The 57,671-nt window shown below is 72.5% G+C and carries 45 protein-coding genes (1 of these 45 running past the window's edge); 33 read left to right on the plus strand and 12 right to left on the minus strand.

All coding sequences use genetic code 11. The features are described from left to right. The first annotated feature begins 172 nt into the window (after positions 1-172). The 14 genes from K7472_RS12610 to K7472_RS12675 all read left to right on the plus strand — a co-directional run bounded on the left by K7472_RS12610 (position 173) and on the right by K7472_RS12675 (position 18,319). Positions 173-514, plus strand: coding sequence for a nucleotide pyrophosphohydrolase (locus tag K7472_RS12610; protein ID WP_222977226.1), 342 nt, complete (start codon positions 173-175; stop codon positions 512-514). Between the two features lie 398 nt (positions 515-912). Continuing rightward, positions 913-1,497, plus strand: a complete 585-nt coding sequence (locus K7472_RS32620) for a DUF6099 family protein (protein WP_252395529.1) — start codon at positions 913-915, stop codon at positions 1,495-1,497. 248 nt (positions 1,498-1,745) lie between these two features. Then, the gene (egtA, locus tag K7472_RS12620) at positions 1,746-3,068 is read left to right on the plus strand and encodes an ergothioneine biosynthesis glutamate--cysteine ligase EgtA (protein WP_222977227.1); all 1,323 of its coding nucleotides are present in this window, start codon (positions 1,746-1,748) and stop codon (positions 3,066-3,068) included. After that, positions 3,065-4,426, plus strand: coding sequence for an ergothioneine biosynthesis protein EgtB (egtB, locus tag K7472_RS12625; protein ID WP_222977228.1), 1,362 nt, complete (start codon positions 3,065-3,067; stop codon positions 4,424-4,426). The genes egtA and egtB overlap by 4 nt, the downstream gene beginning before the upstream one ends. Continuing rightward, positions 4,426-5,178: an ergothioneine biosynthesis protein EgtC gene (gene egtC / locus K7472_RS12630; protein ID WP_222977230.1), complete on the plus strand. Its 753-nt coding sequence runs from the start codon at positions 4,426-4,428 to the stop codon at positions 5,176-5,178. The genes egtB and egtC overlap by 1 nt, the downstream gene beginning before the upstream one ends. Next, a complete protein-coding gene (gene egtD, locus K7472_RS12635; RefSeq protein WP_222977232.1) occupies positions 5,175-6,149 on the plus strand; it encodes an L-histidine N(alpha)-methyltransferase in 975 nt (324 codons plus the stop codon). Before egtC ends, egtD begins: the two co-directional genes overlap by 4 nt. 28 nt (positions 6,150-6,177) lie before the next feature. Continuing rightward, positions 6,178-7,101, plus strand: a complete 924-nt coding sequence (locus K7472_RS12640; RefSeq protein ID WP_222977234.1) for an LLM class F420-dependent oxidoreductase — start codon at positions 6,178-6,180, stop codon at positions 7,099-7,101. Positions 7,102-7,250: 149 nt separating this feature from the next. Further along, complete coding sequence (mmuM, locus tag K7472_RS12645) at positions 7,251-8,204, plus strand: homocysteine S-methyltransferase (protein ID WP_222977236.1); 954 nt, start codon at positions 7,251-7,253, stop codon at positions 8,202-8,204. Positions 8,205-8,248: 44 nt separating this feature from the next. Beyond that, complete coding sequence (locus tag K7472_RS12650; RefSeq protein ID WP_222977238.1) at positions 8,249-9,985, plus strand: 3' terminal RNA ribose 2'-O-methyltransferase Hen1; 1,737 nt, start codon at positions 8,249-8,251, stop codon at positions 9,983-9,985. Continuing rightward, positions 9,982-12,600, plus strand: coding sequence for a polynucleotide kinase-phosphatase (locus tag K7472_RS12655; protein ID WP_222977243.1), 2,619 nt, complete (start codon positions 9,982-9,984; stop codon positions 12,598-12,600). Before K7472_RS12650 ends, K7472_RS12655 begins: the two co-directional genes overlap by 4 nt. Before the next feature lie 92 nt (positions 12,601-12,692). Beyond that, entirely contained in the window at positions 12,693-13,925 is a 1,233-nt protein-coding gene (locus tag K7472_RS12660) for an arginine deiminase (protein ID WP_222977248.1), read from the plus strand. A gap of 133 nt (positions 13,926-14,058) precedes the next feature. Continuing rightward, positions 14,059-15,063: an ornithine carbamoyltransferase gene (argF, locus tag K7472_RS12665; protein WP_222977249.1), complete on the plus strand. Its 1,005-nt coding sequence runs from the start codon at positions 14,059-14,061 to the stop codon at positions 15,061-15,063. A gap of 146 nt (positions 15,064-15,209) precedes the next feature. Beyond that, positions 15,210-16,037: an enoyl-CoA hydratase family protein gene (locus tag K7472_RS12670; RefSeq protein WP_222977250.1), complete on the plus strand. Its 828-nt coding sequence runs from the start codon at positions 15,210-15,212 to the stop codon at positions 16,035-16,037. Between the two features lie 2 nt (positions 16,038-16,039). Beyond that, on the plus strand, positions 16,040-18,319 hold the full coding sequence (locus tag K7472_RS12675) for a bifunctional salicylyl-CoA 5-hydroxylase/oxidoreductase (protein WP_308013882.1): 2,280 nt from the start codon (positions 16,040-16,042) through the stop codon (positions 18,317-18,319). 16 nt (positions 18,320-18,335) lie between these two features. Here the strand turns inward: K7472_RS12675 and K7472_RS12680 are convergent, their stop codons facing one another. Further along, positions 18,336-19,130 (minus strand): PaaX family transcriptional regulator, encoded by a 795-nt coding sequence (locus K7472_RS12680; RefSeq protein ID WP_252395538.1) that lies wholly within the window; start codon positions 19,128-19,130, stop codon positions 18,336-18,338. A 113-nt stretch (positions 19,131-19,243) separates the two neighbouring features. Then, positions 19,244-20,923, minus strand: coding sequence for an AMP-binding protein (locus K7472_RS12685; RefSeq protein WP_222977251.1), 1,680 nt, complete (start codon positions 20,921-20,923; stop codon positions 19,244-19,246). Between the two features lie 241 nt (positions 20,924-21,164). On the opposite strand from K7472_RS12685, the gene K7472_RS12690 reads away from it, so the two are divergent. Further along, positions 21,165-22,286 carry an acyl-CoA dehydrogenase family protein gene (locus K7472_RS12690; RefSeq protein ID WP_222977252.1) on the plus strand — a complete coding sequence of 374 codons (1,122 nt, stop codon included), beginning with the start codon at positions 21,165-21,167 and terminating at the stop codon, positions 22,284-22,286. After that, positions 22,283-22,681, plus strand: coding sequence for a RidA family protein (locus tag K7472_RS12695; protein WP_222977253.1), 399 nt, complete (start codon positions 22,283-22,285; stop codon positions 22,679-22,681). Before K7472_RS12690 ends, K7472_RS12695 begins: the two co-directional genes overlap by 4 nt. Before the next feature lie 69 nt (positions 22,682-22,750). Here the strand turns inward: K7472_RS12695 and K7472_RS12700 are convergent, their stop codons facing one another. Continuing rightward, the gene (locus tag K7472_RS12700; RefSeq protein WP_222977254.1) at positions 22,751-24,280 is read right to left on the minus strand and encodes a helix-turn-helix domain-containing protein; all 1,530 of its coding nucleotides are present in this window, start codon (positions 24,278-24,280) and stop codon (positions 22,751-22,753) included. A 335-nt stretch (positions 24,281-24,615) separates the two neighbouring features. On the opposite strand from K7472_RS12700, the gene acnA reads away from it, so the two are divergent. The 11 genes from acnA (at position 24,616) to K7472_RS12755 (ending at position 41,573) form a co-directional block, all read left to right on the plus strand. Beyond that, on the plus strand, positions 24,616-27,336 hold the full coding sequence (gene acnA, locus K7472_RS12705; protein WP_308013883.1) for an aconitate hydratase AcnA: 2,721 nt from the start codon (positions 24,616-24,618) through the stop codon (positions 27,334-27,336). 264 nt (positions 27,337-27,600) lie between these two features. Then, a complete protein-coding gene (gene ngcE / locus K7472_RS12710; protein WP_222977256.1) occupies positions 27,601-29,004 on the plus strand; it encodes an N-acetylglucosamine/diacetylchitobiose ABC transporter substrate-binding protein in 1,404 nt (467 codons plus the stop codon). An 81-nt stretch (positions 29,005-29,085) separates the two neighbouring features. Beyond that, positions 29,086-30,018: a carbohydrate ABC transporter permease gene (locus tag K7472_RS12715; RefSeq protein ID WP_222977257.1), complete on the plus strand. Its 933-nt coding sequence runs from the start codon at positions 29,086-29,088 to the stop codon at positions 30,016-30,018. A gap of 14 nt (positions 30,019-30,032) precedes the next feature. Further along, positions 30,033-30,965, plus strand: coding sequence for a carbohydrate ABC transporter permease (locus K7472_RS12720; RefSeq protein ID WP_222977259.1), 933 nt, complete (start codon positions 30,033-30,035; stop codon positions 30,963-30,965). Between the two features lie 284 nt (positions 30,966-31,249). After that, entirely contained in the window at positions 31,250-32,452 is a 1,203-nt protein-coding gene (locus K7472_RS12725) for an ROK family transcriptional regulator (RefSeq protein ID WP_222977640.1), read from the plus strand. Positions 32,453-32,571: 119 nt separating this feature from the next. After that, positions 32,572-33,672 carry a sugar ABC transporter substrate-binding protein gene (locus K7472_RS12730; protein WP_222977261.1) on the plus strand — a complete coding sequence of 367 codons (1,101 nt, stop codon included), beginning with the start codon at positions 32,572-32,574 and terminating at the stop codon, positions 33,670-33,672. Positions 33,673-33,898: 226 nt separating this feature from the next. After that, positions 33,899-34,687 (plus strand): ATP-binding cassette domain-containing protein, encoded by a 789-nt coding sequence (locus K7472_RS12735; RefSeq protein WP_222977265.1) that lies wholly within the window; start codon positions 33,899-33,901, stop codon positions 34,685-34,687. Further along, a complete protein-coding gene (locus K7472_RS12740; RefSeq protein ID WP_222977266.1) occupies positions 34,684-35,994 on the plus strand; it encodes a sugar ABC transporter permease in 1,311 nt (436 codons plus the stop codon). Before K7472_RS12735 ends, K7472_RS12740 begins: the two co-directional genes overlap by 4 nt. Before the next feature lie 200 nt (positions 35,995-36,194). After that, a complete protein-coding gene (dxs, locus tag K7472_RS12745; RefSeq protein WP_222977267.1) occupies positions 36,195-38,174 on the plus strand; it encodes a 1-deoxy-D-xylulose-5-phosphate synthase in 1,980 nt (659 codons plus the stop codon). 181 nt (positions 38,175-38,355) lie between these two features. Beyond that, complete coding sequence (locus tag K7472_RS12750) at positions 38,356-39,885, plus strand: amino acid permease (protein ID WP_222977268.1); 1,530 nt, start codon at positions 38,356-38,358, stop codon at positions 39,883-39,885. A gap of 140 nt (positions 39,886-40,025) precedes the next feature. Beyond that, positions 40,026-41,573, plus strand: coding sequence for a glycosyltransferase family 39 protein (locus K7472_RS12755; protein ID WP_222977270.1), 1,548 nt, complete (start codon positions 40,026-40,028; stop codon positions 41,571-41,573). A gap of 31 nt (positions 41,574-41,604) precedes the next feature. Here K7472_RS12755 and K7472_RS12760 read toward each other — a convergent pair whose 3' ends face one another. Further along, complete coding sequence (locus K7472_RS12760) at positions 41,605-42,054, minus strand: NTP pyrophosphohydrolase (RefSeq protein WP_222977273.1); 450 nt, start codon at positions 42,052-42,054, stop codon at positions 41,605-41,607. On the opposite strand from K7472_RS12760, the gene K7472_RS12765 reads away from it, so the two are divergent. Next, entirely contained in the window at positions 42,053-42,967 is a 915-nt protein-coding gene (locus K7472_RS12765) for a DsbA family protein (protein ID WP_222977275.1), read from the plus strand. The two genes, K7472_RS12760 and K7472_RS12765, sit on opposite strands and share 2 nt — an antisense overlap. Positions 42,968-43,195: 228 nt before the next feature. Continuing rightward, on the plus strand, positions 43,196-44,425 hold the full coding sequence (locus K7472_RS12770; protein WP_308013884.1) for an SPFH domain-containing protein: 1,230 nt from the start codon (positions 43,196-43,198) through the stop codon (positions 44,423-44,425). A gap of 67 nt (positions 44,426-44,492) precedes the next feature. Here K7472_RS12770 and K7472_RS12775 read toward each other — a convergent pair whose 3' ends face one another. The 5 genes from K7472_RS12775 to K7472_RS12795 form a co-directional block, all read right to left on the minus strand. Continuing rightward, on the minus strand, positions 44,493-46,622 hold the full coding sequence (locus K7472_RS12775) for a 3-hydroxyacyl-CoA dehydrogenase NAD-binding domain-containing protein (RefSeq protein ID WP_222977277.1): 2,130 nt from the start codon (positions 46,620-46,622) through the stop codon (positions 44,493-44,495). Continuing rightward, positions 46,619-47,839 carry a thiolase family protein gene (locus K7472_RS12780; protein WP_222977279.1) on the minus strand — a complete coding sequence of 407 codons (1,221 nt, stop codon included), beginning with the start codon at positions 47,837-47,839 and terminating at the stop codon, positions 46,619-46,621. Before K7472_RS12780 ends, K7472_RS12775 begins: the two co-directional genes overlap by 4 nt. 208 nt (positions 47,840-48,047) lie before the next feature. Further along, positions 48,048-49,295: an HRDC domain-containing protein gene (locus K7472_RS12785; RefSeq protein WP_222977280.1), complete on the minus strand. Its 1,248-nt coding sequence runs from the start codon at positions 49,293-49,295 to the stop codon at positions 48,048-48,050. Between the two features lie 169 nt (positions 49,296-49,464). After that, positions 49,465-50,127, minus strand: a complete 663-nt coding sequence (locus K7472_RS12790; RefSeq protein WP_222977281.1) for a LuxR C-terminal-related transcriptional regulator — start codon at positions 50,125-50,127, stop codon at positions 49,465-49,467. Positions 50,128-50,437: 310 nt separating this feature from the next. Then, positions 50,438-51,061 (minus strand): DUF3000 domain-containing protein, encoded by a 624-nt coding sequence (locus tag K7472_RS12795; protein ID WP_222977282.1) that lies wholly within the window; start codon positions 51,059-51,061, stop codon positions 50,438-50,440. Between the two features lie 90 nt (positions 51,062-51,151). On the opposite strand from K7472_RS12795, the gene hemE reads away from it, so the two are divergent. From hemE to hemQ, 3 genes are read left to right on the plus strand one after another with little or no spacing between them, the layout of a single operon-like run. Continuing rightward, on the plus strand, positions 51,152-52,225 hold the full coding sequence (hemE, locus tag K7472_RS12800; protein WP_222977283.1) for a uroporphyrinogen decarboxylase: 1,074 nt from the start codon (positions 51,152-51,154) through the stop codon (positions 52,223-52,225). 23 nt (positions 52,226-52,248) lie between these two features. Next, on the plus strand, positions 52,249-53,733 hold the full coding sequence (gene hemG / locus K7472_RS12805; RefSeq protein ID WP_222977284.1) for a protoporphyrinogen oxidase: 1,485 nt from the start codon (positions 52,249-52,251) through the stop codon (positions 53,731-53,733). A gap of 55 nt (positions 53,734-53,788) precedes the next feature. After that, complete coding sequence (hemQ, locus tag K7472_RS12810) at positions 53,789-54,511, plus strand: hydrogen peroxide-dependent heme synthase (RefSeq protein ID WP_222977285.1); 723 nt, start codon at positions 53,789-53,791, stop codon at positions 54,509-54,511. Between the two features lie 133 nt (positions 54,512-54,644). Here hemQ and K7472_RS12815 read toward each other — a convergent pair whose 3' ends face one another. Further along, complete coding sequence (locus K7472_RS12815; protein ID WP_222977286.1) at positions 54,645-55,445, minus strand: TIGR04222 domain-containing membrane protein; 801 nt, start codon at positions 55,443-55,445, stop codon at positions 54,645-54,647. A gap of 86 nt (positions 55,446-55,531) precedes the next feature. Then, a complete protein-coding gene (locus tag K7472_RS12820; protein WP_222977288.1) occupies positions 55,532-56,305 on the minus strand; it encodes a DUF4142 domain-containing protein in 774 nt (257 codons plus the stop codon). 243 nt (positions 56,306-56,548) lie between these two features. Here K7472_RS12820 and K7472_RS12825 point away from each other — a divergent pair, with 243 nt between their 5' ends. After that, positions 56,549-57,139 carry an AAA family ATPase gene (locus tag K7472_RS12825; RefSeq protein WP_308013885.1) on the plus strand — a complete coding sequence of 197 codons (591 nt, stop codon included), beginning with the start codon at positions 56,549-56,551 and terminating at the stop codon, positions 57,137-57,139. 128 nt (positions 57,140-57,267) lie between these two features. Here K7472_RS12825 and K7472_RS12830 read toward each other — a convergent pair whose 3' ends face one another. Next, positions 57,268-57,671 carry the end of a helix-turn-helix transcriptional regulator gene (locus K7472_RS12830; RefSeq protein WP_222977289.1) on the minus strand. 502 nt of this gene lie beyond the right edge of the window, so the window shows 404 of its 906 coding nt (coding positions 503-906); the start codon falls outside the window, past its right edge; its stop codon occupies positions 57,268-57,270.

Genomic DNA, 57,671 nt, shown 5'->3' on the forward strand with positions numbered 1-57,671 from the left:
GGGGGGGGGGGGGGGGGGGGGGGTGCTGGGGGGGGGGGGGGTGGGGGTGGCTGGGGGTTTGGGGGATGCGGCGTGCTTCGGGCTTGAGGGGGTGCGGGGTGCGGGGTGCGGGGTGCCCGGGGCGTGGCTCGCGGAGCGGTGACTGTCGGCGGGATGCGGTAGACCTTGGCGGGTGACCGAAGACCTGGAGGCGCTGCGGCGCAGGCTGACCGAGTTCGCGGCGGCCCGGCACTGGCAGCCGTACCACACCCCCAAGAACCTCGCGGCGGCGCTCAGCGTCGAGGCCTCCGAACTCCTGAAGATCTTCCAGTGGTCGACCCCGGAGGAATCCGCGCGGGTGATGGCCGACCCGGACGCGGCGCACCGGGTGGAGGACGAAGTGGCCGACGTGCTGGCCTATTTGCTCCAGTTCTGCGAGGTCCTGGGGATCGACCCGCTCGCCGCCCTCTCCGCCAAGATCGACCGCAACGAACGGAGGTTCCCGGCACCGGGAACGGGAACGGGGGAGGCGTGAGGCGGTCGAGGGGATGAGCCGGGAGGGCCGCCTCCGCAGGGTGAGTTGAGCGGACCTGTAGAGCCTTCAGCCCGTGTGAGTTCGACCGGCCCCGTGAGTTGTACGGGCCCAGATACCCGCCCGGCCCCCGTGAGCTGTCCGGACCCGCGAGTCGACCGGGCCCCGTGAGTCGAAGGGGCACACCGCCGCGCGGCTGGTTTCCCGCCATCATGCCCCCTCTTCGCCCGCCTCCAAGCCTTCAGCCCCTCCCTTCCCCCGCAAGACTGACGAACTTATCCACAACCATCCGCCCGTCCACCGAAATCGATGCCCGCCCCCACTCCGGGCTCCCGTCGTCCACGCTGAGTGACGAGGGCGCCGTGAGGTGCCGTGGGAACGACCAGGCGGGAGAGATCGAGATGGACGCCCTGAGGCTCATCACGGTGACGAGGCACGCGCTCGCGCGGGCCCGGGACGCGCAGGAGGTCATCGCGGAGGCGTGGCAGGCGCAGGCGCTCGTGGAGGCGGTCGGTGCCCACCTCGCGGTGACCGGCGACGCCCCGCCCCGCATGCGCGGAGGCCCGGCGAGGGCGGCGGCCCTCACCGGGGTCCGGGAGCCGTCCGCCGCGCTGCGGGCCCTGCTGGCCCTGGCCGCCGACGTGGTCGTCGCCCTGGTCGCCGTCGCCTGCGCGACCGAGGAGGAGAACGTCTACTGGCAGTGCATCGAGGCGATGGACGCCGTGGACGAGGCGAGGGACCGCGTGCGGGACCTGCTGACGCGATACGCCTCCGGCCCGCCGCCGCCCGCGCCCCCGTCCGGGCCACCGTCGCCTTCGTCCGGCCCGCCCGCGCCCCCGTCCGGCCCGCCGCCGCCCCGCTCCGGTCCACCCTCTCGCCACTCCGGTCCACCGCCGCCCCGCTCCGGTCCGAGGCCGCCCCCGGAGTCGGGAGACGGCCCGCCGCGGCCCGACAGCGCACCGGAAGCGAAGAAGGCCCCTCCGTAGCCCGCCTCCGGTCCGGCCCCGCGCTCCGCCGCGCCCTCGCGCAAGCCCCAATACAGCCATTCGAGTGGCCCGCTCCCGGTCTGGCCGGATGGCGTGCTGAGGCGATTGGTCGGGCGCCGGGCGGGCAAAGAGGGCAGAGGAGCGAGCAGCAGGGGAACAGGTGTTCGTAAAAAGCGTGCGGTTCGCCTCGGATCGTGATGCAGTGGAGTGGTTGCCCGAGCGAGACCGTCGAGCGAGAGGGTCCGGCAATGAACGCTTTCCTTCCCATCGGAGAAGCGGAGGCCGAGGCGCGAGCCCACGGCATCTGCTTCAAGAACGGCCCACCGCGCCGCGTCGGCGTCGAACTGGAATGGCTCGTCCACGACGCGCGTGACCCCGCGCGTCCCGTCGCCCCGCCCCGGCTCGCCGAGGCCCACCACGACCTGCGTCGACTCCCGCTCGCCTCGCTGCTCACCCAGGAGCCCGGCGGTCAGCTGGAGCTGAGTTCTCCGCCGGCCGAGTCGTTGACCTCCTGCGTGGAGTCGATGACCGCCGACCTCGCGATCGTCCGTGAGGCGTTGCGTGACCACGCGCTGCGTCTCGCCGGGTTCGGTCACGAGCCGTGGCACCGGCCGCGCCGCGTGCTCCAACTGCCGCGCTACACCGCCATGGAGGAGTACTTCGACCGGGCAGGGCCGGTCGGCCGCTCCATGATGTGCAGCACGGCCTCGGTCCAGGTCTGCCTGGACGCCGGCACCGCGGGTGCCGGACCCGACGGATACGCGGCCCGCTGGCGGCTCGCCCATCTGCTCGGTCCGGTGCTGATCGCCGCGTTCGCCAACTCGCCGCTCAGAAGGGGCCGCCCCACCGGCGTCCGTTCCACCCGCCAAGCCGTCTGGACCGCTCTCGACCCCGGTCGCACGACCGCCCCCGACCACGCCGACGATCCCAGGGACGCGTGGGCCCGCTTCGCGCTGGGCGCTCCGGTGCTGTGCGTGCGCGCGGAGGAGGAGGGACAGCCGTGGGCGGTGCCGCCGACCGGGCTGACGTTCCGCGAGTGGATACGCGGGCGGGGCCGGGCGGCGGGGCTGCGGCCGCCCACCGAGGACGACCTCGCCTACCACCTGACCACCCTGTTCCCGCCGGTCAGGCCGCACGGCCACCTGGAGTTGCGCATGATCGACGCGCAGCCGGGCGACGACGGCTGGGTCGTGCCGCTGGCCGTCACCACGGCGCTGCTGGACGACCCGGTGGCCGCCGAGGCCGCCCACCGCGCGGTGCGGCCGCTGGACCTGCGGCCGTACGAGCGGGCGCCGGGCAACCCGTTGTGGCGCCGTGCGGCGCGCGGCGGGATGACCGACGCCGCGTTGCGGCTCGCGGCGGACAAGTGCTTCGCCGCCGCCCGCGAGGCGCTGCCCAGGCTCGGTGCCTCGACGGCGATACGCGACGCCGTCGAGACGTTCGCCGACCGCTATGTCGCCCGGGGCCGATGTCCCGCCGACGACCTGCTCGACCCGTACTCCATCACCACCACGGCCGGCCGGGTGCCCGCCCGGACGGCTCCGCTCATCGGGAAGGACGGCCGATCATGACCGACACCGACGCCGCTCCGCCGGACTCGGAGGCCGCCGGCACCGACCCCGAGGCGCTCAGGCGCCGCGCCCTTCACGTCCTGGACGGCGCGCGCCACCGTACGCACCACCTGACGACCTGCGTGGACGAGCAGGACCTGATCGCGCAGCACTCCCCGCTGATGTCGCCGCTGGTGTGGGACCTGGCGCACATCGCCAACCAGGAGGAGCTGTGGCTGCTGCGCGGGGTCGGCGGCAGGGAGGCGATCCGCCCGGACATCGACCCCATCTACGACGCGTTCGAGCACCCGCGGTCCGCGCGTCCGACGTTGCCGCTGCTGTCGCCCGGGGAGGCGCGCGGATACGCGTCCGAGGTGCGCGGCAGGGTGTTCGACCTGCTGGAGACGACCGCGTTGCGCGGCGACCGGCTGGTCGAGGCGGGCTTCGCGTTCGGCATGATCGCGCAACACGAGCAGCAGCACGACGAGACGATGCTGATCACCCACCAACTGCGGCGCGGACCGGCCGCGTTGACCGCTCCCGAGCCGCCTCCGGCGCCCGCCGACGCCGCGTTGCTGCCGCGTGAGGTGCTGATCCCGGGCGGCCCGTTCACCATGGGCACGTCCACCGAGCCGTGGGCGCTGGACAACGAGCGCCCGGCCCACCAGGTGGACGTGGCGCCGTACTTCCTGGACACCACCCCGGTCACCTGCGGCGACTACCAGCGGTTCATCGCCGACGGCGGCTACCGGGACCGGCGCTGGTGGGCGCCGGAGGGCTGGGAGATGGTGCGGCGCCACGATCTGGAGGCGCCGTTGTTCTGGAGCGGCGACGGGCGGCGGTGGCTGCGGCGCAGGTTCGGCGAGGTCGAGCCGGTGCCCGAGGCGGAGCCGGTCCTGCACGTCAGCTGGTACGAGGCCGACGCCTACGCGCGGTGGGCCGGCAGGCGGCTGCCGACCGAGGCCGAGTGGGAGAAGGCCGCCCGGCACGACCCGGCCACCGGCCGCTCCCGCCGCTACCCCTGGGGCGACGCCGACCCGACCCCAGAGCGCGCCAACCTCGGCCAGCGCCACCTGCGTCCCGCCCCGGCAGGAAGCTACCCGCAGGGCGCCTCGCCGTACGGCGTGCGGCAGTTGATCGGCGACGTGTGGGAGTGGACGGCGAGCGACTTCCGCCCGTACCCGGGGTTCGAGCCGTTCCCGTACCGGGAGTACTCGGAGGTGTTCTTCGGTCCCGAGTACAAGATGCTGCGGGGCGGGGCGTTCTCGGTGGACCCGGTCGCCTGCCGGGGCACCTTCCGCAACTGGGACTATCCGATCCGCCGCCAGATATTCGCCGGCTTCCGCACCGCACGCGACGCCCGCCCCGAGGAAGCCTGATGTGCCGTCATCTCGCCTACCTCGGGCCACCGGTGGCGCTGCGCAGCGTCGTCGCCGAGCCGCCGCACTCGCTGCTGCGGCAGTCCTGGGCACCGCGCATGCAGCGACATGGCACGGTCAACGCCGACGGTTTCGGCGTCGGCTGGTACGCGGACGGCGACCCGCTGCCCGCGCGCTACCGCAGGACGGGTCCGGTCTGGGCCGACCCGTCGTTCGCCGACCTGACCCGGGTCGTGCGCAGCCGGGCCCTGCTCGCCGCCGTGCGCGACGCCACCGAGGGGTCGACGCCCGACGAGTCGGCGGCGGCGCCGTTCGCCGCCGAGCGCTGGCTGTTCAGCCACAACGGCGCGGTCACCGGCTGGCCCGCGTCGGTGGCCGACCTCGCCGCCGACCTGCCGCCGGAGCGGCTGCTGTCGCTGGAGGCCCGCTGCGACAGCGCGCTGCTGTGGGCGCTGGTGCTGCACCGGTTGCGCTCCGGGCACAGCCTCGGTGAGGCGCTGGCCGACACCGTGCTCGACACCGCCGCCCGCACCCCCGCCCGCCTCAACCTCCTGCTCACCGACGGCACCACCATCGCCGCCACCACCTGGGGCGACACCCTGTGGCACCACCTCGTACCCGGTGACCACGTCGTCGTGGCCTCGGAACCGTACGACGACGAACCCGGCTGGACGCAGGTCCCGGACCGCACCCTGGTCCTGGCCACGCCCGACGGGATCGACGCCTCCCCCCTCAAGGAGCCCTCCGCATGAGCCCCTTCACCCTGACCCGCCACCTGCCCGCCGACGCGACCGCCGACGCCCTGCGCGCCGACGTGACGGAGGGGCTCACCGCCGACCCCAAGTGGCTGCCGCCCAAGTGGTTCTACGACGCGCGCGGCAGCGAGCTGTTCGAGGAGATCACGCGGCTGCCCGAGTACTACCCGACCCGTGCCGAGCGCGCGATCCTCGACCGGGTCGCCGGGGACATCGCGGCGGCCACCGGCGCGCGCACCCTGGTGGAGCTGGGCTCCGGCTCGTCGGAGAAGACCCGCCTGCTCATCGAGGCGCTGCGCGAACGCGGCACGCTGGGCGCCTACATACCGGTGGACGTCAGCGAATCCGCCCTGGAGCAGGCCGGGCAGGCGCTGATCGCCGACTACCCGGGGCTGACCGTGCACGGCCTGGTCGCCGACTTCACCGCGGGCCTGACGCTGCCGGACACCGAAGGACCGCGCCTGGTGGTCTTCCTGGGCGGCACCATCGGCAACCTGCTGCCCGCCGAACGCGCGGTGTTCCTCGCCAGGGTGCGTGCCGCGCTGCGCCCGGGCGACACGCTGCTGCTCGGCACGGACCTGGTCAAGGACGAGGCGACGCTGGTCGCCGCCTACGACGACAGTGCCGGGGTGACGGCCGCGTTCAACAAGAACGTGCTGGCCGTGCTCAAGCGCGAGCTGGGCGCCGACCTCGACCCGGACGACTTCGAGCACGTCGCCCGCTGGGACGCCGGGCACGAGTGGATCGAGATGCGGCTGCGCGCCCGTACCGCGCTCACCGCGAAGATCCCGGCGCTCGACCTCAAGGTCGACTTCGCCGCCGGTGAGGAATTGCGCACCGAGATATCGGCGAAGTTCCGCGAGGAGAGGGTGCGCGACGAATTGGCCCGCGCGGGACTGGAGTTGACCCACTGGTGGACCGACGAGCAGGACCGCTTCGCACTCTCCCTCGCGGGCCTGTCGGGTTGACCGCCACCCGGCGGTGCACGATGGAGGTATGGATCTGCGCATTTTCACCGAGCCCCAGCAGGGCGCCTCCTACGACACGTTGCTCACCGTGGCCAAGGCCACCGAGGAACTCGGCTTCGACGCGTTCTTCCGCTCCGACCATTATTTGAAGATGGGCGGCGGGGACGGACTGCCCGGGCCCACCGACGCCTGGATCACGCTGGCCGGACTCGCCCGGGAGACCCGGCGCATCCGGCTGGGCACCCTGATGACCGCGGGCACGTTCCGGCTGCCCGGCGTGCTCGCCATCGAGGTCGCCCAGGTCGACCAGATGTCCGGCGGCCGGGTGGAACTCGGGCTGGGCGCCGGGTGGTACGAGGAGGAGCACGCCGCGTACGGCATTCCGTTCCCCAAGGAGCGGTTCGCGCGGCTGGAGGAGCAGTTGGAGATCGTCACCGGGTTGTGGTCCACGCCGGCCGGGCAGACCTACGACCACCACGGCACGTTCTACCAGCTGACCGGCTCGCCCGCGCTGCCCAAGCCCGCGCAGCCCAAGGTCCCGGTGCTCATCGGCGGTCACGGCGCCAAGCGCACCCCGCGGCTCGCGGCCCGGTACGCGGACGAGTTCAACATCCCGTTCGCGTCCGTCGAGGACACCGCGCGCCAGTTCGGGCGGGTGCGGGAGGCGGCCGAGGCGATCGGGCGCGCGCCGGACGAGCTGGTGTACTCCAACGCGATGGTCGCCTGCGTCGGCAAGGACGAGGCCGAGATCGCCCGCCGCGCCGCCGCCATCGGCCGTGAGCCCGACGAACTGCGGGCCAACGGTCTGAGCGGCACGCCCGCCGAGGTCGTCGACAAGATCGGCCGCTACGCCGAGACCGGCTCCTCCCGGATGTACCTCCAGATCCTCGACCTGCACGACCTCGACCACCTGGAGCTGATCTCCTCGGACGTGCTGCCGCAGCTGGACTGACCGGCGGAACGCAGCCCGGCCGACCGCGTGCGTCCACGTCCCGGCCGACCGCGTGCGACCGCGGCCCGGCCCACCGCGCCCCGACCGCCCCCTGCCCGAGAGCCCGATCCACTCGGCTTCCAAACCGACCCTCCTGAGGAGCACCCGCGGTGTCCGCCCCGACCACCGGTCTCGCCGACGCGCTCGCCCGCGGCCCGGTCGTGCTCGACGGCGGGCTGTCCCATCAGCTCGCCGTCGCGGGCCACGACCTGTCCGACGAGCTGTGGTCGGCCCGGCTGCTCGCCGACGACCCCGCCGCGATCCGGGCCGCGCACGCGGCCTACGTCGCGGCGGGCGCCCGGGTGCTCATCACCGCCAGTTATCAGGCGACGTACGAGGGGTTCGCGCGGCGCGGCGTGGACCGCGCGGGCGCCTCCCGGCTGCTGCGCCGCAGCGTGGAGCTGGCGCGAGGAGCCGCCGCCGACCGTGACGACGTGTGGGTCGCCGCCTCGGTCGGCCCGTACGGCGCGATGCTCGCCGACGGCAGCGAGTACCGCGGCCGCTACGGTCTCGGCGTCAGGGAGCTGGAACGCTTCCACCGTCCCCGGATCGAGACGCTCGCCGAGGCGGCGCCCGACGTGTTCGCGCTGGAGACCGTGCCGGACGCCGACGAGGCGGAGGCGCTGCTGCGTGCCGTCCAGGGCGTCGGCGTGCCGGTGTGGTTGTCGTACAGCATTGCGGGGGAGCGCACCCGGGCGGGGCAGCCGCTGGAGCACGCCTTCGCCTTGGCCGCCGACGCCCCGGAGGTGATCGCGGTCGGCGTCAACTGCTCCACGGCGGACGACGTCGAACGGGCGATCCCGATCGCGCGCGAGGTGACGGGCAAGCCGGTCGTGGTCTACCCCAACAGCGGCGAACGCTGGGACGCCGAAGCCCGCGCCTGGCGGGGCGAGGCGACCTATCGGCCGGCGCGGGTGGTCGCCCGCTGGCACGCGGCCGGGGCACGGCTGATCGGCGGCTGCTGCCGGGTCGGCCCCGCCGCCGTCCGCGAGATCGCCGCCGCCCTCGAACCCCTCGCGCGAGCCGTTCGCGACGACCCCCCGGGGCCCGGCCACGCTCCGTGAAAACCGGTGGTCGGCTCGGTCGGGCCACGGCGATACTCGGACGTGTGTTCCTGACGATCACCACCACCGGCACCTCGGCGGCACCCGCCACCGACCTGGGCTTCCTGCTGCACAAACACCCGGACAGGGCGCAGGAGTTCAGCACGTCGTACGGCACCGCCCACGTCTTCTACCCGCAGGCGTCCGAGCAGTTGTGCACGGCGGCGCTGCTGCTGGAGGTGGATCCGGTCGCCCTGGTGCGGCGCGCCAAGGGCAAGGGACGCGGCGGCGGCACGCCCGACAGCGCCCTCGCGCAGTACGTCAACGACCGCCCCTACGCGGCCAGTTCACTGCTCTCCGTCGCGCTGAGCGCGGTGTTCGCCAGCGCGCTCAAGGGGGTGTCCCCCGCGCGGCCCGAGCGGGCGGCGGCACCGATGCCGTTGCGCGTCGAGGTCCCGGCGCTGCCCGCGCGGGGCGGTGTGCCGCTGGTGCGGGCGCTGTTCGAGCCGTTGGGCTGGACGGTGACCGCGCGGCCCGTGCCGCTGGACGAGGAGTTCCCGGAGTGGGGCGAATCGCGGTACGTGGCGCTCACGTTGGAGGGTGAGCAGCGGCTGTCCGACGCGTTGCGGCACCTGTACGTGCTGCTGCCGGTGCTGGACGACGCCAAGCACTACTGGATCGCGCCCGACGAGGTCGACAAGCTGCTGCGCGCGGGAGAGGGCTGGCTCGCCGGTCACCCCGAGCAGCAGCTGATCACCTCCCGCTACCTGTCGCACCGTTGGGGCCTGACCCGGCAGGCGGTGGAGCGGCTCGCGCTGGCCCGGCTCGCCGAGACCGACGACAGCGCGACGGAGGAGATCGACAACGCGGTGGAGGACGGGGGCCCGGACGCGGCTGACGAGGCCGACGCCGCCACCGCCCCGCAGACCCATGCCACCGCCACCTCCCCGCAGGCCCATGCCACAGCGCCCCTCACCGAGGAAACCGCCCCGCGCCCCCTCGCCGTCCTGCGTCGCGAGGCGATCGCCGCCGTGCTGCGCTCCCACGGCGCCGCCCGTGTTCTCGACCTGGGCTGCGGTCAGGGCCAGTTGACGCAGGAGCTGCTGAAGGACCCCCGTTTCACCGAGGTCGTGGGTGTCGATGTGTCGACACGCGCGCTTACGATCGCGGCCCGGCGGTTGCGGCTCGACCGCCTCACGGAACGGCAGGCCGCCCGCGTGCGGCTGCTCCAGGGCTCCCTCGCGTACACCGACGCGCGCCTGAAGGGCTACGACGCCGCCGTGCTCAGCGAGGTGATCGAGCACGTCGACCCGCCGCGCCTGCCCGCGCTGGAGTACGCGGTCTTCGGCGCCGCCCGCCCCGGCACGGTGATCGTGACCACGCCCAACGTCGAGTACAACGTGCGCTGGGAGACGCTCCCGGCCGGGCACATGCGGCACGGCGACCACCGCTTCGAGTGGACCCGCCAGCAGTTCCGCGCCTGGGCCCGCGCGGTCGCCGAACGGCACGGCTACGAGGTCGAGTTCGCCCCGGTCGGCGAGGACGACCCCGAGGTCGGCCCGCCCACCCAGATGGCCGTCTTCCACGCCACCACGCTCACCGCGGACACCCGCACCGGAAGCACGCACACCAGAAGCACGCACACCGCAAGCACGCACACCAGAAGCACCCGCACCGAAAGCACGCATCCCGGAAGCACCCGCACCGAATACACGCGCACCGAATACACGCACACCGCAAACACCCCCACCGAAAAACCCCGCCCCGACAGCACCCGCACCGGAAAGGAGCCCGCGGCATGACCGGCACCCCGCCTCCACCCCCGCCTCCGACCCCACCCGCTGCCCCGCCCCCGACCCCGCCCGCCGCCGCTCCCGGCCGCGTCCTGCCCGTCACCGACCTGTCCCTCGTCGTGCTGATCGGCGCCACCGGATCCGGCAAGTCCACCTTCGCCAGGCGCCACTTCGCGCCCACCCAGATCGTCTCCTCCGACGTCTGCCGGGGCCTGGTCAGCGACGACGAGAACGACCAGAGTGCCTCCGCCGACGCCTTCGACGTGCTGCACCACATCGCGGGCAAGCGGCTGGCCGCCGGACGCCTGACCGTCGTCGACGCCACCAACGTGCAGGCCGAGGGCCGGGCCGCGCTGGTCCGGCTGGCGCGGGAGCACGACGTGCTGCCCATCGCCATCGTGCTGGACGTGCCCGAGCAGGTCTGCGCCGAGCGCAACGCGGCCCGGCCCGACCGTGCCCACTTGCCCCGCCACGTCATCCGGCGCCATCAGCGCGAACTGCGCCGATCGCTGCGCCACTTGGAGCGCGAGGGCTTCCGCAAGGTCCATGTGCTGCGCGGCGCCGCCGAGGTGGACGCCGCCACGATCACCCTGGAGCGCCGCTACAACGACCTGCGCCACCTGACCGGTCCGTTCGACGTCATCGGCGACGTGCACGGCTGCCGTTCCGAACTGGACGCGCTGCTGGGCGCGTTGGGCTACGTGGACGGCGTCCACCCGGAGGGCCGCACGGCGGTCTTCGTCGGCGACCTGATCGACCGCGGCCCGGACAGCCCCGGAGTGCTGGCGCGGGTGATGGACATGGTGGAGGCGGGCAGCGCGCTGTGCGTCTCCGGCAACCACGAGAACAAGCTCGGCCGCTGGCTGAAGGGCCGTCAGGTCCAGGTCGGCCACGGCCTCGCCGAGACCGTCGAGCAACTGACCGCGCAGGACGAGGAGTTCACCGCGCGCGTGCGCCGCTTCGTCGAGGGCCTGGTCAGCCACTACGTGCTGGACGGCGGCGCCCTGGTCGTCTGCCACGCCGGGCTGCCGGAGAAGTACCACGGCCGCACCTCGGGCCGGGTGCGCTCGCACGCGCTGTACGGCGACACCACCGGCGAGACCGACGAGTTCGGCCTGCCGGTACGCTACCCGTGGGCCGAGGAGTACCGCGGTCGCGCCACCGTCGTCTACGGCCACACACCCGTGCCGAATGCCACCTGGCTGAACAACACCATCTGCTTGGACACCGGTTGCGTCTTCGGCGGCCGGCTGACCGCGTTGCGCTGGCCGGAGCGCGAGCTGGTCGACGTGCCCGCCGAGCGCGTCTGGTACGAGCCGGTAAGGCCGCTGGCCGCGCAGGCACCCGGCGGGCGGGACGGCCGACCGCTGGACCTCGCCGACGTCACCGGCCGCCGCGTCGTGGAGACCGCCCACCACGGCCGGGTCGCGGTGCGCGAGGAGAACGCGGCCGCCGCCCTGGAGGTGATGAGCCGCTTCGCCGTCGACCCCGGCCTGCTCGCCTACCTGCCGCCGACCATGGCGCCCTGCGCGACCTCCGGCCTCGACGGCTGGCTGGAGCACCCGGCCGAGGCGTTCGCCGCCTACCGCGAGGACGGCGTGCGCCACGTGGTGTGCGAGGAGAAGCACATGGGCTCCCGCGTGGTGGCGCTGGTCTGCCGGGACGCGGCGGTGGCCGCCGAGCGCTTCGGCGCCGCGCGCGGCGGCGACGGCACGCCCGAGGTCAGCGGCGCCCTGCACACCCGCACCGGGCGCCCGTTCTTCGACGACCCGGCGATCACCGAGGAGTTCCTCGCCCGGCTGCGCGCCGCCGTGACCGCCGCCGGGCTGTGGGAGGAACTGGACACCGACTGGCTGCTGCTCGACGCCGAGCTGTTGCCGTGGTCGCTGAAGGCCTCAGGGCTGCTGCGCGGGCAGTACGCCGCCGTGGGCGCTGCCTCCCGGGCGGTCCTGCCCGGCGCGCTGTCCGCGCTGGAGGCGGCCGCGGGCAGGGGCGCGGACTTGGGCGGACTGCTGGAGCGGCAGCGCGGGCGGGCCGAGGACGCCGAGGCGTTCACCCGGGCCTACCGGCGCTACTGCTGGAGCACCGAGGGCCTTCAGGGCGTGCGGCTCGCGCCGTTCCAGCTGCTGGCGGCGCGCGGACGCAACCTGGCCACGACACCGCACGACACGCAGCTGGCCCTGATCGACCGCCTCGTCGCGCACGACACCGGCGGGCTGCTCACCGGCACCCGCAGGCTGTTCGTCGACACCGAGGACGAGGCGTCCGTGGCGGCCGGCACCGACTGGTGGCTGGAGCTGACCGCGTCCGGCGGCGAGGGCATGGTCGTCAAGCCGGTGCAGGCGTACGTGCGCGGGCGGCGCGGCCTCGTCCAGCCGGGCGTCAAGTGCCGCGGCCGGGAGTACCTGCGCATCGTCTACGGGCCCGAGTACGCCCGCCCGGACAACCTCGCCCGGCTGCGCTCGCGCTCCCTGGGCCACAAGCGCTCCCTCGCGCTGCGCGAGTACGCGCTCGGCCTGGAGGCGCTGGACCGGCTGGCGCGCGGCGAGCCGCTGTGGCGGGTCCACGAGGCGGTCTTCGCCGTCCTCGCCCTGGAGTCCGAGCCGGTCGACCCGAGGCTGTGACGCGGCCCCGCCGACCCGACGCCGGAGCCGTGGCCGGAACCCGGCGGTGCTCGGCGGGGTAGGACCGCGCCCGGCCGTGGAAAGGTCAGGGCATGGGTTTCCACGTGGACTCCGAGGCCGGGCGGCTGCGCCGCGTCATCCTGCACCGCCCGGACCTGGAGCTGAAACGACTCACCCCTTCGAACAAGGAGGCGTTGCTCTTCGACGACGTGCTGTGGGTCCGCAGAGCGCGGGCGGAGCACGACGCCTTCGCCGACATACTGCGCGACCGGGGCATCGAGGTGCACCTGTTCGGGGACCTGCTGCGCGAGACGCTCCAGGTCCCCGAGGCGTTGCGGCTGGTGCTGGACCGGGTCTTCGACGAGAAGGAGTTCGGCCCGCTGGCCACCGACCACCTGCGCGCCGCCTGCGCCGGGCTGCCACCCGCCGACCTGGCCGAAGCGCTGGTCGGCGGGCTGACCAAGCGGGAGTTCCTGGCCAGGTTCGCCGAACCGACCTCGGTGCGCTTCCACGTCATGGACCTGGACGACTTCCTGCTCGAACCGCTCCCCAACCACCTGTTCACCCGCGACACCTCGGCCTGGGTCTACGACGGCGTCAGCATCAACGCGATGCGCTGGCCCGCCCGTTGGCGCGAGACCGTGCACTTCGAGGCGATCTACCGCTACCACCCGATGTTCGCGGGCGGCCTGTTCCACGTGTGGTCCGCGGGGCAGGCGGCCTACCCGTCCACCATCGAGGGCGGCGACGTGCTGGTGATCGGCAACGGCGCCGTGCTGATCGGGATGAGCGAGCGCACCACCCCGCAGGCGGTCGAGATGCTGGCGCGCGGGCTGTTCAACGCGGGCTCCGCGAAGACCATCGTGGCGCTGGACATGCCGAAGAAGCGGGCGTTCATGCACCTGGACACCGTGATGACGATGGTGGACGGCGACGCCTTCACCAAGTACGCGGGCCTGGGCATGCTGCGCTCGTACACCATCGAACCGGGCGCGGAGGAGGGCGAGTTGAAGGTCACCGACCACGCTCCCGATCACATGCACCGCGCCATCGCGGCCTCCCTCGGCCTGGACGGCATCCGGGTGCTGACCCCCACCCAGGACGTGCACGCGGCCGAACGCGAGCAGTGGGACGACGGCTGCAACGTGCTGGCCGTCGAGCCGGGCGTCGTCGTCGCGTACGAACGCAACGTGACGACCAACACCCACCTGCGCAAGCAGGGCATCGAGGTGATCACCATCCCCGGCAGCGAACTCGGCCGGGGTCGCGGCGGCCCGCGCTGCATGAGCTGCCCGGTCGAACGGGACGCGGTGGGCGCGGGCTGAGCCCGCCGCTCCGGCCGCCCACCTCGCAAGAGGCCCGCCCGCCTCGGGGCGGCCCGCTGTCGTGCGCGCATAATGATGCCTATAGTCGTATAGACTTCCAGCATTCTCGACCGCCGCGACCCAGGAGCCTGCCATGGCCATCGACCTCACAGGCCGCCACTTCCTCAAGGAGCTGGACTTCACCGCCGAGGAGTTCCGTCACCTGGTGGAGCTGGCCGGGGCCCTGAAGGCCGCCAAGCGCGCCGGGACCGAGGAGCGCCGGCTGAGCGGCCGCAACATCGCGCTGGTCTTCGAGAAGACCTCCACCAGGACCCGCTGCTCCTTCGAGGTCGCCGCCGCTGACCAGGGCGCCTCCACCACCTACCTCGACCCCTCCGGCTCCCAGATGGGCCACAAGGAGTCGGTCAAGGACACCGCCCGCGTCCTCGGCCGCCTCTTCGACGCCGTCGAGTACCGCGGCAACGGCCAGGAGGTCGTCGAGGAGCTGGCCGCGTACGCCGGGGTGCCGGTCTACAACGGACTGACCGACGAGTGGCACCCCACCCAGATGCTCGCCGACGTCCTCACCATGGCCGAGCACTCCGCCAAGCCGCTGGAGGAGATCTCCTACGCCTACCTCGGCGACGCCCGCTACAACATGGGCAACTCGCTGCTGGTCACCGGCGCCCTGCTCGGCATGGACGTGCGCATCGTGGCGCCCCGCGCGCTGTGGCCCTCGGACGCGGTGACCGCCCGGGCGCGGCGGCTGGCCGAGGGCAGCGGAGCGCGGATCACCATCACCGAGGACGTCGCCGAGGGCGTGCGCGGCGCGGACTTCGTGCACACCGACATCTGGGTGTCGATGGGGGAGCCGCAGGAGGTGTGGGCCGAGCGCATCGCCCTGCTGACCCCGTACGCGGTGACCGCCGAGGTGCTGGAGGCGACCGGCAACCCCGGCGTGCGGTTCATGCACTGCCTGCCGGCCTTCCACGACCTGGGCACGGCGGTCGGCCGCCAGGTCCACGAGCGCTTCGGTCTCGAGTCGCTGGAGGTCACCGACGAGGTCTTCGAGTCGGACCGCTCGATCGTCTTCGACCAGGCGGAGAACCGCATGCACACCATCAAGGCGGTCCTGGTGGCGACGCTCGCGGGCGGCTGAGCGCCGCCGGGGCTCGGGTCGGCGCCTGTCGTACGCGGTCCGCCGCCGGGATCCTGGATGTGTCGCCCTCGTGACGCCGGTCACGATGCGGTGATAACTTCGCAGGGCGGGCGACCGCCTCTCCGTCCTGCGAAGGAGGCCATGCCATGAGTCCGATGCGAGGCTCCGCGAGCACCACCGAGGAGTGGCGCCATCTGCGGCTGTCGCACGCGGACGGGGTCACCACGGTCACCCTCGACCGCCCGGACAAGCTCAACGCCCTCACCTTCGGCGCCTACGCCGACCTGCGCGACCTGCTCCCCGAGCTGGCCCGCGACGGCCGCACCCGGGCCCTGGTCCTCGGCGGCGAGGGCCGCGGCTTCTGCTCCGGCGGCGACGTCGACGAGATCATCGGCGCCACGCTGGAGATGGGCGCCGGTGAGCTGCTGGACTTCACGCGCATGACCGGGCAGGTGGTGCGGGCGCTGCGGGAGTGCCCGTTCCCGGTGGTCGCCGCCATCCACGGCATCGCGGCGGGCGCGGGCTCCGTGCTGGCGCTGGCCTCGGACTTCCGGGTGGTCGAGCGCTCCGCCCGGTTCGCGTTCCTGTTCACCCGCGTCGGGCTGTCCGGCGCCGACATGGGCGCCGCCTACCTGCTGCCGAGGGTGGTCGGCCTCGGCCACGCGACCCGGCTGCTGATGCTGGGCGAGCCGGTCGGCTCCGAGGAGGCCCAACGCATCGGCCTGGTCAGCGAGTTGACCGAGGACGGCCGGGCCGGGGAGGCCGCCGCCGCGCTCGCCAAACGGCTGGCGGAGGGCCCCGCACTCGCCTACGCGCAGACCAAGGCCCTGCTCACCGCCGAACTCGACATGCCGCTCGGCGCCGCCATCGAGATGGACGCGGCGACCCAGGCGTTGCTGATGACCAGCGCGGACTACGCCGAGTTCCACGCCGCGTTCACCGGGAAACGGCCGCCCAAGTGGGAGGGGCGGTAGCCGTGCCGGGACCGCTGCGGATCGCGGTCGTCGGCGCGGGCCCCGGCGGGCTGTACGCGGCGGCGCTGCTCAAACGGCTCGACCCGGCCCGCGAGATCACCGTGTGGGAACGCAACCCGCCCGACGAGACCTTCGGCTTCGGCGTCGTGCTCTCCGACGAGACGCTCGGCGGCATCGAGCACGCCGACCCGGTGGTGTACGAGGCGCTGCGCCGGGAGTTCGTGCGCTGGGACGCCATCGACGTGGCGCACGCGGGCCGTGTGGTGCGCTCGGGCGGCCACGGCTTCGCGGCCCTGAGCAGGCACCGCCTGCTGGCCATCCTCCAGGACCGCTGCCGGGGCCTGGGCGTTGAGCTGAGGTTCCGTCAAGAAGCACCATTGGTAAGCGAGTTGTCGGAGTCGTACGACCTCGTGATCGCCGCGGACGGGGTGCGCAGCGCCACCCGCGACGCGTACGCCGATGTCTTCCGCCCCCACCTGACCCAGCACCGGTGCCGTTACGTCTGGCTCGCGGCCGACTTCGCGCTGGACGCGTTCCGCTTCGAGACGGCGCGGACCGAGGCGGGCCTGATGCTCGCGCACGGTTACCCCTTCGGGGCGTCGCAGAGCACGTTCATCGTGGAGATGCGCGAGGAGGTGTGGCGGCGCGCGGGGCTGGACCTGATGGACGAGGACGCCTCGATCGCCGCCTGCGAGAAGTACTTCGCGCCGCTGCTCGACGGCCACCGCCTGTCCGGCAACCGCTCGCGCTGGACGGCGTTCACCACCGTCGTCAACGACACCTGGCGGGCGGGGAACGTCGTGCTGCTCGGTGACGCCGCCCACACCGCGCACTTCTCCATCGGCTCCGGCACCAAACTCGCCATGGAGGACGCCCTCGCGCTCGCCGCGACGCTGAGTGAACAACCCGGTGTGGACGCCGCGTTGGCCGCGTACGAACAGGAGCGCAAGCCGGTCGTGGCCAGCACGCAGCGCGCCGCCGCCGCGAGCCTGGAGTGGTTCGAGGAACTGGAGCAGTACGCGGGGCAGCCCGAGCGGCAGTTCGCGTTCAACCTGCTCACCCGCAGCCGCCGCGTCACCCACGACAACCTGCGCCTGCGTGATCCGTCCTTCACCGCCGCCGTGGAGGCCGACGCCGGGGTCCCCGACGGCACGCCGCCGATGTTCACCCCCTTCACCCTGCGCGGTCTGACCCTGCGCAACCGCGTCGTGGTCTCCCCGATGGACATGTACTCGTCGGTGGACGGCACGCCGGGCGACTTCCACCTCGTCCACCTCGGCGCCCGGGCGCTGGGCGGAGCGGGGCTGGTCATGACCGAGATGGTCTGCGTCAGCGAACGCGGCAGGATCACTCCGGGCTGCGCGGGCCTGTACGCGGACGAGCACGAGCGGGCATGGCAACGCGTCGTGGACTTCGTGCACGGTCGCTCGACCGCCGCCATCGGGCTGCAACTCGGCCACAGCGGACGCAAGGGCTCGACCCGCCTGATGTGGGACGGCATCGACCAGCCGTTGCCGGACGGCAACTGGCCGCTGACCGCCGCCTCACCGCTGCCCTACCGGCCGGGCGTCAACCAGGTCCCGCACGAACTGGATTCGGCCGGACTCGCCGCGATCCGCGAGGAGTTCGTCCGTGCGGCGCAACGCGGCGCCCGCGCGGGCTTCGACCTGCTCGAACTCCACTGCGCGCACGGCTACTTGCTCAGCGGCTTCCTGTCCCCCCTGACCAACCGCCGCACCGACGCCTACGGCGGCGACCTCGCCGGCCGCCTGCGCTTCCCCCTCGAAGTCTTCGACGCCGTGCGGGAGGTGTGGCCGAAGGAGCGCCCGATGACGGTGCGCGTCTCGGCCACCGACTGGACGGAGGGCGGCACCACGGCCGACGACGCGGTGGAGATCGCCCGCGCCTTCGCGGCCCACGGCGCGGACGCCATCGACGTCTCCACCGGCCAGGTCGTCCCCGAGGAGCGCCCCGCGTTCGGCCGCAGCTACCAGACCCCGTACGCCGACCGCATCCGCAACCGCCTGGGCGTCCCGGTCATCGCGGTAGGCGCGATCTCCAGCTGGGACGACGTCAACTCCCTGATCCTGGCAGGCAGAGCCGACCTGTGCGCGCTGGCCCGCCCCCACCTGTACGACCCGAACTGGACCCTCCACGCGGCAGCGGACCAGGACTACGAGGGCCCCGGAGCCCCCTGGCCCCTCCCGTACCAGGCAGGCAGCCGCAAGCCGCCGACGGGCCGAACGGACGGGCCCAAGCCCCGCTTGACGCTGCCGAGTTGAGTGAACTGGCGGAGCGTCACCCCATCCGATGAACCTCCCGTACGAAGTCCGCTCCCGCCTCGCGCAAGCGGGTGTGCAGCGCGGTGAAGACCCGGGACGCCTCCGCTCCGGGCCAGTGGGCGGGGAGGAGGCGGGGTGGGAGGCCCGGGTCCGCGTAGGGGAGGTGGCGCCAGGAGTCCAGGACGCGCAGGTAGTCGCCGAAGGCCTCGCGCGGCGGGGTGTCCCGGCGGCGTGACCAGGCGTCCAGCAGCGGTTCGTACGCGGACAGGAACGCGCGGTGCTGCGCCGCGATGCCCTCCAGGTCCCACCACCGCCGCACCGCCCCCGCGGTCGGCTCGAAGCCCAGGTGCGCGCCGCGGAACAGGTCGACGTAGGGCGAAAGACCGAGCCGGTCGAGCGCGTGCCGTGCCTCCTCGTACAGGTGCGCCGGCGCGATCCACACCCCCGGCGCCGCCGTGCCGAAGCCCAGCCGGGTCAGGCGTGAGCGCAGCAGGTGCCGCTTGTGGCGTTCGGACTCCGGCACGGAGAAGACCACCAGGACCCACGCGTCGTCCGGCTCGGGGTGCCCGTAGACGCGCCGGTCGCCGTCGGCCAGCAGTTCCGCCGCGTCCCGCGACAGCGCGTACGCCGCCGACCCCGCGACCTTCTCCGGCACCAGCAGCCCGCGCCGCTTGAGCCGCGAGACCGCCGAGCGCACCGACGGCGCGCCCGCCCCCGCCGCGTCCATCAGCCGGATCAGCGAGGCGACCGCGATCCGCCCGCCCCCGCCGTCCCGCTCGCGGCCGTACCCGCCGAAGTAGGTCAGGATCAGCGACCCCGGGGTGTGCGCGGCTTCGGCGAGGCCCGCGCCCGCGCCCCCGGCCCCGGCCCCGGCGTCGTCCTGTGCGTTCACGGCGTCCACGCGCTCACTCTAGGCAGTCCGCCTCACCCGCCCGCGCCCGGCTCCCGCAGCCGGAAGCGCTGCACCTTGCCCGTCGGGGTGCGCGGCAGCGCGTCGGTGAAGACGATCTCGCGCGGGCACTTGTACGGCACGATCTCGCCCTTGGTGAACTCCCGCAGCGCGGCCGCCGTCCCCTCGCCGCCCGGCACGCCCTCGCGCAGGACCACGAACGCCCGGGCGATCTGGCCGCGTTCGGCGTCCGGCACGCCGACCACCGCCGCCTCCCGCACGTCCGGGTGGCGCAGCAGTGCCTCCTCTACCTCCGGGGCCGCGATGTTGTACCCGGCGGAGATGATCATGTCGTCGGCCCGGGCGACGTACGTGAAATAGCCGTCCGCGTCGCGCACGTAGGTGTCGCCGGTGAGGTTCCAGCCGTCGCGCACGTAGTCGCGCTGGCGCTCGTCGGCCAGGTAGCGGCAGCCCGTCGGGCCGCGCACCGCCAGCAGCCCGGGCTCTCCGTCCGGCACCGGCTCCATCGTGACGCCGTCGACGACCCGCGCTTCGTAGCCGGGGACCGCGACGCCGGTCGTGCCCGGCCGTATCGCGTCGTCGGCCGCCGAGATGAAGATGTGCAGCATCTCGGTGGCGCCGATGCCGTTGACGATGCTCAGCCCGGTCCGCTCGCGCCAGGCGTGCCAGGTGGCGGCCGGCAGGTTCTCCCCGGCCGACACGCAGCGCCGCAGCGAGCCGATGTCGTGGGCCGCCGGTTCGCCCGCCAGCTTCGCCAGCATCACCCGGTACGCGGTCGGCGCGGTGAACACCACGCTCACCCGGTGCCGCCCGATCGCCGCCAGCAGTTGGTCGGGGTGGGCGTCCTCCAGCAGCAGCGCGGACGCTCCGGCGCGCAGCGGGAAGACCACGAGACCGCCCAGGCCGAAGGTGAACCCCAGCGGCGGGCTCCCGGCGAACACGTCCTCTGCCCGCGGCCGCAGCACCCGCGCCGAGAAGGTGTCGGCGATCGCCAGCAGGTCGCGGTGGAAGTGCATGCAGCCCTTCGGCCGCCCGGTCGTCCCCGAGGTGAACGCGATCAGCGCCACGTCGTCCGCCGAGGTCTCCACCGCCTCGAAGCGGTCCGGGCGCCCGGCCGCGAGGCTCAGCAGGTCCGTCGCCGACTCGCCGCCGAACGCGGTCACCTTCAGCCCCGGCACCTCCGCCTTCACCAGGTCGTCGACCGCCCGCACGTCGCACAGCGCGTGCCGCACCCGCGCGATGTCGCAGATCACCGCCAGCTCGTGCGGCCGCTGCGCCGCCAGCACGGTCACCGCCACCGCGCCCGCCTTCAGCACCGCGAACCAGCAGGCCACCAGCCACGGCGTGGTCGGCCCGCGCAGCAGCACCCGGTTGCCCGGCACCACGCCGAGGTCGTCGGTGAGCACGTGCGCGATGCGGTCGGAGGCGGCCCGCAGCTCGTCGTACGACCACACCTCGCCGCCCGGCATCCGCAGGCACGGGCGGTCGGGCCCGAGCCGCCGCGCGGTGGCGTCCAGCAGCTCGACCGCGCAGTTGAGCCGGTCCGGGTAGCGCAGTCCGGCCGCCGCCAGGGTCAGGTCGGGCCACTGGTCGCGGGGCGGCAGGTGGTCGCGGGGGAAGGTGTCCCGGTGCGCGGAGGGCAGCAGCGGTGGACGGTGCGGCGGACAGTGCGGCGGGTCAGGCAACAGGTCCATGGCGGGTGCGCCCCTTTGCGCCGGGCCGAGAGGGTGGCGGTGAGCGGTCTTTCCGGCCGTGCGAATGCGAAATCAGCGTAACGTGATGGTGACGACAGTCAACAGACCGCGATACGGAGGATGGCGGACCGGTGTCCGGGGCAGTAAGGCAACCGGGCGCCGGGGCCGCCGGGCCCAGCCGACCGCCCTCGGCCGGGAAGCCTCCGGGCGGCCGGGGAACCCAAGGCGAAGGAGACCGCAGGTGCCGGGATTCGCGCTCGATCCGGAGCAGCAGATGTGGTGCGAACGGGTACGCGGTCAGGCCGCGCACCGACTGCGCCCGATCGCGGAGAAGGGCGAGCCGGGCCGGGTCAACCGGCCGCTGCTGGCCGAACTCGGCCGCCTCGGCCTGCTGGACCGCCTCTTCCCGCACCAGGGCAGGCCGTCCGCCACCGAACTGTGCCTGCTGCGCGAGTCGTTGGCGCGCGAGTGCACCGAGGCCGAGACCGCGCTCGCGTTGCAGGGCCTGGGCGCGCATCCGCTGCTGCGCTCGCCGGAGCTCGCCGCCCGCTGGCTGCCGGAGATCACGACGGGCAGCGCGGTCGCCGCGTTCGCGCTCACCGAGCCGGACGCCGGATCCGACGCGGCGGCGCTCTCCCTGCGCGCGGAACCCGCCCCGGACGGCGACGGCTGGCGGCTGACCGGCACCAAGTGCTGGATCTCCAACGCCCCCGAGGCCGATCTCTACACCGTCTTCGCCCGCACCACGCCGGGCGCGGGCTCGCGCGGCGTCACCGCCTTCGCCGTCCCCGCCGACCGGCCCGGCCTGACCGGCGAGCGCCTGGAGATGCTCTCCCCGCACCCCATCGGCCGCCTCGACTTCGACGCGGTGCCGGTCGGACGCGAGGACGTGCTGGGCGAGGTCGACCACGGCTTCCGCGTCGCGATGAGCACGCTCAACCTCTTCCGCCCCAGCGTCGGCGCCTTCGCCGTCGGGATGGCGCAGGCCGCGCTCGACGCGGCCGTCGCGCACGCGGGCAGCCGCAGCGCGTTCGGCGGACCGCTCAAAGACCTCCAGTCGGTCGGCCACACCCTCGCCGAGATGGCCACCCGCACCGAGGCGTCCCGGCTGCTGGTGATGGCCGCGGCGCAGGCGTACGACACCGGGGCACCGGACATCGCCAAGCGCTCCGCGATGGCCAAGCTCTTCGCCACCGAGACCGCGCAGTACGTCGTCGACGCCGCCGTCCAACTGCACGGCGCCCGCGCGCTGGAACGCGGCCACCTGCTGGAACACCTCTACCGCGAGGTGCGCGCGCCGCGCGTCTACGAGGGCGCGACCGAGGTCCAACGCAGCATCATCGCGAAGGAGTTGTACCGGTGAGCCTGGAACGCCTCAACCCGCCCGCGCTGTCCCCGGCGACCGGCTTCAGCCACGCGGTCACCGCGACCGGCGGCCGCCTGGTCTTCCTCGCGGGCCAGACCGCGCTGGACGGCGACGGCCACGTCGTCGGCGCCACGCTCCCCGAGCAGTTCGAACGCGCCCTGCGCAACCTCCTGGACGCCCTGACCGCGGCCGGCGGCACCCCCGCCGACCTCGCGCGTGTCACCGTCTACGCCAAGGACGTGGCCGCGTACCGAGCCGATGCCCGCGACCTGGGCAGGATCTGGCGCCAGTTGGCGGGCCGCGACTACCCGGCGATGGCGGTGGTGGGCGTGGTGCGGCTGTGGGACGAGGAGGCGCTGGTGGAACTGGACGGGATCGCGGTGGTGGAGTGAGCGCGGGGGAGTCGGAGCGGGCCGACGCCCGCGCCGACTCCCCTCACGAAGGCGGAGCCTGACAGGGCCTCAGATGTCCCGGAACGTCTCGATCTGCGCGCCGATCGAGTTGAGGCGTTCCGCCAGTTCCTCGTAACCGCGGTTGATGACGTAGACGTTGCGCAGGACCGACGTGCCCTCGGCGGCCAGCATCGCCAGCAGGACGACCACCGCGGGGCGCAGGGCCGGCGGGCACATCATCTCCGCGGAGCGCCAGCGCGTCGGGCCCTCGACCAGCACCCGGTGCGGATCGAGCAGCTTGACGCCCGCGCCCAGGCGGGTCAGTTCGGTCAGGTAGATCGCGCGGTTGTCGTAGACCCAGTCGTGGATCAGCGTCGAACCCTGCGCGGTCGCCGCGATGGCCGCGAAGAACGGCACGTTGTCGATGTTCAGGCCGGGGAACGGCATCGGGTGGATCTTGTCCAGCGGCGCGCGCAGCTTCGACGGGCGCACCGTCAGGTCGATCAGCCGGGTGCGGCCGTTGTCGGCCGGGTACTCCGCGCTGCGCTCGTGGTCGAGGCCCATCTCCTCCAGCACCGCGAGCTCGATCTCCAGGAACTCGATCGGCACCCGGCGCACCGTCAGCTCCGAGGAGGTGACCACCGCGGCGGCGATCAGGCTCATCGCCTCGACCGGGTCCTCGGACGGCGAGTAGTCCACGTCGCGGTCGATGCTCGCCAGGCCGTGCACGGTCAGCGTCGTGGTGCCGATGCCGTCGACCCGCACGCCCAACTGCTCCAGGAAGAAGCACAGGTCCTGCACCATGTAGTTGGAGCTGGCGTTGCGGATCACGCTCACCCCGGGGTGGCGGGCGGCGGCCAGCAGCGCGTTCTCGGTCACCGTGTCGCCGCGCTCGGTCAGCACGATCGGGCGGCGCGGGGCGAAGGAGCGGTCGACCTCGGCGTGGTACGAGCCGGTGGTGGCGGTGACTTCGAGGCCGAAGTGGCGCAGCGCCGCCATGTGCGGGTGCACGGTGCGGGTGCCCAGGTCGCAGCCGCCCGCGTACGGGATGCGGAAGCGGTTGGTGCGGTGCATCAGCGGGCCGAGGAACATGATGACGCTGCGGGTGCGGCGCGCCGCCTCGGTGTCCATCGCGTCCAGGTCCAGCTGCGCGGGCGGCACGATCTCCAGGTCGTTGCCGTCGTTGATCCAACGGGTGCGCACGCCGATGGAGTTGAGGACCTCCAGGATGCGGAAGACCTCTTCGATGCGGGCGACGCGGCGCAGCGTGGTGCGCCCGGCGTTGAGCAGCGACGCGCACAGCAGGGCCACGCAGGCGTTCTTGCTCGTCTTGACGTCGATCGAACCGGACAGGCTGCGCCCGCCGACGACGCGCAGGTGCATGGGGCCGGCGTAGCCGAGGGAGACGATCTCGCTGTCGAGGGCTTCCCCGATGCGGGCGATCATCTCAAGGCTGATGTTCTGGTTGCCCCGCTCGATGCGGTTGACGGCACTCTGGCTGGTCCCCAGGGCCTCTGCGAGCTGCGACTGCGTCCAACCACGGTGTTGCCGGGCGTCACGGATGAGCTTGCCGATGCGTACGAGGTAGTCGTCTGCCATGGGGACAGGCTATCTCAGATATGAGATGTGACCGACTTGGGGCCACTCCAGCGCGGCCATTCAGGTGACCGGCCCTGCCCCGCCCGGGCGACCCGGCACCGCCCTGCCCGGTGACGCCCCGCCCCGCCCGGCGTGAGCCAGCCCACCGGGATCGAGGCATGACCGACCGGCGGTGATGTACTAGAGTTATCTCGACATCGAGATATCTACACAGGGGCGTACCGCTGTCGCGCCAGTAAGGTGACCCTAACTTAGGCACACCTTAGCGGATCGGCGGGGACCTGCGGCGGCAGGATTGCTGTGGTACGCGCTGGATCATGCATAAGGAGACTGTCGTGTCGGCGAACAGCTTCGACGCCCGCAGCACGCTGCGCGTGGGCGACGAGTCGTACGAGATCTTCCGGCTGGACAAGGTCGAGGGCTCCGCCCGCCTGCCCTACAGCCTGAAGGTGCTGCTGGAGAACCTGCTGCGCACCGAGGACGGCGCCAACATCACCGCCGACCACATCCGCGCGCTGGGCGGCTGGGACTCGCAGGCCCAGCCCAGCCAGGAGATCCAGTTCACCCCCGCCCGTGTGATCATGCAGGACTTCACCGGCGTGCCCTGCGTGGTCGACCTCGCCACCATGCGCGAGGCGGTCAAGGAGCTGGGCGGCGACCCGGCGAAGATCAACCCGCTGGCCCCGGCCGAGTTGGTCATCGACCACTCCGTCATCGCCGACCGCTTCGGCACCCCGGACGCGTTCGCGCAGAACGTGGAGCTGGAGTACGGCCGCAACAAGGAGCGCTACCAGTTCCTGCGCTGGGGCCAGACCGCGTTCGACGAGTTCAAGGTCGTCCCGCCCGGCACCGGCATCGTCCACCAGGTCAACATCGAGCACCTGGCCCGCACGGTCATGGTCCGGAACGGCCAGGCCTACCCCGACACCCTGGTCGGCACCGACTCGCACACCACCATGGTCAACGGCCTCGGCGTGCTGGGCTGGGGCGTCGGCGGCATCGAGGCCGAGGCCGCGATGCTCGGCCAGCCGGTCTCGATGCTCATCCCGCGCGTCGTCGGCTTCAAGCTCACCGGCACCCTGCCCACCGGCACCACCGCCACCGACCTGGTCCTGACCATCACCGAGATGCTGCGCAAGCACGGTGTGGTCGGCAAGTTCGTGGAGTTCTACGGCGAGGGCGTCTCCTCCGTCCCGCTGGCCAACCGCGCCACCATCGGCAACATGTCGCCGGAGTTCGGCTCGACCGCCGCGATCTTCCCGATCGACGTCGAGACGATCAACTACCTCAAGCTCACCGGCCGCCCCGAGCAGCAGCTCGCGCTCGTCGAGGCGTACGCCAAGGAGCAGGGCCTGTGGCTCGACCCGGCCGCCGAGCCGGACTTCTCCGAGAAGCTGGAGCTGGACCTCTCCACGGTCGTCCCCTCCATCGCCGGCCCCAAGCGCCCGCAGGACCGCATCGTCCTGGCCGAGGCCGCCCAGCAGTTCGCCCAGGACGTGAAGGCGTACGTCACGGAGTCCGACCTCGACGAGGCGGGCAAGGAGTCCTTCCCGGCCTCCGACGCCCCCGCGGTCTCCAACGGCACGCCCACCAAGCCGACCCAGGTCACCGCCCCCGACGGCTCGGCGTACGAGATCGACCACGGCGCCGTCACCGTCGCCGCGATCACCTCGTGCACCAACACCTCCAACCCGTACGTCATGGTCGCCGCCGCGCTGGTGGCCAAGAAGGCGGTGGAGAAGGGCCTGACCCGCAAGCCGTGGGTGAAGACCACGCTGGCCCCGGGCTCCAAGGTCGTCATGGACTACTACGACCGCGCCGGGCTCACCCCGTACCTGGACAAGCTGGGCTTCAACCTGGTCGGCTACGGCTGCACCACCTGCATCGGCAACTCCGGCCCGCTGCCGGAGGAGGTCTCCAAGGCGGTCAACGAGGCGGACCTGGCGGTCACTTCGGTGCTCTCCGGCAACCGCAACTTCGAGGGCCGGATCAACCCCGACGTCAAGATGAACTACCTGGCCTCCCCGCCGCTGGTCGTCGCGTACGCCATCGCGGGCTCCATGAAGGTGGACATCACCAAGGACGCGCTGGGCACCGACACCGAGGGCAACCCGGTGCACCTGGCCGACATCTGGCCGTCCGAGCAGGAGGTCAACGAGGTCGTCGCCTCCGCGATCGGCCAGGACATGTTCGCCACCTCCTACAGCGACGTCTTCGCGGGCGACGCCCAGTGGCAGTCGCTGCCGATCCCGACCGGCAACACCTTCGAGTGGGACCCGCAGTCCACCTACGTGCGCAAGCCCCCGTACTTCGAGGGCATGGCGATGGACCCGTCCCCGGTCGAGGACATCGCCGACGCCCGGGTGCTGGCCAAGCTGGGCGACTCGGTCACCACCGACCACATCTCCCCGGCCGGTGCCATCAAGGCCGACACCCCGGCCGGCAAGTACCTCACCGAGCACGGTGTGGAGCGCCGCGACTTCAACTCCTACGGCTCGCGGCGCGGCAACCACGAGGTGATGATCCGCGGCACGTTCGCCAACATCCGCCTGCGCAACCAGATCGCGCCGGGCACCGAGGGCGGCTACACCCGCGACTTCACCGTCGAGGACGGCCCGGTCTCGTTCATCTACGACGCGTCGCAGAACTACCAGGCGGCCGGCATCCCGCTGGTCATCCTGGCCGGCAAGGAGTACGGCTCCGGCTCGTCCCGCGACTGGGCGGCCAAGGGCACCGCGCTGCTGGGCGTCAAGGCCGTCATCGCCGAGTCCTACGAGCGCATCCACCGCTCGAACCTCATCGGCATGGGCGTGCTGCCGCTGCAGTTCCCCGAGGGCGCCTCGGCGCAGTCGCTGGGCCTGACCGGCGAGGAGACCTTCTCCATCACCGGGGTCACCCAGCTCAACGACGGCACCACCCCGCGCACCCTGAAGGTGTCCACCGACACCGGTGTCGAGTTCGACGCCGTGGTGCGCATCGACACGCCGGGTGAGGCGGACTACTACCGCAACGGCGGCATCATGCAGTACGTCCTGCGGTCGCTGATCCGGAAGTAACGCGTCCACCAGCAGGAAAAAGTGCGGAAAGGCCGCATCCCGCGTAGTGCGGGGTGCGGCCTTTTCCGTATCTTCTGACGGAAGGAGGTCACAACCCGGGAAAGCTTCCCGCGTGAAGGCGCACTCGATCTTGCCCTGTACATGAAGAGTGGACTATACCTGTCCGCGTTCAACGGCCGTCGTTCCACCAGCTTCAGCCAACAGCGGTAACCGGCGAGGGATCCGGTGCACCGCCTGAGTCCTGGAGAAAGCGAGGACTTGAGCATGGGATCGACCAGTGAGCCCAACCGGCTCAGCCGCCGTGGCCTCATCCAGCGCGCGGCAGCACTGGGCATCGTCGCGGTGCCGGCCGCGGGCCTGCTGAGCGGCTGCGCGTCGAGCGGCGGCGGCACCAAGCAGGAGAACGGCACCAAGACCGCCACCAATCCGTTCGGCGTCGTGGAGACGGCACCCCTGGACGTGGTCATCTTCGACGGCGGCTTCGGCGACGACTACGCCAAGCGCTTCGAGGCGATGTACCGCACCGAGCACCCCAAGGCCAAGGTCTCCCACACGGCCACCCAGAACATCACCGGCCTGGTGCAGCCCCGCCTCAACGCGGGCGACCCGCCGGACATCATCGACGACTCCGGCAACCAGCAGATCAAGCTGGACGTGCTGGAGAAGGCCGGCCAGCTGACCGACCTCACCCCGCTGCTCCAGGCGCCCTCGGTGGACGACCCGAGCAAGAAGGTGAGCGACATCCTCATGCCGGGCACCGTCGACCTCGGCACGGTGAACGGCAAGTTCGTCACCCTCCAGTACGTCTACACGGTCTTCGGCCTGTGGTACTCCGGCAAGCTGTTCAAGCAGCACGGCTGGAGCGAGCCGAAGACCTGGGACGACTTCATCTCGCTGGGCGCCGAGATCAAGAAGGCCGGTGTCGCGCCCTTCGCCCACCAGGGCAAGTACCCGTACTACATCGACGTGGCCATCATGGACCTGGCCATCAAGAACGGCGGCACCGACTTCCTCACCCGGATCGACAAGATGGACCCCACGATCTGGGACGAGGACCCGGCGCGCAACGCCATCGAGGCGATCTACGAGATCGTGCAGAAGGACTACCTGCTGCCGGGCACCAACGGCATGACGCACATCGAGTCGCAGACCGCCTGGAACCAGTACAAGGCCGCGTTCATCCCGTGCGGCGCCTGGCTGGAGAACGAGCAACTCAAGGCGACGCCCTCGGACTTCGAGATGACGTTCATGCCGATGCCATCGTTGTCCGGTGACAAGATGCCCTTCCAGGCCATCCGCGGCGGCGCCAACGAGCCGTACATCGTGCCCCGGCAGGCGAAGAACGCGGCCGGTGGCATGGAGTTCATGCGGCTGATGCTCAGCAAGAAGGGCGCCACCGCCTTCGCCCAGGCCGCCAACTCGCTCACCGTGGTCAAGGACGGCGTGGACCCCAGCGTCAAGCTGCGCCCCGGCACCCAGTCCACGGTCACCGCGCTGAAGGCGGCCGGTGCCAACGTCTTCAACCCGACCTACGTCACCGACTACAGCGCGTTCGCCACCGACATGGACAACGCCAGCGCCGAGCTGATGGCCAACCGCATGAAGCCCGACCAGTGGCTGAAGACGGTCAAGGCCTCCGCCCAGAAGGCGGCCAAGGGCGGGTCCTGACCCGTCCGCCGCACACACCGTCACCGGTGGCGGCACGCGCCCACCGCGTGCCGCCACCGCCGCCGAGACCGGGCAGGAGCCATGCGACACCGCAAGTACCCGTTCATCGTGGGATTCCTCTTCGTGCCCGTGGTGCTCTACACGGTCCTGATGGTGTGGCCGTACATCCAGACCTTCGGCTACTCGCTCACCGACTGGTCGGGCGAGTCGCAGACGATGCACTTCGTCGGGCTGAAGAACTACACCACGCTCTTCGGCGACACCGTCTTCCGCGAAGCGCTGCTGCACAACGTGCTGTTGCTGGTCTTCCTGCCGGTGATCACCATCCTGCTCGCGCTGTTCTTCGCGTTCATGCTGAACGTCGGCGGACGCGGAACGACCGGGGGAGTGCAGGGAGTTCGCGGCTCGGGCTTCTACCGTGTGGTGTTCTTCTTCCCGCAGGTGCTGTCGGTGGCGATCCTCGCGGTGCTCTTCGAGGCGGTCTACCGCAGCGACAGCGGCGGCCTGCTCAACGGCATCCTGGTGAAGATCGGCCTGGAGAACCCGCAGAATCCCATCGAGTGGCTCAACGACCCCGGCACCGTGCTGTGGTGCCTGCTGGCCATCGTGGTGTGGCAGGGCGTCGGCTTCTACCTGGTGCTCTTCTCCGCCGCCATGCAGTCCATCCCCCGGGAGGTCTTCGAGGCCGCGCTGCTGGACGGCGCGGGCCGGGGACAGACCTTCTTCCGGGTCACGATGCCCCTGCTGTGGGACAGCGTGCAGACCGCCTGGGTCTATCTGGCCATCGCCGCCATGGACTTCTTCGCCCTGGTCTCCACCCTCACCCCGGGCACCGCCTACGGCGGCGGCCCCGATTACCACAGCGAGGTGCTGTCCACCTACCTGATGCGCAACTTCCTCTTCTACGGAAAGAGCGGATACGCCTGCGCCATGGGCGTCGTCATCCTGCTCATCACCCTCGTCGTGTCGGTCTTCGCGCTGCGGGTCACCCGCCGAGAGCGCATCGAGTTCTGAGCGGGGCTGGAACCATGAGTACGCCGATCAAGGACCCCATCGAGGGCGTGGACGGCCCCCGTTCGTCCGCCGGCCCGCGCCGCGCCTCGCAACAGGAGCGGTTCGCCGACTCCGGCCGGGTCCTCAACGTCTTCTCGCACGGCTTCCTCGCGCTGTGGGCCGTGCTGATCGTGCTGCCGATCCTCTGGGTGGTGCTGGGATCGTTCAAGACCGACGCGCAGATCGGCGGCAGCGCCTGGACCTGGCCCGCCGACTGGTCGTTCGGCGCCTTCCAGCGCGCGTGGGACAAGGGGGTGGGCGGCTTCCTGCTGCACACCGCGATCGTGCTGGTCTTCTCGGTCGGCCTCACCATGCTCTTCGGCTCGATGGCCGCGTACGTGCTGGCCCGCTACGAGTTCCGGGGCAACCGGGCGCTGTACTTCTTCTTCGTGGCCGGTGCGATGTTCCCGCCGTACCTGGCGCTGGTGCCGCTGTTCTTCATGCTGAAGAACTTCGGCATGCTCAACACCTACCAGGGGCTGATCCTGGTCTACGTCGCGTACTCGATGCCGTTCACGGTCTTCTTCATGTACGCGTTCTTCCGCACGCTGCCGACCGCGCTGCACGAGGCCGCGATGCTCGACGGCTGCTCGCACACCCGGGCGTTCTTCCAGGTCATGATGCCACTGGCGAAGCCGGGGCTGGTCAGCGTGGGGATCTTCAACGTGCTGGGGCAGTGGAACCAGTACATCCTGCCGCTGACCCTGATGCAGAAGCAGTCCGGCACCGATCCCGACCGCTCGGTGCTCACCCAGGGACTGGTCAATCTGATGTTCCAGTCCGGGTACAAGAACGACATGCCCGCCCTCTTCGCCGGGATGACCATCGCCATGGTGCCCGTGCTGGTGGTCTACCTGTCCTTCCAGCGCCAGGTCCAGGCGGGCCTGACCGCGGGCACGCTGAAGTAGGCCCGGGCGCCGGAAGCGGGACGTAACCGCGCCAAGCCGTTCAGGCTTCGTCCACTTCTTCAACGGGGACCTTTCCGACATATCGCCCGGATGGGCGAGCCGTTCCCGTACTGCGTACGATGTGTGATCATCCGGGGTTGGTGCCGGTCTATCCCTTGACGGGACACAACCCCTGCGGCTCTGCTTAGAGTTCACATGTTGTAGACGACGGGGTCTCACGGTCGCGGCCCCGTCCCGTCGGGCGGTCGTCGTGCTGCCTGCCGAGGCAGGAGTGGATGTACGTGATGCACGCGGAGACTCCGGGATCGCAGTCGTCCCTGCACCGGGCCAACCTGGAGCGCGTGGTCCGCGCGGTCCGGCTCGCGGGCTCGCTCACCCAGGCGGAGATCGCCCGTACCACCGGGCTGTCCGCGGCCACCGTCTCCAACATCGTCCGCGAGCTGCGCGACAACGGGACGGTGCAGGTCACCCCCACCTCCTCGGGCGGCAGGCGGGCCCGCAGCGTCTCGCTCTCCGGTGACGCGGGCATCGTCGTCGGCGTCGACTTCGGCCACTCCCACCTGCGCGTCGCCGTCGGCAACCTGGCCCACCAGGTGCTGGCCGAGCAGACCGAGCCGATCGACGTGGACGCCTCCGCCGCGCAGGGCTTCGACCGCGCCGAGGAACTCGTCGGCCGCCTGATCGCGGCCACCGGCATCGGCGTCGACAAGGTCATCGGCGTCGGCCTCGGCGTGCCCGGCCCGATAGACGTCGCCACCGGGGTGCTCGGCTCCACCGCGATCCTGCCCGGGTGGGGCGGCATCAACCCGCGCGAGGAACTGTCCGGCCGCCTCGGCATGCCGGTCCACGTCGACAACGACGCCAACCTCGGCGCGCTCGGCGAACTGGTCTGGGGCGGCGGGCGCGGGGTGAAGGACCTCGCGTACATCAAGGTGGCCAGCGGCGTGGGCGCCGGTCTGGTGATCAACGGCCGCATCTACCGCGGCCCGGGCGGCACCGCGGGCGAGATCGGCCACATCACGCTGGACGAGTCGGGACCGGTCTGCCGCTGCGGCAACCGCGGCTGCCTGGAGACCTTCACCGCCGCCCGCTACGTGCTGGAGCTGCTGCGCGGCAGCCACGGCCCCGACCTGACCGTGCCGCGCATGGTGCAGCTGGCCCGCGAGGGCGACCCGGGCTGCCGCCGGGTCATCGCCGACGTCGGCCGGCACGTCGGCATGGGCGTGGCGAACCTGTGCAACGTGCTCAACCCCAGCCGGGTGGTGCTCGGCGGCGACCTCGCGGAGGCCGGTGAGCTGGTGCTCGGACCGATCCGCGAATCCGTCTCGCGTTACGCGATCCCGAGCGCCGCGCGCCAGCTCGCGGTGGTCCCCGGCGCGTTGGGCGGTCGCGCCGAAGTGCTGGGCGCGCTGGCGCTGGTGCTCAGCGAGATGGGCGATTCGACGCTTTTGACAGAGTCTGCTCCGGCGACGCTCGCGTTCAGATAGATAACAAGGCGTGTCGTTGTCATCTCGTTAATAATTTACTTCTTGACGGCATCATGAGGTGAGAGTTGACTCACGTTCACCTCGGTCGCAACGTTGCGGCCCTGTCAGGGAGGTACCCCGTGAACACCACTCTGCGTCGTGTCGTCATCGCCGCGGCCACGGTCTCGATGGCCGCCACCATGGCCGCGTGCGGCAAGGCGGGCAGCAGCAACTCCGGCGCCGCCAGCGTCAGCAAGGGCTTCCGGATCGGCATCGCGCTGCCGGAGAACCAGACCGCCCGCTACGAGGCGTACGACAAGCCGATGCTCGAAGCGAAGCTCAAGCAGCTGTGCCCGAAGTGCCAGGTCGACTACGAGAACGCCGCTCAGAACGCCAACACCCAGCAGCAGCAGGTCGACACGCTGATCAACGACGGCGACAAGGTGATCATCCTTGACGCGGTGGACTACAAGGCGATCCAGCCCTCGGTCCAGAAGGCCCACGACAAGGGCGTCAAGATCGTCGCGTACGACCGCCTGGCCCAGGGCCCGGTGGACGCCTACACCTCCTTCGACAACGAGAAGGTCGGCGAGCAGCAGGGCCAGGCCCTGCTCGCCGCGATGGGCTCCAAGGCCACCCCGAGCAGCCAGATCGTCATGGTCGACGGCGACAAGGGCGACCCGAACGCCGCGCAGTTCAAGGCCGGCGCCCACAAGGTGCTGGACGGCAAGGTGAAGATCGCCGCCGAGTACGACACCAACGGCTGGCTCGCCAACAACGCCAACAGCGAGGTCTCCGGCGCGATCGCCCGCATCGGCGCCAAGAACATCGCGGCCATCTACTCGGCCAACGACGGCATGGCCGCCGGTGTCATCTCGGCCCTGCAGTCCGCGCACGTCAGCCCGCTGCCCCCGGTCAGCGGCCAGGACTCGCAGCTGGACGGCGTCCAGCGGGTGGTGGCCGGCACCCAGGCCTTCACCATCTACAAGCCGTACCGCGACGAGGCCAACACCGCCGCTGAGATGGCGGTCGACCTGGCCACCGGCAAGTCCGTCTCCGACGTCGCCCCCGACAGCCAGAGCAGCGCCACCAACAAGGACATCCCGTCCAAGCTGATCGCGACCCAGGTGCTGACCCAGAAGAACGTCAAGCAGACCGTCATCGACGGCGGCCTGTACACGGTCTCGCAGATCTGCGCCGGGCAGTACGCCTCGGCCTGCTCCAAGATCGGCCTGTCGTAGTCCCGTCCCGGCGTGGGCCCGGTCGCTGACCGGCCCCGGCCGTCCGAAAAGACCCCTCCGGCGTCCCGTTCCCACCCGACACCCCGCTGCCGGGAACGGGCGCCGGACGGATGATGGACATGGCCCACGCCACGCGACCGCGGGGCGCGACCTCATGCCCTTGTCTCGCACAACCCACCGCGCCGCCACGACCGGCGCGGCACCCGCCGGTCAGGCGGCGAAGGAGATGGTTCACGTGTCCGCTACGCCCGTGCTGGCGTTGCGCGGGGTCTCCAAGCGGTTCGGCGCCGTACAGGCGCTGACCGATGTCGAACTGGAGATCCATGCCGGTGAGGTGGTCGCCCTGGTGGGCGACAACGGCGCCGGAAAGTCCACCCTGGTCAAGACGATCGCGGGAGTCCACCCGATCGACGAAGGCGCGATCGAGTGGGAGGGCAAGCGGGTCAGCATCGGCCGGCCGCACGACGCCCAGGCCCTCGGCATCGCGACCGTGTACCAGGACCTCGCCCTGTGCGACAACCTCGACGTGGTGCAGAACCTCTTCCTCGGCCGGGAGATCCGCCGGGTCGGGGTGCTGGACGAGGTCGAGATGGAGAAGCGGTCCCGCGAACTGCTGCACACCCTCTCCATCCGCATCCCCAGCGTGCGCATCCCGATCGCGTCGCTGTCCGGCGGCCAGCGCCAGACCGTGGCCATCGCCCGCTCGCTGATCGGCGAGCCCAAGCTCGTCATCCTCGACGAGCCGACCGCCGCGCTGGGCGTGGAGCAGACCGCCCAGGTGCTCGACCTGGTCGAACGGCTGCGCGAACGCGGCCTCGCGGTCATCCTCATCAGCCACAACATGGTGGACGTCAAGGCGGTCGCCGACCGCGTCGCGATCCTGCGGCTGGGCCGCAACAACGGCGTGTTCGACGTGAAGACGACCAGCCAGGAACAGATCATCTCCGCCATCACCGGCGCCACGGACAACGCCGTGACCCGCCGTCAGGCGCGCTCCGCGGAGGCAGACAAGTGAGCACTGACAACCCGGACCTCACCAAGGCCGCCCCGCCGGCCGCCACCGAGGACGAGGTCGCCGCGCCCCCGCCCGCCGCCGACGCCATCGTCGCGGTCGACCCGCGGCTGCTGGTCAGGGAACAGGGCCTGGCCGGCTACCTGACCGAGTTCCGGCGCCGGGTGCGCAGCGGCGACCTCGGCTCGATGCCGGTCATCGCCGCCCTGGTCATCATCTGGGGCGTCTTCCAGGGCCTGAACTCCACCTTCCTGTCGGCGAACAACCTGTCCACCATCGCGTTCAACGTGGTGGGCGTCGGCATGATCGCCGTCGGCATCGTCTTCGTGCTGCTGCTCGGCGAGATCGACCTGTCGGTCTCCTACGTCAGCGGCCTGGCCGGCGCCGTCTTCGCGGTGCTCAGCGTCAACCACGGCGTGCCGCAGGGGCTCGCGCTGGTGCTGGGCATCCTCACCGGCACCGCGATCGGCGCGTTGCAGGGCTTCTTCTTCGCCAAGGTCGGCGTGCCCGCGTTCGTCGTCACCCTGGCCGGCTTCCTGGCCTGGAACGGCGCCATGCTCTGGGTGCTGGGCAAGAACGGCACCATCAACCTCCAGTCCGGCGGCCTGCTGTACAACCTCTACAACTACACGTTCGCCGACGTGGCGTTCGCGTACGGGCTGGCGCTGATCGCCGTGCTGCTGTACCTGGGCTCCTCGCTGTGGGAGGCGAACCGCCGCCGCAAGGCCGGGGTGCCGTCCCGTCCGATGCTGGACATCGGCATCAAGACCGCCGCCCTCGCGATCGTGGCGTTCGTCGCCGCGTGGGTGCTCAACCAGGCCGAGGGCCTGCCGCTGTGCCTGCTGCTCTTCCTGCTCGTCGTCGTGGGCTTCGACCTGATGCTGCGCCGCACCACCTACGGCCGCCAGATCTTCGCGGTCGGCGGCGGCATCGAGGCCGCCCGCCGGGCCGGCATCAACGTGGCGTGGATCCGCATCTCGGTCTTCGGCCTCGCCGGCACCATGGCCGCGGTCGGCGGCATGTTCCTGGCCGGCCAGGTCAACTCCGCGCAGTCCACCCAGGGCGGCGGCAACACCCTGATGAACGCGATCGCGGCGGCCGTCATCGGCGGCACCAGCCTCTTCGGCGGCCGCGGCAAGACCTGGTCGGCGCTGCTGGGCGCGCTGGTCATCGTCTCCATCCAGCAGGGCATGTACATCCTCAACCTCAACACCGCGATCCAGTACATGATCACCGGCGCGGTGCTGCTGGCGGCGGTCGTGGTCGACTCGGTCTCCCGCAGGACCCAGAAGAACTCCGGACGCGCCTGACCGCGTCCGCAGCGGGCCGCTCGCGCCCGTGACAGCCCGTGCCCGGCCGCCGGACCCGACCCCGGCGGCCGGGCACAACTGTGGGCACCGTCACTCGGGTGACCTACATCGCCCATCCCGGACGGCGGCACCGGTAGCGGAACATTAGACTCGGCTGATCGACTCGTTCGGGATGAAAGACCAACGACCTAGGAGGCCTAGTGGCTCAGCCGCGCGAAGCGCGTCCACCAAGGGCGGTGGTGGGCGACGGGCGGGGGCCGTTGCTGACCCGTGTCAAGGGACCGCGCGACCTCGACCGGTTCACCCCGGAGCAGCTGGTGGAACTGGCCGCCGAGATCCGCACGTTCCTGGTCGACGCGGTCTCCAAGACCGGCGGCCACCTCGGGCCCAACCTCGGTGTGGTCGAGCTGACCATCGCCCTGCACCGGGTCTTCGACTCGCCGAAGGACAAGGTGCTGTGGGACACCGGCCACCAGTCCTACGTGCACAAGCTCCTCACCGGCCGCCAGGACTTCTCCCGGCTGAAGATGAAGGGCGGCCTGTCCGGCTACCCCTCGCGCGCCGAGTCCGACCACGACGTCATCGAGAACAGCCACGCCTCCACGGTGCTCGGCTGGGCCGACGGCCTGGCCAAGGCCAACGAGGTGCTCGGCCGCGGCGACCACGTCGTCGCGGTCATCGGTGACGGCGCGCTGACCGGCGGCATGGCCTGGGAGGCGCTCAACAACATCGCGGCCGCCAAGGACCGCCCGCTCGTCATCGTCGTCAACGACAACGAGCGCTCCTACGCCCCCACCATCGGCGGCCTCGCCAACCACCTGGCGACCCTGCGCACCACCGACGGCTACGAACGCTTCCTGGCCCGCGGCAAGGACCTGCTGGAGCGCACCCCGGTCCTCGGCAAGCCGCTGTACGAGACGCTGCACGGCGCCAAGAAGGGACTGAAGGACTTCATCGCCCCGCAGGGCATGTTCGAGGACCTGGGCCTGAAGTACGTCGGCCCGATCGACGGCCACGACGTGGAGGCGCTGGAGTCCGCGCTCCAGCGGGCCAAGCGCTTCGGCGGCCCGGTCATCGTGCACTGCCTGACCGAGAAGGGCCGCGGCTACCAGCCCGCCGAGCAGGACGAGGCCGACCGCTTCCACGGCATCGGCCCGATCCATCCCGACACCGGCCTGCCGGTCTCCACCGGCGGCCTGGACTGGACCGCGGTCTTCGGCGAGGAGATGGTCAAGCTCGGCCGGGAGCGCGAGGACGTCGTGGCCATCACGGCGGCCATGCTCCAGCCGGTGGGACTGGCCGGGTTCGCCGAGGAGTTCCCCGACCGGGTCTACGACGTCGGCATCGCCGAGCAGCACGCGGCCGTCTCCGCGGCGGGCCTGGCCTCCGGCGGGCTGCACCCGGTGGTGGCGCTGTACGCGACGTTCCTCAACCGCGCCTTCGACCAGGTGCTGATGGACGTCGCGCTGCACCGCTGCGGCGTGACGTTCGTCCTCGACCGGGCCGGGGTGACCGGCAGCGACGGCGCCAGCCACAACGGCATGTGGGACATGTCGATCCTCCAGGTCGTGCCCGGCCTGCGGATCGCCGCGCCGCGCGACGCCGACCAGGTCCGCGCCCAGCTGCGCGAGGCCGTCGCGGTGGACGACGCGCCGACCGTGGTCCGCTACTCCAAGGGCGCGGTGGGCCCCGCCGTCGAGGCGGTCGGCCGGGTCGGCGGCATGGACGTGCTGCGCGAGCCGACCGGCGGCGCCGAGCGGCCCGACGTGCTGCTGGTGTCGGTCGGCGCGCTGGCCCCGATGTGCCTGGAGACCGCAGAACTGCTGGACGCCCAGGGCATCTCGTCCACCGTCGTCGACCCACGCTGGGTCAAGCCGGTCGACGAGGCGCTGCCGGGCCTGGCCGCCCGGCACCGGGTCGTGGTCACCGTCGAGGACAACGGCCGCACCGGCGGCGTCGGTTCGGCGATCGCCCAGGCCCTGCGCGACGCGGACGTCGACGTGCCGCTGCGCGACTTCGGCATCCCGCAGCGCTTCCTCGACCACGCCTCCCGCAAGGAGGTGCTGGCCGAGGCCGGGCTGACCGCACTCGACATCGCCCGCCAGGTCACCGGCCTGGTCGCCAAGCTCGACGGTCGCTACGGCGAGGACCAGGTGGAGGCCAAGGTCGTCGGCGACTGACGCCGGGCCCCTTCCGCGCCTGAAGGCGTGACGGGCGGGGCGGATCACCCGAAAAGGTGGTCCGCCCCGCCCATCGGCGTATCCGCAGGCGTGCCCTTTCGGGTGACCCGGCCCACCGGGTGCTGAGATGGCCGCTCGACGGCCACGACGTGGCGGGCGGGACGACCGTGGAGGTGCGCCGATGGATTCCGAGACGCCACAGCCCCCGACCGGCACCCGGGGCGGTGCCCGCGGTGGCGTGCTGCGGACGAAGTCGGTCGAGCGGTCCATCCGGGACACCGAGGAGCCCGAGCACGCGCTGCGCAAGTCGCTGTCCGCGTGGGACCTGACCGTCTTCGGCGTCGGCGTGGTCATCGGCACCGGCATCTTCGTGCTCACCGGGCAGGTCGCCAAGACCAACGCGGGCCCCGCCGTCGCGCTGTCCTTCGTGGTCTCCGGCGTGGTGTGCGCGCTGGCCGCCCTGTGCTACGCGGAGTTCGCCTCCACGGTGCCGGTCGCCGGATCCGCGTACACCTTCTCGTACGCCTCGATCGGGGAGCTGCCCGCCTGGATCATCGGCTGGGACCTGATCCTCGAACTCGCGCTGGGCTGCGCGGTGGTGGCGGTCGGCTGGTCCGGCTACATCCGCTCGCTGCTGGACACCGCGGGGGCGAGCCTGCCCGCCTCGCTGTCGGGGACCAGCGGGTCCGGCGGGTTCGGGTTCGACCTGCTGGCCTTCCTGCTGGTGCTGGTGCTCACCGGGCTGCTGGTCGTCGGCATGAAGCTGTCGGCGCGGGTCACCTCGATCGTGGTGGTGGTCAAGGTCACCGTGGTGCTGATCGTGATCGTCGCCGGCGCCTTCTACCTCAAGTCCTCCAACTACCAGCCCTTCGTGCCCCCGGCGCAGGGCGCGACCGGCGCCCAGGGCGGGCTGGGGGCGCCGCTGGTGCAGCTGATCTTCGGCTACCGACCGACCACCTTCGGCGTCTGGGGGATCTTCACCGCGGCGGCCGTGGTGTTCTTCGCGTACATCGGCTTCGACATCGTCGCCACCGCCGCCGAGGAGACCCGTAACCCGCAACGCGACGTGCCGCGCGGCATCCTGGGCTCGCTGGCCATCTGCACGGTGCTGTACGTGGCGGTCTCCATCGTCGTCACCGGGATGCAGAAGTACACCGACCTGTCGACCGAGGCACCGCTCGCGGACGCCTTCAAGGCCAACCACTCGCCGTTCTTCGCCGGAGTGATCAGCTTCGGCGCCGCGGTCGGGCTCACCGCCGTCTGCATGATCCTGCTGCTCGGGCAGACCCGGGTGTTCTTCGCGATGAGCCGCGACGGGCTGCTGCCCCGGATGTTCTCCCGGGTGCACCCCGCCTTCGGCACGCCGTACCGCTCCACGCTGCTGCTGGGGCTCGTGGTCGCGGTGGTCGCCGGGTTCACCAGCATCTCGGAGCTGTCGGAGCTGGTGAACATCGGCACGCTGTTCGCGTTCGTGGTGGTCGCGATCGGCGTGGTGGTCCTGCGCCGTACCCGCCCCGACCTGCCGCGCTCCTTCCGCACTCCGCTGGTGCCGCTGGTGCCCGTGCTGTCGGTGTGCGCCTCGGCCTGGCTGATGATCAACCTGCCGGGCGAGACCTGGGTGCGGTTCGGGATCTGGATGGCGATCGGCTTCGTGATCTATTTCCTGTACGGCAGGAGCCACAGCAGGCTGAACGCGGGCGGGCCGCGCTGAGCGTGGGCAGGTTCGTGCCGAACGGGGACGGGCCGCGCTGAGCCCGGGCCGGTTCCGTCGCCCGGCGACCCCCGCGCGCCCCCGCGAGCGCCCCGGGCCCCGCCTTCCGGGGTGATCGCCGCCCGGGTACGTTGGAACACATGCCCGCAGCCTCCGAGACCGCCGGTGCCCGCAGGGGGAACGCCCCCGTGCCCCGGCAGCGGGGACGGCTCGCGGGACCGCTGACGTCGTGGCCCCAGGGGCCCGCCGCCTGGCGCGGGCGGTACCGGACCGTGCTGCTGCCGCTGTTCGCGGCCGTCGCCGCCCTCACCCACCTGCCGTCCTTCCTGCGCCCGGTCTGGAACCCCGACGAGGGCTTCCTCGCCACCCAGGCGGGCGTGCTGGCGCACGGCGGGGCGCTCTACCAGAACGTGGTGGACCGCAAGCCGCCGCTGGTCCCCTGGCTCTACGAGGGCCTGTTCGGGCTGTTCGGCGCCGGATCGCTGTGGCCGGTGCGGACGCTGGCCGTCGTCGCCCACTTGGTGACCGCCGCACTGCTGGCCTCGGTCGCCCGGCGCCGCTGGGGGGACCGGGCCGGGGTCGTCGCGGGCCTCGGCTACCTGCTGGTGTCGATAGGGCTCGCCCCCGAGGACACCCAGGCCGCCACCTTCGAGGTCTTCATGCTGCCGTGGACGGCGGCCGCGTTCTGGTGCGCCGACCGCCGCCGCTGGACGCTCGCCGGGCTCGCGGTGGCCGGTGCCGCGCTGGCCAAGCAGACCGGCGGCGCGGTGCTCCTGCCGGTGGTGTGGATGCTGTGGCGCTCGGGCGGCGGCGCCTCGCAGGGTCGGGCGCGCCGGAAGGGCGCGCTGGGCCTGGCCGCGGGCTTCGTGCTGCCGCTCGCCGCGGTGGCCGTGGCACTCGGCCCCGGCCGGTTCCTGTTCTGGACGGTGACCGGCTCCGGCTCGTACGCGACGGTCAGCGGCTCGGCGTGGCTGACGGCCGCCGCCCGGGGCCTGGGCAACGCCGGGATACTGCTGGTGGCCTGCGCCGGGCTCGCGGTGCCGGTGGCGCTGCTGCTGCGGGGGCGTGGTGGAGGGCGGCGGTTCGCCGACGCCGACCTGTGGATATGGCTGGCCGCCTCGCTGGTCGCCGTCGTCACCGGTTTCCAGTTCTACGGGCACTACTACCTGCAACTGCTGCCGCCGCTTGTCCTGCTCGGCACCGCCGCGCTGCGCCGGAGGCCGCGCTGGCGGCGTCCCGCCCTCGCCTGGACCGCGCTGGCCGCCTGCGGCTTCCTGGTGTGGGGCCTGACCGCGCCGCGCACCGATCTGGACCACGCGCACACCGTCGCCGCCGCCGTGCGCCGCGACACCCCGCCGGGGGCACGCGTGCTGGTGTGGGGCATGCACCCGGAGGAGTACTGGCTGGCCGGCCGCGCCCCCGCGAGCCGCTTCCTGACCGCCGGGTTCCTCACCAACTTCAGCGGCGGCCGGGGCGGCGCGCAGGTGGGGGAGCGGTACGCCGTCCCCGGCGCGTGGGACACCTTCCGCCGCGAGATGGCCGACCACCCGCCCGCCCTGATCGTCGACGACTCGCGCGGCCAGCCCTACGGCCCGTCCCGCATCCCCGGCTTCCGCGACCTGCTGCGCTCCCACTACCGCCCGGTCGGCACGACGGACGGCGCGGTGCTGTACGCGCCGCGGCGCTGAGTCACGCCCGCGTCACGCCCCCGGCGTCCCGTCACACCCCCGGCCTCCCGTCGCGCACCGCGCGCGGTCCCACGCAGAGCGCGCCGGACTCCCCGGCCCGCTCCCGCAGCTCCCGGTCGGCGGTGACCAGCAGCAGCGGGCGGCCGGGGTCCTGGCGGGCGGCGTTCCGCAGCAGCCGTACCATCAGATCGTCACCGCTGCCCTCGGCCGCCTCGACCCGCACCCCCGGAACCGGGCGCACCCCGCGCGCGGCGCCCTCGACGACCAGCAGGACGTCCAGCGGGCCGTGTCGCGCCCAGCCGGGCACGCCGGCGCGATCCGGCAGCCCGGTGGCCGCCAGGGGCGCCAGCGCGTCACGGAGCCGTTCCGTCGCCCCGCGCCGGTCGCGCCACCACCCGTCCGGGACCGAGCCGACGGTGTTGGCGGCGTCCACGACGAGCAGGGGCGGGACGTCCGGCGGCGCCGGGTGCGAGGCGGTCATGGGACCACCCTGCCACCCCGCGTTCATCGGCAACGGTGGTATACAGGCGCGGTACGGCATACGGCTGGTCGCAGGAGTGATGGGACGCGTGATGGCGAAGTCCAAGGGGACCGAGGCCCCCAAGGCGCAGGGTGAGCCGACGGCTTCGGGCGCGGGGATCTCCCGACGCCACGGCTGGCAGCGGTGGCGGACCACCGTCGTGGCGGTTGTGGCCGTCGGTGCCGTCTTCGCCGTGTCCGCGGTGATCGGCTCCTACAAGCGCGCCGCAGACAAGCACGGGGTCAGCAGGCCCACCGGGATCGCGGCCGGCAGCCCGATCTTCGGCATCCCGGTCCACCCGACCGTCCCGGTCACCATCGAGGTCTACGAGGACCTGCGCAGCCCGGTGTCCAAGGACTTCGCCAAGACCTACTCGAAGGCGCTGAACTCGCTGCTGTACTCGGGCCAGGTGCAGATCACCTACCAGCTGGTGACCTCCTCCGACAAGCAGTACGGCGGCACCGGGTCGGCCCAGGCGGCGAACGCGGCGGCTTGCGCGGACGACCTGGGCAAGACCTACTTCAGCGAGTTCGTCGACGAGCTGTGGGCGCACCAGCCGACCGACCCGTCCAACGACCGCTTCGCGAGCAGCTCCTACCTGGTCAAGCTGGGGCGGAAGGTCAAGGGCATGCCGGCCTCGTCCTTCGAGCCGTGCGTCCAGACGCGGATGCACCAGGGCTGGGTCGCCGCCTCGCAGAAGGACTACGCGTCCTCCGGCTACGGTGACGTCCCGGTGGTCGTCATCAACGGCAAGGAGTACGAGGCGACCAAGGACGGCCTGACGCCGCAGAAGCTGACCACGCTGGCCAAGCAGGCCGCCGACTACGCGGTCGCGCACCCGACGGCCTCGCCGTCTGCCACCAGCACGTCCTGACCGCCCCACGGCCGTCCGGCACCGCTCCTCCCCTGTCTGAATCGTTAATTCGGACAATACGACTCGCCTACTGACATTCCATCCTTTTTGTTCCCTTCCTGGGCAGGATGGGGTAGTGAAGGTCAGAGGGCTGGGTTACGGGAGGAGCGGTGTCGTGTTCATACCGTCGATCGAGCGTGTTCCCGGTGCGGGGCTGACCGGACGTCAGGGCCGGCGCGGAGCCGGGGCGTGAAGGCGTTCCCGGCGGCCGGGGCCACCACGGCCGCGTTCACCGCGACCGGCGCCCCGTCGCTGCCCGCCACCGGGGGCCGCGGGGCCGCCTTCACGGGCCCGTCGGCGCCCGCGGCGACCCCGCCCGGGCCGCACGCCGCCGCGGGGCTGTCCAGGGCCGTCGCGGCCGCGCTGGAGGACACCGCGGAACTCGCCGCCGTCCCGGAGCGGGGGCGACGCGAGCCGGACGACCCGCGCGCGTCGCCGCCGGAGCCTCGCTCGCGCGCGCCGTGGGAGACACCGGCCGCCGCCGACGCGCCGGGGGAGCAGCAGGGCCACAGCCGCTCCGGCGGTCCCGCCGTGGTGGCCGGATGCGCCGCCGTCGCGGGGGCGCTGTGGACGGTGTGGCGGCTCGGCGTGCTGCCCGCGCACGTCGCGGGCTTCACCGTGCTGCCCGCACCCCCGGCGGCGCCCGACGCGGGGCACGCCGCCGGGATGTGGGGCGCGGTGATGCTGCTGGCCGCGTTCGCCGCGTACTGCGTCGGCGGGCTGACCCGCGGCAGACCCGGCACCGTCTGGCTGCTGACCCGCTGCGGCGCCTACCGGGGCACCGTCCGCCACACCGGACTGCTGTGGATCAACCCGCTGCTCGGCCGCCGCCGGGTCGACGTGCGGCTGCGGCACTGGCGCAGCCGTCCGCTGGAGGCCGCCGACGCGGGCGGCGCCCGGCTGCACGTCACCGTGCTGCTGGTCTGGCGGGTCCGCGACACCGCGAAGGCCTGCTTCGCGGTGGACGACTACGAGCGCTACCTGCGCGAGCAGGTGGAGGGCACGGTGACCCGGGTGCTGTCCCGGCTGCCCGCCGACGACTTCCGGGGCACCGGCCACACCCTGCGCGACACCGAGTACGTCGGGGACGCGCTGACCCGGGCGCTGGCCCGGGAGATGCGGCCGGTGGGCATCGAGGTCTTCTCCGCCCGCCCGGTGCGCGTCGCCTACGCGCCGGAGGTCGCCGAGGTGATGCGCCGCCGTCACCTGGCGGTCCTGGACGCCAGACGGCGCAGGGCGGTCCTGGACGACGTGGTCGCCTCGGTCGCCGAGACGGTGCGCGGCCTCACCGAACGCGGCCTGGTCGCGATGGACGACGGCGAGCGCAAGGCCCTGGTCAAGGACCTCACCGTGGCGTTCTGCACGGCGAGCGCCACCAGCATGACCAGGACCCCCGGCACCGCCCGCCGCACCCCGTAGGCACCGACGCGTGGGGCCCGTACGGTCAACTGCCGTACGGGCCCCACGCGTCGGAGTACGAAGCGCCTTACGCCGGGACGCTCGCCACTCCCGGGGCGAGGAACGGCTTGCCGTTCACCCGCTGCGAGACGCCCTCGCGGTCCAGGTACGGGGTGATGCCGCCCAGGTGGAACGGCCAGCCCGCGCCGGTGATCAGGCACAGGTCGATGTCCTGCGCCTCGGCGACCACGCCCTCGTCGAGCATGATGCCGATCTCCTGCGCCACCGCGTCGAGGACGCGGGCGCGCACCTGCTCCTCGGTGAGCTTGACGTCGCCCTGCTTGAGCAGCGCCGCGACCTCCGGGTCCAGCTCCGGCTTACCGGAGTCGTAGACGTAGAAGCCGCGCTTGCCCGCCTCCACGACCGCCTTGAGGTTCGGGGAGACCGTGAAGCGGTCGGGGAACGCGCCGTGCAGCGTCTCGGAGACGTGCAGGCCGATCGCCGGGCCGACCAGCTCCAGCAGCACCAGCGGCGACATCGGCAGACCCAGCGGCTCGATCGCCCGCTCGGCGACGGCGACCTCGGTGCCCTCGTCGATGACGTTCTGGATCTCGCCCATGAAGCGGGTCAGGATGCGGTTGACCACGAACGCCGGGGCGTCCTTGACCAGCACCGCGGTCTTCTTCAGCTTCCTGGCCACGGCGAACGCGGTGGCCAGCGACGCGTCGTCGGTCTTCTCGCCGCGCACGATCTCCAGCAGCGGCAGGATCGCGACCGGATTGAAGAAGTGGAAGCCCACGACCCGCTCGGGGTGCTCGAGCTTCGAGGCCATCTCCGAGACCGACAGCGACGAGGTGTTGGTCGCCAGGATGGTCTCCGGCTTCACCACCGCCTCGACCTCGGCGAACACCTGCTGCTTGACGCCGATCTCCTCGAAGACCGCCTCGATGACGAAGTCCGCGTCACCGAACGCCTCGGCCTTGTCCAGCGAACCGGACACCAGCGCCTTGAGGCGGTTGGCCTTGTCGCCGTTCACCCGGCCCTTGGCCAGCAGCTTGTCGATCTCGCCGTGGACGTAGCCCACGCCCTTGTCGATCCGCGCCTGGTCGATGTCGGTCAGCACGACCGGCACCTCCAGGCGGCGCGCGAACAGCAGCGCCAGCTGCGAGGCCATCAGGCCCGCGCCGACCACGCCGACCTTCGTCACCGGGCGCGCGAAGTTCTTGTCCGGCGCGCCGGCCGGGCGCTTGCCGCGCTTCTGGACGAGGTTGAACGCGTAGATGCCGCTGCGCAGTTCGCCGCCCATGATCAGGTCGGCCAGCGCGGTGTCCTCCGCGTCGAAGCCCTGACCCAGGTCGCCGTTCTTGGCCGCCGCGATGATGTCCAGCGCCCGGTAGGCGGCCGGGGCCGCGCCGTGCACCTTGCCGTCGGCGATGAACCGGCCGCGGGCGACCGCCTGGTCCCAGGCCTCGCCCCGGTCGATCTCGGGACGGGCGACCTGGATCTCGCCCTTGAGCACCGAGGCCGTCCAGGCCAGCGACTGCTCCAGGAAGTCCGCGCCGTCGAACAGCGCGTCGGCGATGCCGAGTTCGAAGACCTGCTCACCCTTGAGCTGCTTGTTCTGGTTGAGCGAGTTCTCGATGATGACGGAGACCGCGCGGTCCGCGCCGATCAGGTTCGGCAGCAGCGTGCAGCCGCCCCAGCCCGGCACCAGGCCGAGGAAGACCTCGGGCAGCGAGAACGCGGGCAGCGCGCGGGAGACCGTGCGGTACTGGCAGTGCAGGCCGACCTCGACGCCGCCGCCCATCGCCGCGCCGTTGTAGTACGCGAAGGTGGGCACCGCGAGCGTGGCGAGGCGCTTGAAGACGTCGTGGCCGCCCTTGCCGATGGCCAGCGCGTCCTCGTGCCGCTTGAGCAGCTCGACGCCCTTGAGGTCCGCGCCGACCGCGAAGATGAACGGCTTGCCGGTGATGCCGACGCCGACGATCTCGCCCGCGGCGGACTCCTTCTCCACCTGGTCGATCGCCGCGCTCAGGTTGCCCAGGGACTGCGGGCCGAAGGTGGTCGGCTTGGTGTGGTCGAAGCCGTTGTCCAGCGTGATCAGCGCGAAGCGGCCCGCGCCGGACGGCAGGTCGAGGTGGCGTACGTGCGCGGACGTGACGACCTCGTCGGGGAACAGCTCGGCCGCGCCCTTCAACAGCTCAGCGGTCGTGCTCACTTGTTGCCTCCGTCGAAGTGCGGGTTCTCCCAGATCACGGTGCCGCCCATGCCGAAGCCGACGCACATGGTGGTCAGGCCGTAGCGGACGTGCGGCTGCTCCTCGAACTGGCGGGCCAGCTGCGTCATCAGCCGCACGCCGGAGGAGGCCAGCGGGTGGCCGAACGCGATCGCGCCGCCGTACTGGTTGACGCGCGCGTCGTCGTCGGCGATGCCGTAGTGGTCGAGCAGCGCGAGCACCTGGACGGCGAACGCCTCGTTGATCTCGAACAGGCCGATGTCGTCGATGGTCAGGCCCGCCTTGGCGAGCGCCTTCTCGGTCGACGGGATCGGGCCGAAGCCCATCACCTCGGGCTCGACACCGGCGAAGGAGTAGGAGACCAGCCGCATCCGCACCGGCAGTTCCAGCTCGCGGGCGACGTCCTCGGCGGCCAGCAGCGAGGCGGTGGCACCGTCGTTGAGACCGGCGGCGTTGCCCGCGGTGACCCGGCCGTGCGCGCGGAACGGGGTCTTGAGGCCCGCCAGGTTCTCCAGCGTGGTGCCCGGGCGCATCGGCTCGTCGGCGGTGGCCAGGCCCCAGCCGGTCTCCCCGGCTTCCGGGCTGGTGCGGCGGATCGCGATCGGCACCAGGTCCTGCTGGATGCTGCCGTTGGCGTACGCCTTCGCGGCCTTCTCCTGGCTGCGCACGGCGTACTCGTCGGCACGCAGCTTGGTGATGTGCGGGAAGCGGTCGTGCAGGTTCTCCGCCGTCATGCCCATGAACATGGCGGACTCGTCGACCAGCTTCTCGGAGACGAAGCGCGGGTTGGGGTCGACGCCCTCGCCCATCGGGTGGCGGCCCATGTGCTCCACGCCACCTGCCACCACGACGTCGTACGCGCCGAAGGCGATGCCGCCCGCGGTGGTGGTCACCGCGGTCATCGCGCCCGCGCACATGCGGTCGATGGCGAAGCCGGGGACGGTCGTCGGCAGCCCGGCGAGGATGGCGGCCGTGCGGCCGATGGTCAGGCCCTGGTCGCCGATCTGCGTGGTGGCGGCGATCGCGACCTCGTCGACGCGGGCGGGGTCCAGGTCCGGGTTGCGCCGCAGCAGCTCCCGGATGCACTTGATCACCAGATCGTCGGCGCGGGTCTCGTGGTAGATGCCCTTCGGGCCCGCCTTGCCGAACGGGGTGCGGACGCCGTCGACGAAGACGACGTCCCTAGCGGTACGAGGCACGTTGGCTCTCCTCCAGATGCGGGGGCGCTGCGGGAGCCGCCACGAGTACGACGGCGGCTCACCCTGACCATGCTACTTGCGAGTAACCAACGTGCCCAGTCCCCCCACCGCAAGCGGCGAAGGTCACACCGCCGGGAGGGTTGGCGCCACGCCTCCGGGGGTGGGCGTCAGGGCTCCGCAGCCCGGGCTCCACGCCCCCGGGCGGGCGCTACGCCTCCGGGGCCGGGGTGCGCAGCGCCTTCGCGATCACGTCGGCGACCAGGCCGACTTGCCACGGCCGGGCGCCGCGCTCGCGCAGCCGCTCGGCGACCGCCTCCGGCGTCGGGTCGGCGGGCGGCTCCCAGCACACCCGGCGCACGGTGTCCGGTGAGATCAGGTTCTCCTGCGGCAGGTTCAGCCGCTCGGCCTCGGCGGTGACGGCGGCGCGGGCCGCCGCGAGCCGGGCGGCGGCGGCCGGGTCGCGATCGGCCCAGGAACGCGGCGGCGGCGGACCGGACGGCGCGGGTCCCGGCTGCGGCAGGTCGCGCTCGGGCATCGCCTTCACCCGTTCCACGGCGTCCTGCCAGACCTCCAGCTGGCGGCGGCCGACCCGGTTGCCGAAGCCGGGCAGCGCGGCGAGGGCGTGCACGTTGGCCGGCACGGCCAGGGCGGCGGCCACGATGGCCGCGTCGGTCAGGACCCGGCCGGGGGAGACGTCCCGCTCCTGGGCGATGTGGTCGCGCAGCGTCCACAACTCCCGTACGACGCCCAGCTGTCGGCGGCGCCTGACCTTGTGCATTCCCGAGGTGCGGCGCCACGGGTCGGTGCGCGGGGCGGGCGGCGGGGCGGCGGCGATCGCGGCGAACTCCTGCAGCGCCCACTCCAGCTTGCCCTGCTCGCGCAGCTCCGCCTCCAGCGCGTCGCGCAGGTCGACCAGCAGCTCGACGTCGAGCGCGGCGTAGCGCAGCCAGGGCTCGGGCAGCGGCCGGGTCGACCAGTCGACCGCCGAGTGCCCCTTCTCCAGCGCGTACCCGAGCACGCTCTCGACCATCGCGCCGAGGCCGACCCGGGGGAACCCGGCCAGCCGTCCGGCCAGTTCGGTGTCGAAGAGCCCGCGCGGGCGCATCCCGATCTCCGCCAGGCACGGCAGGTCCTGGGTCGCCGCGTGCAGGATCCATTCGGCGTCGGCGATGGCGTCGCCCAGCGCGGTCAGTTCACCGCAGGCGATGGGGTCGATCAGCGCGGTCCCAGCTCCGGCCCGGCGCAGCTGGACCAGGTAGGCCCGCTGCCCGTAGCGGTAACCGGATGCGCGCTCGGCGTCGACGGCGACAGGTCCGGAGCCGGCGGCGAACGCCGCCACCACCTCGGCGAGGGCTTCCGGGCTGGCGGTCACCGGCGGGATGCCCTCGCGCGGATCCAGCAGCGGGACCGGCGCCGGGATGTCTTCGCTTGCTGCGGTCTCTCGGGCGTCGGTCACCCGTCAAGGGTAGCCGGGCCCGCCGGGGGCGGACCGGCGCGATGTTCCGTCCTGCGGAACCGGGGCGCGCTCCGGCGCAGCGGACATGCGGAACCGGGGCACACCCCGGCGCAGCGGAACGCCTGCCGACGGAACGTTCCGTCGGCAGGCGTTCGAATCCGCGGTGGCGTCAGTGGATGATGCCGGTGCGCAGCGCCACCGCCACCATTCCGGCGCGGTCACCGGTGCCCAGCTTGCGGGCGATGCGGGCGAGGTGGCTCTTGACGGTGAGCGCGGACAGGCCCATCGAGACGCCGATCGCCTTGTTGGACTGGCCCTCGGCGACCAGCCGCAGCACCTCCACCTCGCGGCCGGACAGCTCCCGGTAGCCGCCGGGGTGGCCGGGGGCGCCCGGGGGGCGGCGCTGCATGCGGGCGCCGGGCGCGCCGATCGGGGCGGCGCCGGGGCGCTGGGCGAGGCCGACGTTGGTCCGGGTGCCGGTGACCACGTAGCCCTTGACGCCGCCGGCCAGCGCGTTGCGTACCGCGCCGATGTCGTCTGCGGCCGACAGCGCCAGGCCGTTGGGCCAGCCCGCCGCCCTGGTCTCCGCGAGGAGGGTCAGCCCGGAACCGTCGGGCAGGTGGACGTCGGCGACGCAGATGTCGCGTGGCGTGCCGACCCGGGGGCGGGCCTCCGCGATGGACGACGCTTCGATCACGTCACGGACGCCGAGCGCCCACAGATGCCGGGTGACAGTGCTGCGGACGCGGGGGTCGGCGACGACGACCATGGCCGTCGGCTTGATCGGGCGGTAGGCGACCAGGCTTGTGGGGTGGTCGAGAAGAACCGACACCGGGCCTCCTGTGCAGTGGCGGACCGTGTCCGGCGGGGGAGGGCCGGCGGGTACCGCGAGGATTAGTGGTCACAGTCCTCTTCGGCAGTATGTGAACCCGGCTTTAGAGAAAGATCACGATTTATTCGGTAACGTTCCGGGCAAGAAGGATCGCCAAGCGATCGTTTTCGCGCGAAAGTGCGACAGCTGCGGTCATCTGACGGGCTGTCGTGAGGACCCCGGCCGTTCGGCGCTCGCGTCGGCCCCGGAGCGGGAACGCTCGCGCCGGACGCGGGGGCAAGAATCCGGCCGGTTGGCCGGATTCAGTCCATCACCTCGGGCCGCGGCGGTTCGGCAGCGACACGACCCCGCCGCCCTGCTCGGCACCCGCCGACGGCGGCAGGCCCGCACCCGCGCACAGCAGCTCGCACCACGCCGCCAGGTGCGCCGCGGCGTCCGGCCCGCCCGCCGCGGTGTCCTGCGGCGTCCACGAGGCCCGCACCTCGATCTGGGTACTGTCCGGGCGCTCCGCGAGCGCGCCGAAGTAGTGCGAGGAACTGCGCGAGACCGTGCCGCTCGGCTCGCCGTACGCCGCACCACGCGCCGCCAGCGCACCCGTCAGCCACGACCAGCACACCTCGGGCAGCAGCGGGTCGGCCGCCATCTCCGGCTCCAGGTCCGCGCGGGCCAGCGTCACCACCCGGAACGTGCCGTTCCAGGCCTCCTGTCCGGCCGGGTCGTGCAGCAGCACCAGCCGCCCGTCCGCCAGTTCCTCCCCCTCCACCAGCACCGACGCCTCCATCGCGCAGGCGTACGGGGCGAGTTTGCGGGGCGCCGGCATCGGCGCCAGTTCCACCTCCGGCCGCACCCGGGCCGCCCGCAACGTGTCGACCGCCCGCTGGAACACCAGTGGTGCTCCGTCCCCGTCCTCGGAGTGCCCCTGTGCCGCTGCCATGCCCGGAAGACTAGGCCGCCCGCATCCCCGCGTACGGGAAGGCCGTGGGCGCGGCGGGTCGCTCCTTCGGCCCATGCGAAGATTCACCCCGTGAGTGCTGACGAGCGTGCCGCTGCCGACCACCGCCCCACCTCCGCGACCCGTGGGTCCGCGTTCATCCGCGCCTGCCGACGCGAGCCGGTGCCGCACACCCCGGTGTGGTTCATGCGGCAGGCCGGGCGCTCCCTGCCCGAGTACCACAAGGTGCGCGAGGGCATCGCGATGCTCGACTCCTGCATGCGCCCCGACCTCGTCACCGAGATCACCCTCCAGCCGGTGCGCCGCCACAAGGTCGACGCGGCCATCTACTTCAGCGACATCGTCGTGCCGCTCAAGGCGATCGGGCTCGACCTCGACATCAAGCCCGGCGTCGGCCCCGTCGTCGCCGAGCCGGTCCGCACCCGCGCCGACCTCGACCGGCTGCGCCCGCTGGAGCCGGACGACGTGCGTTACGTGACCGAGGCGATCGGCATGCTCACCGCCGAACTGGGCGCCACCCCGCTGATCGGCTTCGCGGGCGCGCCATTCACCCTCGCCAGCTACCTCGTCGAGGGCGGCCCGTCGCGCAACCACGAGCGCACCAAGGCCATGATGTACGGCGACCCGCAGCTGTGGGCCGACCTGCTGGACCGCCTCGCGGTCATCACCTCCGCGTTCCTGAAGGTCCAGATCGAGGCGGGCGCCTCGGCCGTGCAGCTCTTCGACTCCTGGGTCGGCGCGCTGGCCCCCGACGACTACCGGCGCTCCGTCCTGCCCGCCTCCGCCAAGGTCTTCGACGCGGTCGCCGGATACGACGTGCCGCGCATCCACTTCGGGGTCGGCAGCGGCGAGCTGCTCGGGCTGATGGGCGAGGCCGGCGCCGACGTGGTGGGCGTCGACTGGCGGGTGCCGCTCAACGAGGCCGCCAAGCGGGTCGGCCCGGGCAAGGCGCTGCAGGGCAACCTCGACCCGGCCGTCCTGTTCGCGCCGCGCACCGCCGTGGAGACCAAGGCCCGCGAGGTGCTGCACGCCGCGCAGGCCGCGCCCGGCCACGTGTTCAACCTGGGTCACGGCGTGCTGCCGACCACCGACCCGGACGCGCTCACCGCGCTCGTGGAGTTCGTCCACACCACGACCGAGCGCTGAGAGCCGGTGGCACAGTGGACGGCATGAGCGCAGCCTCCCCGGCCCCGCGGTCCACCTCCGGCGGTCGCCACGTCGTCGTGGTGGGCGGCGGGATCTCCGGACTCGCCGCCGCCCACCGGCTGCTGGCGGGCGGCGCCCGGGTGACGCTGCTGGAGGCCGACGGCAGGCTCGGCGGCAAGCTGTACGCGGACGAGATCGCGGGCGTGCCGGTGGACCTGGGCGCCGAGTCGATGCTCGCCCGCCGTCCCGAGGCGGTCGGCCTGGCCCGCGAGGTCGGCCTCGCCGCCGACCTCCAGCCGCCCGCCACCGCCTCCGCCGCCCTGTGGACCCGCGGCAGGCTGCGGCCGATGCCGCGCGGCCACGTCATGGGCGTGCCCGGCGACCTCGGGCCGCTGTCCGCCTCCGGGGTCCTGTCGCCCGCGGGCCTGGCCCGTATCCCGCTCGACCACGTGCTGCCGCGCACCCGGGTCGGGGAGGACGTCGCGGTCGGCGCGTTCGTCGCCGCCCGGCTCGGCCGCGAGGTCGTCGACCGCCTCGTCGAACCACTGCTCGGCGGGGTCTACGCGGGCGACGCCTACCGCATCTCGATGCGCGCCGCCGTCCCGCAGCTGTTCGAGGCGATCCGCGGCAGGCGGTCGCTGATCGAGGGCGTACGGGCCGCGCAGCGCAAGGCCGCCGCCCAGCAGGCCGCCGCCCAGCAGGCCTCCGGCCGCGCGGTGAGCGGTGAGCCGTCCGTCTTCATGGGCATCCGCGGCGGCATCGGCAGGCTGCCGCTCGCCGTCGCCGACGCCTGCCGCGCCGCCGGGGCCGACCTGCGCACCGGGACCGAGGTGTCGGCGCTGCGCAGGACCGCGCTCGGCTGGACGCTCGACGTGCGCGGTCCCGAGGGGCCCGGCCAACTGGCCGCCGACGCCGTGCTGCTGGCGGTGCCCGCCCCGGTCGCGGCGCGGCTGCTGGCCTCGGAGGCGCCCGTCGCCGCCGCCGAACTGGACACCGTCGAGTACGCGAGCATGGCGCTGGTGACGATGGCGTTCCGCCGCCGCGACCTGCTGGGCCTGCCGGGCGGAAGCGGCTTCCTGGTGCCGCCGGTCGACGGACGCACCATCAAGGCGTCCACCTTCTCCAGCCGCAAGTGGGGCTGGGTCGACGCGGCCGGTCCCGACACCTTCGTGCTGCGCACCTCCGTCGGCCGCCACGGCGACGAGGCCGATCTCGCCTGGGACGACACCGACCTCGTACGGCTCTCGCGCGAGGACCTGGGCCGCGCGGCGGGCATCACCGCCGCGCCGGTCGCCGCCCGCGTCACCCGCTGGAACGGCGGCCTGCCGCAGTACCCGGTCGGCCATCTGGAGCGGGTCGCCCGCATCCGTGAGCACGTCGCCAAGCTGCCCGGCGTCGCGGTGTGCGGCGCGCTCTACGACGGGGTCGGCATCCCCGCCTGCGTCGGCGGCGCCCGCGCGGCGGCGGACCGGCTGCTGGGCGAACCGGACGGCGGCACCCGGGCCTGAGCGGACTCGGCCACCCTGCGGCGGGGCGTGCGGCGGGGCGCGGGAGAATGTCCGCATGACCGAGAACGCTGCACCCGCCAAGGCCCCCAACGCGGGCAAGAAGGCCCGCGACCTCAACGACGTGATCCGCTACACGCTCTGGTCGGTCTTCCGGCTGCGCGACGCGCTGCCGGAGGACCGCTCCGGCTTCGCGGACGAGGTGGACGAGCTGTTCGGGCAGCTCGCCGCCAAGGACGTCACCGTGCGTGGCACGTACGACGTCTCGGGGCTGCGGGCCGACGCCGACGTCATGATCTGGTGGCACGCGGAGACCTCCGACGAGCTCCAGGACGCCTACAACCGCTTCCGCCGCACGAAGCTGGGCCGCTCGCTGGAGCCGGTGTGGTCCAACATGGCGCTGCACCGCCCGGCCGAGTTCAACAAGTCGCACGTCCCCGCGTTCCTCGCCGACGAGACGCCGCGCGACTACGTGAGCGTCTACCCGTTCGTGCGCTCCTACGACTGGTACCTGCTGCCCGACGAGGACCGCCGCCGGATGCTCGCCGACCACGGCAAGATGGCGCGCGGCTACCCGGACGTGCGGGCCAACACCGTCGCGTCCTTCTCGCTCGGCGACTACGAGTGGATCCTCGCCTTCGAGGCCGACGAACTGCACCGCATCGTCGACCTGATGCGCCACCTGCGCGGCTCCGAGGCGCGCCGCCACGTGCGCGAGGAGGTCCCCTTCTACACCGGCCGCCGGCGCTCGGTCGCGGAACTGGTCGAGGGCCTGGCGTAGTCGGGGGCTTGGCGCGAGCAGCCTCGCTCGAACCCGCCCGCCCGGCGCGCACCGCGTCCGGGCGGGCGGCGCCCGGCGGGCAAGCGGCGCCCGGGTCCTGCGGTGCCTTAAGCGGCCAGTTCTGGCAGAACGCCTACGCGGCCAGCTCCGCGCGCTTGAGGCGGCCGTGGCCGAGGGCGGCGCGCAGCGCGGGGTCGGGCAGCACCTTCGGTCCGCGCAGCGCCAACGCGGTCAGCAGCGCGCGGTCGCCCACGGCGGCGTGGTGCCGGGATATGGGGATCGCGTCCAGCACCGCCTCACCGGCCGGCGAGGCCCAGCGGGTGTAGGGCACGATCTCCAGCCGGGCTATCAGCAGGCAGCCCAGCGTCAGCACCAGCGGCAGCCCGAACCACAGCGGCGCCGAGTCGTGCGACCCGCGGATCCCCAGCCCCGCCGTCACCGCGAGCAGCGCGACGATCAGCCCGGCCGCCGCCATCACCAGCCGCATCCCCGAGGCCACCCGGTCGCGCGCGGACGCGGGCACCGCGAGCCCGTCGGAGACCAGCCGCTCGCCCAGCACCCGCACCGCGGCGGCCGTCGCGTGCTTCTTGCGCACCACCGGTATCCGCGACTGGCCCTCCGGCCCGATCATGGCGAGCAGCGAACGCTCCACCTCGTCGTGCCCCACCGGGTCGACGACGGTGGCCCACCCGGTGTGCGCCAGCATCATGCGGCGCTCACGGCACATCGCGACCAGCGTGAGGTCGGTGACCCGGTGCGGACCACCGGCCAGGAACGCGGTCTCGTACAGCCCCAGTTGTCCGGGGCCGGTCAGCACGAAGCCCGGGCCGTCCGGCACCGGGTGCCGGTCGGCGACGACGACCGCCGCCCGGCACAGTCGTGCGCAGGAGAGGATCGCCGCTGCCCAGGCGATGAGAAGCAGTGAAACCCACATACAGGTGTTCTACTGGACGGCACTGACATTCCGCTCCCCCTTTCGGGGACGAATGTGCGAATAGTCCGTAACGGGAGCGGTGAGATTCATCTCGGGGCCTCGCTGGCCGAGATGGTGTACGTGATCGTGGGCGGCGCGGGCACCGGCGACGAGGGTGCCGGAGACACCGAGGAAGCCGAGGTCGTGGGCGTCGGTGCGGGCGGCGCGGTGGTCCCGCCGCCGGTGAAGTCGACCAGGCCGGTGCGCTCCAGCGCGGCGATCTGCTGGAGCACGATGCCGTTGGTCTGCGTCGCCAGCCGCCGTACCACCGAGTTCTGGGTGTCCGCCCGGATCTGCGCGGCGAACTGGAAGAGCGCGTCGTCCGAGCCGTGCAGGGTGTTGGCGAACAGCCTGTCGTACGCGGTGCCCTGGGCGCCGCTCAGCCGCGTCAGCGAGGCCCGTTGCCCCGCGTCCGGCTGGGTCGGCAGGTCCACGCCGACCGCCACGGCGGCCGACTGCACGTCCCCGTCCAGCCGGGTGTGGCCGGTGACCAGGTCGCCGCCCGCCGACCGCACCGCCGCGGTGGTGCCCTGCGCCTGCGCCTGCTGCCCGGCCGGAAGCTCCCACAGGTCGCTCAGCCTGACCTGGACGACGAACTCGCGGTCGGCGGCGGTCAGCGGCCCGGACGTCGTGGTCTCGGTCGGCCCGCTCGGGGTCGGGAAGCCCGGGACCACCGGCGCCTGCGCGCTCGTGCCGGCCGCGGCGTCCTGGGTCTTGGTGAACTTGTAGACCGGGTACACCAGCGAGGCCACGGTGCAGACCAGGGCTCCCGCCACGAGCCCACTGGCGGCGGTGGACCTGAGGGACGGATGGATGTGCATGGGCGCCTCCTGATGCGGGACGCGAAGGGGCGTGCGCCGCACTCGGCAGTACGAAGTGCGACCGTACGTTAGTACGTTCGCGGCGCCATCGTCTCCGTTTCGTTATCAGCCGGGTGACTTGGCCCCGCCGACTGAGCGCGTTCGCCCCGCAGCCGTCGCACAGTCCGCTCAACGGCGCAGTTCAGAGCGGGATTTGAGCTTCGGAGCTGGCGGTACCGGCCGCCTCGGACCACACTGCGAACGGTGACGGCGGTGAACGGCGAACCACGCGGCGGCATCCGGGACACGGTGGATGCCCTCGTCATCTGCGGCGCGACCGGGGTCGGCAAGACCGCGACCGCCCGCGAGGTGTCCCGGCGGCTCGTCGAGGGCGGGCTCGCCCACGCGCTGGTGGAACGCGACGAACTCGACCGCGTCCACCCGTGGCCGCCGCCCGGACTGCCGCGGTGGGAGCCCGCCCGCCGCAACCTCGCCGCGATATGGGCCACTTACGCCGGACTCGGCCACCACCGCCTGGTGCTGTGCGGCGTCTTCGCCGATCTCAGGCAGGAACTGCGCTGGATCGCGGAGGCCGTGCCGGACGCGGCGGTCACCGTCGTCCGCCTCACCGCGCCCCGCGACGTCCTCGCCTCCCGGGTGCGGCGGCGCGACACCGGGGGCGCCGCGCGCGACCAACTGTGGCGCAGCGAACGCCAGATGGAGGAGATAGCGGCGACCGATCCGCCCGGCACACTGGTCGTGGACACCGCGAACCTCCCGGTCGCCGCGACCGCCGACCGCCTCATCGCGCTGTGGCCCGCGGTGCCCGGGGACGCGGCGCCGGGCGCTCGCTGACCACCGCGCAGGAGCCCGGGGCGATCTCGGTTGCTGCCTGCTCAGGTACACAAACCCCGGCTCACGCCCCGTGCCGGAGGGTGTCCGCCACGCCTTGCCGGGAAGGCGGTCCCCCTCTGCGGCGCGGGTCAGCGCTGCGGTCCGGATTCCGGTGCGGACAACCTCTCCGGTGCCATGCCCTCCGTGGCGCTCAGCTCCTGGGTGCCCACGACGGACAGTAGCTCCAGCTGCTCGGCTCCCGGGCTTCCGGGCGGGGCGGTGAACCACAGCAGGCGTTGCCGTCCGTCCTCGCTGAGGAGGTTGTAGCAGTCGAGTTCGATGACGCCGAGCAGGGGGTGGACGATCCTCTTGTGGTCCATGCGGCGCACCGCGACGTCGTGGGTGTCCCACAGGGCCGCGAACTCCTGGCTGCGGCGGCGCAGCACGGCGACCATCTTCGTGACCTCCGCGTCCCGGCCGCGCCGGGCGGCTGCTGCCTGGAGGTCGGCCACGAACACCCGGGAGTGCTGCGGGTGGTCCTCGGGCGGGTAGA

It is taken from the genome of Streptantibioticus parmotrematis (genome assembly GCF_019890615.1).
Lineage (GTDB): Bacteria > Actinomycetota > Actinomycetes > Streptomycetales > Streptomycetaceae > Streptantibioticus_D > Streptantibioticus_D parmotrematis.

What these genes read in the sequence shown, in the direction of transcription:
- K7472_RS12660 (WP_222977248.1), top strand. Translation starts at nt 12,693, where the DNA reads ATGGGTTTCCACGTGGACTCCGAGGCCGGGCGGCTGCGCCGCGTCATC.
- K7472_RS12670 (WP_222977250.1), top strand. Translation starts at nt 15,210, where the DNA reads ATGAGTCCGATGCGAGGCTCCGCGAGCACCACCGAGGAGTGGCGCCAT.
- K7472_RS12685 (WP_222977251.1), bottom strand. Translation starts at nt 20,923, where the DNA reads ATGGACCTGTTGCCTGACCCGCCGCACTGTCCGCCGCACCGTCCACCG.
- K7472_RS12725 (WP_222977640.1), top strand. Translation starts at nt 31,250, where the DNA reads ATGCACGCGGAGACTCCGGGATCGCAGTCGTCCCTGCACCGGGCCAAC.
- K7472_RS12700 (WP_222977254.1), bottom strand. Translation starts at nt 24,280, where the DNA reads ATGGCAGACGACTACCTCGTACGCATCGGCAAGCTCATCCGTGACGCC.
- hemQ (WP_222977285.1), top strand. Translation starts at nt 53,789, where the DNA reads ATGACCGAGAACGCTGCACCCGCCAAGGCCCCCAACGCGGGCAAGAAG.
- egtC (WP_222977230.1), top strand. Translation starts at nt 4,426, where the DNA reads ATGTGCCGTCATCTCGCCTACCTCGGGCCACCGGTGGCGCTGCGCAGC.
- egtB (WP_222977228.1), top strand. Translation starts at nt 3,065, where the DNA reads ATGACCGACACCGACGCCGCTCCGCCGGACTCGGAGGCCGCCGGCACC.
- K7472_RS12815 (WP_222977286.1), bottom strand. Translation starts at nt 55,445, where the DNA reads ATGTGGGTTTCACTGCTTCTCATCGCCTGGGCAGCGGCGATCCTCTCC.
- K7472_RS32620 (WP_252395529.1), top strand. Translation starts at nt 913, where the DNA reads ATGGACGCCCTGAGGCTCATCACGGTGACGAGGCACGCGCTCGCGCGG.
- K7472_RS12750 (WP_222977268.1), top strand. Translation starts at nt 38,356, where the DNA reads ATGGATTCCGAGACGCCACAGCCCCCGACCGGCACCCGGGGCGGTGCC.
- egtD (WP_222977232.1), top strand. Translation starts at nt 5,175, where the DNA reads ATGAGCCCCTTCACCCTGACCCGCCACCTGCCCGCCGACGCGACCGCC.
- K7472_RS12640 (WP_222977234.1), top strand. Translation starts at nt 6,178, where the DNA reads ATGGATCTGCGCATTTTCACCGAGCCCCAGCAGGGCGCCTCCTACGAC.
- egtA (WP_222977227.1), top strand. Translation starts at nt 1,746, where the DNA reads ATGAACGCTTTCCTTCCCATCGGAGAAGCGGAGGCCGAGGCGCGAGCC.
- K7472_RS12715 (WP_222977257.1), top strand. Translation starts at nt 29,086, where the DNA reads ATGCGACACCGCAAGTACCCGTTCATCGTGGGATTCCTCTTCGTGCCC.
- K7472_RS12755 (WP_222977270.1), top strand. Translation starts at nt 40,026, where the DNA reads ATGCCCGCAGCCTCCGAGACCGCCGGTGCCCGCAGGGGGAACGCCCCC.
- ngcE (WP_222977256.1), top strand. Translation starts at nt 27,601, where the DNA reads ATGGGATCGACCAGTGAGCCCAACCGGCTCAGCCGCCGTGGCCTCATC.
- K7472_RS12735 (WP_222977265.1), top strand. Translation starts at nt 33,899, where the DNA reads ATGGTTCACGTGTCCGCTACGCCCGTGCTGGCGTTGCGCGGGGTCTCC.
- argF (WP_222977249.1), top strand. Translation starts at nt 14,059, where the DNA reads ATGGCCATCGACCTCACAGGCCGCCACTTCCTCAAGGAGCTGGACTTC.
- K7472_RS12795 (WP_222977282.1), bottom strand. Translation starts at nt 51,061, where the DNA reads ATGGCAGCGGCACAGGGGCACTCCGAGGACGGGGACGGAGCACCACTG.
- K7472_RS12720 (WP_222977259.1), top strand. Translation starts at nt 30,033, where the DNA reads ATGAGTACGCCGATCAAGGACCCCATCGAGGGCGTGGACGGCCCCCGT.
- K7472_RS12655 (WP_222977243.1), top strand. Translation starts at nt 9,982, where the DNA reads ATGACCGGCACCCCGCCTCCACCCCCGCCTCCGACCCCACCCGCTGCC.
- K7472_RS12765 (WP_222977275.1), top strand. Translation starts at nt 42,053, where the DNA reads ATGGGACCACCCTGCCACCCCGCGTTCATCGGCAACGGTGGTATACAG.
- hemG (WP_222977284.1), top strand. Translation starts at nt 52,249, where the DNA reads ATGAGCGCAGCCTCCCCGGCCCCGCGGTCCACCTCCGGCGGTCGCCAC.
- K7472_RS12760 (WP_222977273.1), bottom strand. Translation starts at nt 42,054, where the DNA reads ATGACCGCCTCGCACCCGGCGCCGCCGGACGTCCCGCCCCTGCTCGTC.
- K7472_RS12820 (WP_222977288.1), bottom strand. Translation starts at nt 56,305, where the DNA reads ATGCACATCCATCCGTCCCTCAGGTCCACCGCCGCCAGTGGGCTCGTG.